The organism is Amycolatopsis sp. NPDC114478 (assembly GCF_055633805.1).
In genome coordinates this window covers 335,928-392,081 of the sequence record NZ_JBVKDO010000007.1, presented here as the reverse complement: position 1 = coordinate 392,081, position 56,154 = coordinate 335,928, and the positions used below count along the sequence as shown (strand labels likewise).

The window sequence follows — 56,154 nt, the reverse complement described above, 5'->3', positions numbered from 1 at the left end:
GCTCCTCGGTGCTGCCGAGGCCGAGGCTGACGCGGATCGCCTGCTGCCCGGCGCCCCCGGTGACGCCGATCAGGCGCTTGGCGGCGATGTGGGCGCAGAAGGCGCCGTCGCGGACGCCGATGCCGTACTCCGCCGACAGCACCGCGGCGAGCCAGCCCGGGTCGAAGCCGTCGACGACGAAGCTGACCGTGCCGACGCGGTCGACCGGCGCGTCGAACAGCCGCAGCTCGGCGCAGCCCGGGATGCCTTCGAGTCCCTTGCGCAGCCGGGTGAGCAGGGCCTGCTCGTGGTTTGCGATCGCGGCCCAGTTTTCGCCGAGGGTTTCGCACGCGACGCCGAGCGCGTAGACGCCGACGGTGTTGGGCGAGCCGGCTTCGTGACGCTCGGGCCCGGTGTTCCAGACGACGGCGTCCTCGGTGACGAGCTTGGTCGCGCCGCCGCCGGCGAGGTACGGCCGGGCGGCGCGCAGCCAGTCGGCGCGCCCGATCAGGGCGCCCGCACCGAAGGGCGCGTACAGCTTGTGGCCGGACAGGGCGACGTAGTCGACGTCCAGGTCCTTGATCGAGATCCGGCGGTGCGGGGCGAGCTGGGCGGCGTCGAGCGCGATGCGCGCGCCGTGCCTGCGCGCCACGGCGGCGATTTCGGCGACGGGGAGCAGCTCACCGGTCACATTGGACGCTCCCGTGACGACGACCAATCGCGGTCCCTGCGGGGCATCCGCGAGGGCTTCGTCCACAGCGGACACTGCCGCGAGGCGGGTGCGCGGGGTCGGGATCCGCCGGACGTTCGGGCCCTGCCACGGCAGCAGCGCGGCGTGGTGCTCGGTGTCGAAGACGACCACCGTGGTGTGCCGCGGCAGGCTGCGGGCGAGCAGGTTGAAGGAGTCGGTGGTGTTGCGGGTGAACACGACGGTGTCGGTCCGGCGGGCGTCGACGAAACGGCGAAGGACGTCGCGAGTGCGTTCGTAGAGCTTGGTGGAGACCTGGGACGCGAAGCCGGCGCCGCGGTGGACGCTGGCGTACCAGGGCAGGAATTCGTCGACCTTCGCGCGGACGGCGTCGAGACAAGGGGCGCTCGCAGCGTGGTCGAGGTTGGCGTAGCCGATCGTCTCGCCCGTGACGAGCGGGACGCGCAGGGCGGCCCCCGCGACGGTCGGGATGTCTTGCGTGACAACGGTTTTCGCGGTGACGGCGGCCAGGGTGGTCGTGCTGGTGCGGTCGATGGCGAGAGTCATCGGTGCCTCCTCGGCGGTCCGGGGGACCCCGGCGAGGGGCCCGCGCTTGCCCGTCGCACGGCGCGACCGGCCCGGTCTTCACCCGGGGCACCCCACCGCGGTAGGAGGGTTGCCGGCCAGCAAGCCGGGGCTTCGCGCTGGCACTCATGACCTGAGCCCGAAGGTAACCGAGAACGCGGCCGGCGGCCAACCCCCGCCTCACATTCTGAGACGCCGCTCACACACGGTGAGGCCTCAGAGCTTCGCGCGGAACCGTCCCGGGAGCTGCGTGATGGCGTTGTCCGCGAGGTGCGTCGCGGTGCCGGTGTACTGCTCGGCTCCCGCGGTGAAGCGCCAGCCACCGATGGTCTTGCCGTCGACGGGCTCGCCATCGGCCTGGGCGACGGCCGTCGAGACCTCCGCGAAGGACTTGCCGTCCCAGTTCGCGGCGTCGGGCACGGTCCAGAGCGTGAAGTGCACGTGGGCGCCGGTGCTGCTGCCGCCGCACGGGAGCGCGTTGCCGGTCGACCCGAGGACGGTCCCGGCCTCGACGTGCTCACCGTCGGTGACCTTGATGCCTTCCATGTGGTAGTACCCGGTCCGCCAGCCGCCGGCGTGGTCGATGGTGACCCAGTCGCCACCGGCGCAGTGCTGCAGGTGGACGGTCCCGGCCAGAGGTGCGCGCACGGTCCGGTCGGCCGGGCTGAAGTCGATGGCGTTCTTGACGCCGGTGCTGCCGTCGTCGGAGTGGATGCCGGCGGAGTAGACCTGCTGACCGGCCTTGAACGGCAGGGCGAGTGCCGGGAACGGAGCCACCTCGGCGATCGCGGCCGGCGCGCCGAGCAAGCCGAGGGCCGCGGTCATCGCGACGGCGAGAACCGTCCGGCGAGTGTGCAGTTTCGTCACCGTGCGTACTCCTTTGGCTTAACGCTCACCCATTCGAACTAACCGGATCGGGCGGAGAGTAGGCCAAAGGTTGGATCATTGGGAAGATTCCGGACGGGGAAGATCACCCTTGCGGGAAAAGATCACCAGGTCGGCGCGGAGAGTGGACAGGGACCGGACAAGGCGCGGTTCAGGGGGCCGCGCAGGGTGCGGCGGCCGCGCGCTTGGCGGCTCAGCTCATGCGGCGGGGGCTGCGCAGCCGCAGCTAGCAGCGCCGACTCGCGCCTCGGACGGGCCAGCTCACCCGGTCGGGCCACGCAGCCAGACCCAGCAGCACCGATCCGCGCTCCCCGCCGCCAGCTCACCCGGCCCGGGCCGGACCGCCGCAGCTAGGAGCGCCGACTCGCGCTCCCAACGGCCCAGCTCGCTGCCTTTGCCGACCGCGTCGCGCCCGAGCACCGCCTCGCCCGGGCGGCAGCTCGTCCACCCCAGCCGCCGCGGATTCGTCCGATCGGTCACAGCGCGGCCACGACCACGAACGGGTTAACGCCCCGACTCGCCCCGCCACCGGGCCAGCCGGCCCGCCCGGTCCACCGCTCTCAGCCGGCGCTCGACCGCGTCGCGGACCGACGTGGTCGTCACCACCAGCAGCTGGTCGTTCTCCTGCAGCCGGCTCGTCTTCTGGGGGGTGAACCCCGCGCCCTCGCGGACGACCAGGCTGACCGTCGCTCCCGTCGGCAGCCTCAGCTCCGACAAGTACACGCCGTGCAGCTTCGACCCGCGCTGGATGCGGACCTGCAGCAGCTCCGCGCCCAGCTCGTCCAGCGGCGCGGAGTCGACCTCGACCTCGTGCGGCTCGGACTTCGTCGCCAGCCCCAGCTTGCGGCCCAGCGGCCCGAGCGTCGCGCCCTGGACCAGCGTCAGCACGATGACCAGCACGAACACCGCGTCGACCAGCCGTTGCGCGCCCGGCAAGCCCCGTGACAGCGGAATCATCGCCAGCACGATCGGCACGGCGCCACGCAGGCCGGCCCACGACAGGAACGCCTGTTCCCGCCACGGCAGCCGGAACGGCAGCACCGAGAGCACCACCGAGATCGGCCGGGCCAGCAGCAGCACGACGGCGCCGGCGACCAGGCCCGGGACCAGCGTCTCGAGCAGCCGGCTCGGCGACGCGAACAGCCCGAGCAGCACGAACAGCCCGATCTGCGCCAGCCAGCCGAGCCCCTCGGCGAACGACAGCGTGTCCGACCGGTGCGGCAGCCGCGCATTGCCCAGCACCAGCGCGGCGACGTACGTCGCGAGCAGCCCGGACGCGTGCGCCAGCTGGCCGGACGAGTACGCGACCACGCAGACCGCGATCGTCGCGAGCGGGTAGAGCCCGGTCGCCGGCAGCGCGGCCCGGCGCAGCGCGATCCCGCCGAGCCAGCCGAAGGCGAGCCCGATCGCCAGGCCCGCGCCCAGCTCGTAGACCACCAGCAGCGGCAGCGTCCAGTCCACAGTGGTGCCTTCGGCCAGCACGACGACCGCGATGTACGCCGGCGCGTCGTTGACGCCCGACTCCAGCTCCAGCGCCCCGACCAGGCGTTTGCCGATCCCGGCCGTGCGCAGCACCGAGAACACCGCCGCAGCGTCGGTCGAGGCGAGCACCGCGCCCCACAGCAGGGCGAACCGCCAGTCGAGGCCGAGCAGGAAGTGCAGCGCCGCGCCGGTGACCGCGATGCTCACCACGACGGCCACTGTGGACAATGCGATTCCCAGTCCCAGCGCGGGTTTCACGGCCGACCAGCGCGTCGTCAACCCGCCTTCGGCCAAGATCATGACGAGCGCGGCGAGGCCGAGCGACTGGGTCAGCTCGGGGTTGTCGAACCGGATGCCGAAGCCGGCTTCGCCGAGCACGACGCCGATCCCGAGGTACAGCAGCAGCGACGGCAGGCCGAGCCGGATGGAGACGCGCACGGCGAGCACGGACGCGAGCAGCACGACGCCGCCGACGCCGAGCAGCACGGGGAGCTGGTCCATGCCGCCTCCCTCCGAGTGCCGTGGGCACTCAGAATAGTGAAGCGGGTGGGTTAACTCGTTCGTGTACCGCCGGCCCGAGTCGGACACCCGGTGTGTTAAGGCCCATCCAGCGCCGAGAGATCGACACCCAGCGCGGCGAACGGCTTGGCGGCGCTCGGGTGCACCTTCACGGCGCGGTGGCCGTCCCGGCCGACCCAGCCCGCCTCGACCGCCCGGTCGAGCAGCGCCGCGGGCAGCGCGCCGGCGAGGTGGTCGCGGCGTTCCGTCCAATCCAGACAGTCGCGCAGCAGCGGCCGGCGCCCGGCGGCGACCGGCACGCCGAGCCCGGCCAGCACCTCGCGGCCGCGGCCGGTCAGCGTCAGGCCGTCGGCGGTGTCGACGAGACCGGTGGCGAGCATGCCGTCGCGCACGGCGACGCCGAGAACGCCCGCGAGGTGGTCGTAGCAGGTGCGCGCGAAGCTGAGCCGCTTCACCCGCAGCGACGACTTCAGCCCCATTAGCGGCCGGTGCTCGGCGTGCTGGGCCAGGTGCTCGATCAGCTCGGCGACGCGCGGGTCGGCGATCCGGACGTAGCTCGCGCGGCCCTGCTTGACCCGGACGACGAACCCGGCGCCGACCAGCCGGGTGACGTGCTCGCTGGCCGTGGAGAGCGCGATCCCGGCCGCCTTGGCCAGCTCGCCGACGGTCCAGGCCCGCCCGTCGAGCAGGGCGAGGCACATGGTGGCCCGGCTCGGGTCGGCGAGCACCGCGGCGACCTCGGCGAGGGCGATCGTCTCCATGCCCCCACGCTACGACCCGCGCTGTTCGGCCGCGGCCGAAGCGTCAGATCCCCTTCAGGAACTTCGCGGCCAGGGTGACCGCCGGGCCCGAGTCGTTGGAGCTCTCCAGGAGCACCGCGAACGCGACGGTGCCGCGGTACCCGACGAACCACCCGGTGGCGTTCGAGCCGTCGCCGAACTGGGCGGTGCCGGTCTTGCCGAAGACCTCGCCCGCCCCCGCCGCGCCGCGGCCGGTCCCGCTGGTCACCACGGCCCGCATCATCTTCCGCACCTGGCCGAGCACCGCCGCGGGCGGCGGCGAGTAGCCCTTGACGACCTTCGTGTCGAGGTCGTGCCACAGCCGCGGTGTGATGGCCTTGCCGGCCGCGACCGTGGCCGCCATCAGCGCGCCGCCGAGGCAGCTCGCCTGGATCCGGCCCTGGCCGAACCCGTCCTCGACCTGCTCGTCCTTGCTCGCCGCCGGCTCGACCTTGCCCAGCTCGGTGTCGATCCCCGGGATCTCGTAGTCGGCGTTGAGGCCCAGCTCGTTCGCCGCCTTCACCAGCCCGTCGGCCGGGAGGTCCAGCGCCAGCTGCCCGAACGTCGTGTTGCACGAGCGCGCGAACGCCGTCTGCAGGTTCGTCGCGCCCAGCTCGAAGCCCTCGTTCTTGACCGTGCGCGTGCCGATCGTGGCGACGCCGGGGCAGTCGACCGGCGAGCCCGCGTCGAGCCCGCTCTGCTGGACCGCCGCGACCGACGTCGCGATCTTGAACGACGAACCCGGCTCGTACAGCCCGTGCAGCGCCTTCGGGGCGTTCCCCGCGGCCGCGTTCTGCGCGACGGCGAGGATGTCGCCCGAGCCCGTGTCGAGGGCGACCATCATGGCCGAGCCCTGGTAGCCGTCCACCGCGGCTTGCGCGGACTTCTGCGCGGTCAGGCTCAGGCTCGACGTCAGCGTCTTCGCCTCGCCGTCGGCCTTCCCGAACAGCGTCTCGACGCTCTTCCCGCTGGTGTCGACGCGCTCGACGGCGAAGCCGCCCCCGCTCGCCGCCGTCACCTGCCCGGTCAGCGCCGAACGCAGCAGCGGCGCCGGGTCGCCGTCGACCGCGCGCAGGCCACTGGCCCCGCTGACCAGCAGCGGCTTGCCGTCGCGGTCGGCGACGGCCGTCGTGTCCTGCACCGCCGTGCTGATCACCAGCCGCTGCCCCGCTTCCAGCTTCGGGTGCAGCAGCGACGGTGCCCAGTGCACGAGCCACTTCCCGCCGGTCTGGGCGAGTTCGAACGGCACGTCGTAGGTCCAGACCTTCCCCGGCTTCAGCGCCCACGAGACGCTGAACGTCCCGCTGGTCTGCTTGGCCCCGGCCGGAGTCGGCTGCAGGACAGTCAGCTTCGCCTTCAGCGACGACGGGTTCAGCGTGTTCCGCGCGTCCCGCAGCGCCACCGCGGCCGCCGGCGCGGCGTCGGTCAGCCGGCCCGCCGCGTCCGGGTTGTTCTCGGACAGGTCCTGCAGGTACTCCGTGATCGCCGAATGCGGATCGGCCGCGCCCGGGTTCTCGACGCTCGTCGCCCCGGCTTCCGCCGCGGGCGTCGAACCGCCGTTCAGCACGAAGAACGCCGCCACCACGGCCACGACGACGAGCAGCGCGCCGCCGATCAGGATGCCGCGTCTTCTCGCAGGACTCATTTCCGCGTACCCCTCCCCCAAGGAACGCCACCGTCGTGGGTGACCGGCTGATCTTACCGGCCACCCACGACGATCGGTCAGGCTTTTTCGACCGCGACCGTGACCTTGGTGCCGTCGCCGACGGTGCCGGCGGATCCGTCGGCCACCGCGCCGTAGGTCACCGACGTGGAGAGGGTCTCCGACGCGAGGAACTCCTCGTGCGTCCGAGCCGCCTCGACGACGTCGGAAGGTGCGTCCACGGTCAGCGCGATCCGGTCGGCGACGTCCAGCCCGGCGTCGCGGCGGGCCTGCTGCACGACCCGGACCAGGTCGCGGACCAGGCCCTCGGCCGCCAGCTCCGGCGTCACCTCGGTGTCGATGAGGACCAGCCCGGACCCGCCGGGCAGCTCCGCCGCCGCGCCGCCGCTCTTCGCGACGAGCCGCCGTTCGAACTCGCCTTCGCGCAGCGCGATCCCGGCCGCGACCACGGCCCCGCCCTGGAACGACCAGTCGCCCGCCTTGACGGCCTTGATCACCGTCTGGACGTCCTTGCCCAGCCGCGGGCCGGCCGCCCGCGCGTTCACCGCGACCTCGAACCCGCCGTGCGCGGCGACGTCGGTGGTCAGCTCGACCGCCTTGACGTTCACCTCGTCGCGCAGGATGTCGACGAAGGCGCCCATCGTCTCGGCGTCCTCGGCCGCGACGACCAGCGACGACAGCGGCAGCCGCACGCGCAGCTTGTTCGCCTTCCGCAGCGACAGCGCCGACGACGCCACCTGCCGCACCCGGTCCATCGCGGTGACCAGCGCCGCGTCGGCGGGCAGGTCGTTCGCGTTCGGCCAGTCGGTCAGGTGCACCGAACGGCCGCCGGTGAGGCCGCGCCAGACGACCTCGGTGGTCAGCGGCAGCAGCGGCGCCGTCACCCGCGAAGTCACCTCCAGCACGGTGTGCAGCGTGTCGATGGCATCCTGGTCACCGGCCCAGAAGCGGTCCCGCGAGCGGCGGACGTACCAGTTCGTGAGGACCTCGAGGAAGTCCCGCACGGTCTGGCACGCACCCGCGATGTCGTAGTGGTCCATCGCGTACTCGACGTCGGTGACGAGCTCGTGCGTCTTCGCCAGGACGTACCGGTCGAGCACGTTCGGCGAGTCCGTGCGCCACTTGCCTTCCACGCCTTCGGCGTTCGCGTACAGCGCGAGGAAGTAGTACGAGTTCCACAGCGGCAGCACGGCCTGGCGGACGGCGTCGCGGATGCCCTTGTCGGTGACGACCAGGTTGCCGCCGCGCAGGATCGGGCTCGCCATGAGGTACCAGCGCATGGCGTCGGAGCCGTCGCGCTCGAAGACCTCGTTGACGTCCGGGTAGTTGCGCAGCGACTTGGACATCTTCGCGCCGTCCGAGCCGAGCACGATGCCGTGCGCGACGCAGGTGCGGAACGCCGGCCGGTCGAACAGCGCCGTCGCGAGCACGTGCAGCAGGTAGAACCAGCCGCGGGTCTGCCCGATGTACTCGACGATGAAGTCGCTCGGGTAGTGGTGCTCGAACCAGTCGGCGTTCTCGAACGGGTAGTGCACCTGGGCGTACGGCATCGAGCCGGAGTCGAACCAGACGTCGAGGACGTCCGGCACCCGGCGCATCGTCGACTTGCCGGTCGGGTCGTCCGGGTTCGGCCGGGTCAGCTCGTCGATGTAGGGCCGGTGCAGGTTGTCCAGCCGCACGCCGAAGTCCGCCTCCAGCTCGTCGAGCGAGCCGTAGACGTCGGTGCGCGGGTACGCCGGGTCGTCCGACTGCCACACCGGGATCGGCGTGCCGAAGTAGCGGTTGCGCGAGACCGACCAGTCGCGCGCGTTCTCCAGCCACTTGCCGAACTGGCCGTCCTTGACGTTCTCCGGGTACCAGGTGATCTGCTGGTTCAGCTCGACCATCCGGTCCTTGAACTGCGTCACGGCGACGAACCACGACGACACCGCGCGGTAGATCAGCGGGTTGCGGCAGCGCCAGCAGTGCGGGTACGGGTGGTCGTAGGTCTCGTGGCGCAGCAGCAGCGCGCCCTGCTCGGCCGCGGAACCCGTGCCGTTCTTGAGGTCGCGGATGATGTTCGGGTTGGCGTCGAACACCTGCTGGCCGGCGTAGTCCGGGACGGTCGAGTCGAACTTGCCCTGCGCGTCGACCGGCGTCACCGGGGTGATGCCGGCCGCGTCGGTGACGACCTTGTCCTCTTCACCGTAAGCGGGCGCGATGTGCACGACACCGGTGCCGTCTTCGGTGGTGACGTAGTCCGCGGCCAGGACGCGGTGCGCGTTCTCCGTGCCGGTGAAGTACGGGAACGGCGGTGCGTACCGGGTTCCGAGCAGTTCGGTGCCGGTGTAGCGCGCGATGACCGTCGGCTCTTCGCCGAGTTCACGCGCGTACGCGGCGACACGCGTTTCGGCGAGCAGGAACCGCTTGCCGGGGAAGTTCTCGCTCTCCACGACGACGTACCGGACTTCCGGGTGCACGGCGGTCGCGAGGTTCGACGGCAGCGTCCACGGCGTCGTCGTCCAGATCAGCAGGTATGTGCCGTCGAGTTGGTTCCCGTTGTCCTGCAAGCGGAATCCGACGGTGACGGCCGGGTCCTGGCGGGTGGCGTAGACGTCGTCGTCCATCCGCAGCTCGTGGTTGGACAGTGGCGTCTCGTCGCGCCAGCAGTACGGCAGGACGCGGTAGCCCTCGTAGACGAGTCCCTTGTCCCACAGGCGCTTGAACGCCCAGAGCACCGACTCCATGTAGGTGACGTCGAGCGTCTTGTAGTCGTTGTCGAAGTCGACCCAGCGGGCCTGGCGGGTGACGTACTCGCGCCACTCGCTCGTGTAGCGCAGGACGGACTCGCGCGAAGCCTCGTTGAACTTCGCGATGCCCATCTCTTCGATCTCGGCCTTCTCCGTGATCCCGAGCTGGCGCATGGCTTCCAGCTCGGCGGGCAGGCCGTGGGTGTCCCAGCCGAAGCGGCGCTCGACCTTGCGGCCCTTCATCGTCTGGTAGCGCGGCACCAGGTCCTTGACGTACCCGGTGAGGAGGTGGCCGTAGTGCGGCAGGCCGTTGGCGAAGGGCGGGCCGTCGTAGAAGACGTACTCGTTGTCGCCGTGCTCGCCGGCCGGGCGCGCGTCGATGCTCGCCTGGAACGTCCGGTCCGTCTCCCAGTAGGCGAGGACCTGCTTCTCCAGCGCGGGGAAGGACGGCTGCGACGGAACGCCCGCGCTGTCGTCGAAGTGGGCCTGGGGGTACATCCCGGTGCTCCTCGGTTCGTCGCTCTCGTACGGACGACCGGGTTCCCGGTCACCCACACGGGGACGAAACGCCTGGCGGCGCACCGCGGTACCACCCCGCTTGCCCGGCGGTGACGCTGCCGGGCCGCTCGTTCGACGGCTGTCACGGGCCGCACCCGTCCGGTTCTACTGAGAGCGTGATGCTCGGTTCTTCCGGAGGCTCCCCGGTGATGGCCGGATCGACGCCTTGCTGATACCAGGTTAACCGGCCCGCGCAACCGGGTTGTCACGAGGGGCACGTAGCCACACGACGGTCACGCCGAGCGCGACCAGCCACAGCGCGCCGGCGATCAGGCCGGCCGCGTGAAGGCCGCCGGCGTCGCCGCCACCCATCACGGCGCCGAGCACCGCGACGCCGAGCGCGCCACCGGCCTGGCGCGCGGTGTTGTTGACGCCGCTCGCGACCCCGGCCCGCTCGGCCGGGACGTCGCTGACGGCCGCCGTCACGACCGCCGTCGTCAGCAGGCCCATCCCGATCCCGAGCCCCAGCAAGGTCGGCAGGAGGGCCGGGTAACCGCTGTTTCCGTTGACCAGCACCAGGTTCAGCATCCCGAGCGCCCCCAGTGCCAGCCCGGCGACCATGAGCGGCCGCGGCCCGAACCGGCCGGTCAGCCGGCCCGCGACCGGCGCCAGCACCGAGAGCGGGAGGAACAACGGCAGCACCTCGAGCCCGGCTCGCAGCGGTCCGGCGTGCCGAACACCCTGGAGGTACAGCGTGAGCACGAGGATCGTGCCGATGCCGACGAAGTTCATCGCCGCCGCGACGAAGTTCGCCGCCGCCGTTCGCCGGGCGACGGCCGGCGGCAGCATCGGGTGCGCCGACCGGTGTTCGACGACCAGGAAGGCCCCCAGCAGGACGACCGCGAGCACCCCGGCGAGCACGTTCGCGTCGATGACCGCGTAGACCCCGGCGCCGAGGGCGGGCGCGGCCGTCGCGACGCCGGCGAAGTCGATCCGCCCCGGCCCGCGGTCGCCGCGCGGCACGAGCCGGCGGGTCGCGACGGCGGCCGCGAGCACGATCGGGACGTTGAGCCAGAACACCGGCCGCCAGCCCGCCGCGGCGACGATCGCCCCGCCGAGGACCGGGCCCGCCGCCAGCGCCAGCGCCGACACCCCGGCCCAGATGCCGAGGGCTCGCGCGCGCTCGGCGCGTCCGGGGTGGGCGTTCGTGATCACGGCCAGCGTGCCCGGCAGCAGCAGCGCGGCACCCAGGCCCTGGCCGGCTCGCGCGGCGATGAGCCACGGTGCCGACCCGGCGAGCCCGCACGCGGCCGATGCCGCGCCGAACAGCGCGAAGCCCGCAACGATCACCCGGCGGTGCCCGAAGACGTCACCGAGGGCGCCGCCGGTGAGCAGCAGGGCGGCCAGGACGACCGCGTAGCCGTCGATCACCCACTGCAGCGCGGCGAGACCGCCGCCGAGGTTCGCGCCAATGGCGGGCAGGGCGACGTTGACGACCGTGACGTCCAGCTGCACCAGGAACATCCCGGCGCACAGGGTGAACAGGAGCATGTCCCCAGTGGACCGCGCGGACGCTTCCGTCGCGGTGGAAGTGTGCCGGGGGCATCCTGGGGGCATGGAAGGCGACGCCGACATCGCCCGCACCGCGGCGCTGTTCGCCGACCCGGCGCGGGTCCGCGTGCTGCTGGCGCTGGCCGACGGCCGGGCGCTGGCGGCGTCCGTGCTGGCGGCCGAGGCCCGGCTGTCCGCTCCGGGCGTCAGCGCGCACCTGGCGAAGCTGCGGGACGCGGGGCTGGTCGTCGCGGAGAAGTCGGGGCGGCACCGGTTCTACCGGCTGGCCGGTCCGGACACCGCGGAGCTGATGGAGACGCTGGCGCGGTTCTCGCCGTCGCAACCGGTGTCGTCGTTGCGCGAAGGGACGCGAGCGGAGGCGTTGCGGACGGCCCGGACGTGCTACGACCACCTGGCGGGCCGGCTCGGGGTGGCCGTGACGGCGGCGCTGCTCGACCGGGGTGCGCTGTCCGGTGCCCCGGACACGGGAAGGCGGCCGGGTGACCGGATTTCGGCTCCGCTGCGCGAACACCCGTACACGCTGGGTCCCCACACGGAAGTGGTGTTCGGCGAGCTGGGCGTGGACCTGGCCGCGGTCGCGGCGGGACGGCGGCCGCTGCTGAAGTTCTGCCTGGACTGGAGCGAGCAGCGCCACCACCTGGCGGGCGCTCTGGGCGCGGCGGTCGCGACGCGGTTCGTGGACGCGGGCTGGGTGCGCCGGCGTGGGCAAGCACACCGCGCGTTGCGGCTGACGCCGGAGGGGGCGCGGGCGTTGGCGGCCCACCTCGGGGTGGCGGACCTGGCCGCCTAGCGGTGCGCGGCCACCAAGGTCGCGTCGGGGCTGCAGCGGTCGCAGGGGGTGAAGCCGAGCTGGCGGGCTTCGCCGACGCCGATGGGGATCGTGTCGCGGCTGCCCAGCCAGACGCACGTTCTCAGGTGGTAGCGCGGGTGTTCGTCGACCACGACGACCTCGTCCTCGAGGTCGGCCAGGACGGCGATGTCGGCCGCCGACGTCTCTTCTTCGCCCGGCTCACCTCGGGTCGCCGGCTCGGCCTCGGCCTCGGCCTCGAACTCGGCCGGTTCTTCTTCGGCCGGAGCCGGTTCGGGCTCAGGTTCGGGCTCCGGCGTGTCGGCCGGGTCGCCCAGGTCGCCGGCCGCCGGGATGAGGACGGTCTGTTCTTCCTCGGCCGGTTTCTCCGCGGGTTCGGCGGAAGCCGGTTCGGGTTCGGCGGAAGCCGGTTCCGGCTCCGGATCCGGCTCGGCGGCGACCGGAGCGGCCACCGCGGACCGACGCCGGCGGCGCAGCCAGTCGGCGACCAGGATCAGCCCCGCGAGCACCGAGAGGCCGATGGATACCCACGCCCACAGCGAAGACGCGGTGATGAGCGCGGTGACGAGCAACCCCAGAGCCGCCAGTACCAGGACCAGCACGATGTAAAGCACGCTGAATTACAACACGAACAGGGCAAGATCGTCCGACGACCCGCCCACGTGCGGTACCGGATCGACTCCGAACCGTGGCCCACCCCGCCGGCGGTGCCGGCGGGGTGGGCCACCGTGGCCCACCCCGCCGGCGGTGCCGGCGGGGTGGGCCCGGAACGGAAACTCAGCCCGCTTCGGCGCGCGGGCCGAACGAGTAGCCCTGGCCGCCGCTGGACGAACCGGACGACTGGCCGGAGTTCGACGAGGCCGACGCCGGGGCCGCGGAGCCGCGGTCGTCGAGCTCGCGCAGCTGGGACTCGAGGAACCCGCGCAGTCGCGTGCGGTACTCCCGCTCGATCGTGCGCAGCTCTTCGATCTTCTTGCCCAGCCCGCCCTTCTCGGCGTTGAGGCTGTTCATCGTCTCGGTGTACTTGCGCTGCGACTCGCGCTCCAGCGTCGTCGCCTTGTCGCGCGCCTGGCGCTCCAGCGTCTCGGCCCGGGTCCGCGCGTCGTTCAGCATCGTGTCGACGCGCGTGCGCGCCTCGTTGACCATCGAGTCGGACTTCGCCCGGGCGTCCGAGAGCAGCTGCTCGGACTTGGTGCGGGCCTCGGCCAGCATCCCGTCGGACTCGGTCTTCGCCTCGGCGGTCAGCCGGTCGGCCATCTCCTGGGCCAGGCCCAGGACCTTGGCGGCCTGCACGTTCGGCTCGGCGCTGTCGCCGACCATCGAGTGCGCCTGGGTCTGCTCCATGGCGGACTGCGGCGGCGGCACCGGCGCGAGGCGCCGGGACGGCTCTTCGCGCATCGGGGGCGCGCCGACGTTCGCTTTGGCGTTCTCGAGCTCGGAACGAGTCGATTCGAGCTCGGCGTCGAGCTGCTCCATCTGCTGGCGCAGCTCGTTGTTGTCCTCGATCAAGCGGGCCAGCTCGGTCTCCACCAGGTCGAGGAACGCGTCCACCTCGTCCTCGTTGTAGCCCCTCTTGCCGATGGGCGGCTTGCTGAACGCAACGTTGTGCACGTCAGCGGGGGTCAACGACATCAGATCACCTCACGCACTCCATGGCCTGCAGGTCCATCCAAGTTCTTCCCCGATCAACTTGGAGTCGCCAGTTGCATCGCGAAGAACACAACCAGCAGCAGAACCATAATCGACAAGTCCAGTCCCACGCCGCCGATTCGAACCATCGGAATGATTCGTCTGAACAGACGAACCGGCGGGTCCGTCACTGTGTAGATGGTCTCGAGCGTCACCGCAACCCCCCCGGCCGGATGCCACTCACGGGCGAACGTCCGGACGAGTTCGATCACGATCCGCGCCGTCAGCAGCAGCCAGAAGGCGAACAGCACGTACCAGACGACCAGCCACACAGCTTCCACGTACCTACTCTAACCGGGCGTCCTCGCAGAAGACGCAGTTGAGGGGGTCGACGCGGCATCGGGTCGACAAAATCACGTCTGCTTGCGCTCAGCGGTCCGCGCGACTTCAGCCCCGCAAGAATAATCCGCCCTCGGCAATCCGCCGACGGTCTTCCGCCGTGACGTCCACATCGGGCGGTGAGAGAAGGAACACCTTGTTGGTGACCTTGTCCATCGACCCGCGCAGCGCGAAGGCCAGCCCGGCGGCGAAGTCGACGAGCCGCTTGGCGTCCGCGTTCTCCATCTCGGTGAGGTTGATGATCACCGGGATGCCCTCGCGGTAGTGCTCGCCGATCGCCCGCGCCTCGACGTAGCTCGTCGGGTGCAGCGTCGTGATCCGGCTCAGCGGGTCCCGCAGCGGCGGCCGGACGGGCTCGGTGACCGGGCGCAGGCGCGCCACGGGCTCCGGCTGGCGGTCGATCGCGAGCGCGCCGTGGACGGCGGGCTCGGCAGCGGCGACTGAGCGTGACCGGCTGCGGCTGACGGGCTCGTCGTACGTGTCGTCGACGTCGCGGTACCGTGAGCGGGACGACCGCGGCGCCGGCTCCTCGTAGGAGTCGTAGTCGTCGTCGTAACCGCGCCGGTAGTCGTCCCCGTCGTCGTAGTCGTCGTCGTCCGCGGGCACCATCCCGAAGTAGGCCTTCAGCTTCTGCAGCGCGCTCATGCCTCTCCCTAGCCCTAGCCGCTCCCGCACCGACGTTTCTCCACGCCGTCAGTGCCCCGTACGGCCGACCACTAAACGTGACCGGGTACGGGCTCCCTACGGCGAGGCTAAACCGCGTCCACCGAGCAACGCGGTTCCGACACGCACACAGGTCGAGCCGTGCGTGATCGCCTGCTCGAGATCATGGCTCATCCCGGCGGACACGTCTGCGGCATTCGGGTGATCTTTGCGGAGGCTCTCACCCGCGCGAGCGAGGCGTTCGAAGGCGGCCGCGGGGTCGGCGCCGAGCGGTGCGACGGCCATCAGGCCGCGAAGCCGCAGTTCACCCGTGTGAGTGACAAGCTCGGCGAGCGCGCCCAGCTCGTCGAGCGGGCAGCCGCCGCGAGCGGGGTCGTCGTCGAGGCTGGCCTGGATCAGCACGTCGAGGGGTTCGTCACGTATCCGGGCGTCCCGGGCCGCACGCACAGCCTTCGCGAGCGCGTCGGCGAGCCGGGCCGAATCCAGGGACTGCACTTCGTGTGCCCACCCGACCACGGACCGCGCTTTGTTCCGCTGCAGCCGGCCGACCATGTGCCAGCGCGGGTGCGCGTCCGGCCGCGACTCGGCGACTTCGGCGGCCTTCGGCCCCGCCTCCTGGTCCCGGTTCTCGCCGAGGTTGGCGACACCCAGATCGGTGAGCAGCGCGGCGTCGGACGCCGGGAAGGTCTTGGTGATCGCGATCAGCTTGACCTCGTCCCGCGCGCGCCCGGCGGCCCGGCACGCGGCGGCGATCCGCTCCTCGACCTCGGCGAGGTTGGCGGCCAGCTCCGCCTTGCGGTCGGTCATGCTTCGATCCACGTGATGCCCGCGATCCGCCCGGTCGTGCCGTCGCGGCGGTAGCTGAAGAGCGTCTTGTCCTCGTTCGTGCACCGCGGGTCGACGCCGATCTTCCCGACGCCGAGGTCCGCGAGCTGCCGCCAGAGCCCGGCGCGCAGGTCGAGCCCGGGCGTGCCCCGACGGGTCTTGCAGGCGCTGCCCGGCACGTGCTTCTCGACGTCGGCGGCCATGGCGGCCGGGACCTCGTAGCAGTCACCGCAGATCGCCGGGCCGAGCAGCGCTTCGATGCGGCCCACCTCGGCGCCCGCCTCGCACATCGCGGAGACCGCGGCCGGGACGACGCCGACCCGCGTGCCGACGCGACCGGCGTGCACCGCCGAGACCACCCCGGCCTCGGCGTCGGCCAGCAGGATCGGGACGCAGTCGGCGACGAGCACCACCAGCGCGACGCCCGGGGTCGCCGTCACCAGGGCGTCGGTCGCCTCCGCCGCCCGGGTCTCGGAGCCGTCCACAATGGTCGCCGTGCGGCCGTGGACCTGTTCCATCCAGGCCAGCTTGTCCTCGGCCAAGCCCAGCTCGGACGCGAGCCGCTTGCGGTTGGCGTAGACGTTCCCCTCGTCGTCGCCGACGTGGTCCCCCAGGTTGAACGTGTCGTACGGCGGCCGTGACGCGCCGCCCGCCCTGGTCGTGACCACTCGCCGAACCCGCATGTCCCCATCCTCCCAAACGCCGTGAAGGCCACCTCGGGGACTCCGAGGTGGCCTTCAGGAACAGCGGTTGACCTAGCGCCGCATGAACGGCGGGACGTCGACCTCGTCGTCCGACGGGTCGTCGTGCACCGGCATCGCGCGGCCGGGCAGGCTGCCCTGGGTCGCGTTGGAGCCGAGCGGCGAGTAGCCGCGCGAGCCGCCACCCGGCTGCGGGAGCCCGCCCGACGGCGGGTTGCCGGTGGCCGAGGGCAGCGGCGAGTGCGACCGCGGCGGCGCGACCGGGTAGCCGGAGCTGCCCGCCGACGGCACCGGGGTGGCCCCCGACGGCGGCGCCGGCGGGTTCGAGACCTGCCCGGCCGCGGCGGACGCCGTCGTCGACGACGAGCGCGAGCCGAAGGCCGGCGGGTCGAGCTTCTTGTGGGTCGGCGCGCCGGCGTCGAACCCGGCCGCGATCACCGTGACGCGGACCTCGTCGCCGAGCGAGTCGTCGATGATCGTGCCGAAGATGATGTTGGCGTCCGGGTGCGCGGACTCCTGCACCAGCGACGCGGCCTCGTTGATCTCGAACAGGCCCAGGTCGGAGCCACCGGCGATGGACAGCAGGGCGCCGTGGGCGCCGTCCATCGACGCCTCCAGCAGCGGCGAGTTGATCGCCTTCTCCGCCGCCTGGATGGCCCGCCCTTCTCCCCTGGCCGAGCCGATGCCCATCAGCGCGGAGCCCGCGCCGGACATGACGCTCTTGACGTCGGCGAAGTCGAGGTTGATCAGGCCCGGCGTGGTGATCAGGTCGGTGATGCCCTGGACACCGGACAGCAGCACCTCGTCCGCGGAGCGGAACGCGTCCATCAGCGAGACGCCGATGTCGCCGAGCTGCAGCAGCCGGTCGTTCGGGATCACGATGAGGGTGTCGCACTCGTTGCGCAGCGACTGGATGCCGTCTTCGGCCTGCTTGCCGCGGCGCTTGCCCTCGAAGGTGAACGGGCGCGTCACGACGCCGATGGTCAGCGCGCCCAGCTTGCGGGCGATCTGCGCCACGACCGGGGCGCCACCGGTGCCGGTGCCGCCGCCTTCGCCGGCCGTCACGAACACCATGTCGGCGCCCTTGATGACCTCTTCGATCTCTTCACGGTGGTCTTCGGCGGCCTTCTGGCCGACCTCGGGGGCGGCGCCCGCGCCGAGGCCCCGGGTGAGTTCGCGGCCGATGTCGAGCTTGACGTCGGCGTCGGACATGAGCAGTGCCTGGGCGTCGGTGTTCACCGCGATGAACTCGACACCCTTGAGGCCGACCTCGATCATGCGGTTCACGGCGTTCACGCCGCCACCGCCGATGCCGACCACCTTGATCACCGCAAGGTAGTTGTGCGGGGGCGTCATCGAAGTCCGCCTTCCTGATCGTTGTGCCCGTACAGCCCGCCGGCCGGTGATCAACTCTCAACCTAAACCCCAGATTGAGAGTTATGTCAACTGCCGACGTTAGGCAGGACGGTAGGCACCAGGCAGGCTCTAATCCAGTAGGCACGCCGTGTGTCGCAAAGGTGTTTTGCCACAACACGTTCGAGCGCGCAAGAGCGAGGAGCCGGGAACACCCCTCCGGTCCGATCTGCTATGGCATGCCGCTCAGGCCGGTGCGGGCATGCTCATGAGCACGTCGGTCGGCGTGCCGGTGGGCGAACCGCCCGCCTGCTCGACGCTCACCGCGAGCTGGTCCACCGGCCCGACGCCGTCGGCCACGACCAGGCCGCCGTCGTCGGACGCGGCGATCACCCCGGCCGAGCGCGGGGCGTTCCCGCCCGTGATCAGCCAGGCCTCGTAGACCTTGCCGCCCGGCTGGGCCGGCAGCCCGGTGTCCATCACCATGACCCGGTTCAGCGACTTCGAGGCGATGACCGTGACCCCGCCGCCGATGGGCGCCTCGCCGTGCACGGTCTTCGCGTCGGGGGCCGACAGCAGCGCCGCCACCGGCTCGTAGCGCTGCTTCGCCTGGTCGAGGCGGCTCTGCGCGGACTGCAGCTCCTGCTGCTGGGTCAGTGCGATGCCGCCGAAGACGCCGCCCGCGGCGAGCCCGACGACGGCGGCCGCGGCCGCCACGACGACCGCCCAGCGCGGCGCCCGCGACGAGCGGCGGGACCGCTCGTGCGACCCGGGCCGCGTGCGCGGCGGCAGCTGGCGGGTGGCGTGCATGGCCGCCATGACCCGGTCCTTGAACTCCGGCGGCGGCTCCTCGGCCATCGCCGCGCCCAGCCGGGCCGCGGTCGCCCGCAGCTCGGCGACCTCCTGCGCGCAGGACTCGCACTCCTCGAGGTGGCGGGCGAACTCCGCGCGCTCGATGTCGTTGACCGCGTCGAGGGCGAAGGCGCCGGCCAGCGTGTGCATCTCTGGCGTGCTCAAGCGGTCACCCCCAGGCAGTCCCGCAGGCGGATCAGCCCGTCCCGCAGCCGCGTCTTGATGGTTCCCTGCGGCGTCGACAGCACTTCGGCCACCTCGCGATACGTATAGCCCTGGTAGTAGGCGAGCAGCACGGACTCGCGCTGCAGATCGGTCAGGAAGGACAGGCACCGGCGCACCTGGGAGCGTTCGAGCCGCGCGGTGACGGACTCGGCGACCTCGTCGAACGGGCGGCCGCGGGCGGCTTCGAAGGTCGCCTTCTGCTCGCGCTCGGTGCTGGCGCGCGCCGAGCGGACGCGGTCGACCGCGCGGCGGTGCGCCAGGGTCATCGCCCAGTTCAGCGCCGAGCCCTTGTCGGGGGCGTACCGCGTCGCGGTACGCCACAGCTCGACGAGGACCTCCTGGGCGACCTCTTCGGACTGCGCCGCGTCCCGCACGATCCGCCGGACGAGACCGAAGATCGGCCCGGCCAGCTGGTCGTAGAGCAGCTCGAAGGCGCGCTCGTCGCCCTTCGCGACGCGCACCATGAGCTCCTCGGCCGTCGGACCCGCCGGCACTTCGGCGGGCACCGGCGCCACGGCGCGCGGGCGGGCCTGCTCATCCATGCAGCTGTCCTCCGGCGGTCTGCGGGGTGCGCGGCACGACCGCGGCCTTCCGCAGCCACAACGCGACGCCGTGGCGGCGGATCAGCGCGGACACCCGCTGCGGGAGCAGCGGCCGGGCCAGCACGAGCCGGGCCAGCCACCGCGGGTTCACCGGGCGGCGAACTCCCCGCAGCGTAGCGACCAACGGCGTCGAGCTCCCGCGGCGCAACGCCACGGTGAGGTCGAGCAACGCTTCCGGGCGGGGCAGGCGCATCCGGTACTCGCCGTCCATCTCCTGGAACGGCGAGACGTAGAACTCCTTGGCCGCGCGGGCGAGGCCGGCTTCGTCGGGCCGCAGCAGGTAGGCGTGCCGGCCGCCGTAGGTGTTGTGCACCTCGGCGACGACGCACTCGAGGCGGCCTTGCGCATCGTGGCACCAGTAGACGCTGATCGGGTTGAACACGTACCCGAGCACGCGCGCGGCGGCGAGCATGACGACCTTTCCACCGCGCAGGTCGACGTCGCGCTCGGCGAGCCAGGCGTCGAGCTTCTCCCGGATCGGCCGCGGGTCGCCGGCGACGAAGTGGTCGCGGCGGTCGAACCGGGCGAACGGCCGCAGCCACCACGGCAGCCGCGGCAGGTCGTCCAGGTCGACCCGCCACAGGTACACGCGGTGCGCGAAGGCGTGCGGCGGGTCGATCCGCCGCACGTGCGCGACCGTGGCGTCGTAGAGCGCGTTCGTCACCACACGACTCCCAGGCTTTCGGCGGCGCGGGCCCCCGAAGAGCAGCCGTCTTCGTGGAAGCCCCAGCCGTGGTACGCACCGGCGAAGGCGAGCACGCCGTCGTTGAGCTCGGGCAGCCGGCGTTGCGCCGCAACGGATTCCGGCGTGTAGACCGGGTGCTCGTACTCCATCCGCGCGACGAGGTGCTCCTTCTCCGGACCGTCGCCGGGGTTGAGCGTGACGACGTACCCGGTCGGCTCGTCGAGGCGCATCAGGCGGTTCATGTCGTAGCTGACCTGGACCGCGCCGGTCGGCGCGCCGCAGACGGGCGCACGGTAGTTCCAGCCCGCGCGCGCGTCGGCCAGCGAGGGCAGGACGCTCGTGTCGGTGTGCAGCCAGGCCTCGTTGGCCGAGTAGCGGAACGCGCCGAGCACCTCGCGCTCGGCGTCGGTCGGGTTGGCCAGCAGGGCCAGGGCCTGGTCGGCGTGCGTGGCGACGACGACCTTGGCGACCCGGTGCGGGGTGTCGGCGTCGTCGCGGATCTCGACGCCGCCCGCGGTCCGCAGCACCGAGCGCACCGGCGTCGACAGGTGGACGGCGGTGAGCTGCTTCGCCGCGCGTTCGACGTATTCGCGGGACCCGCCGGCGACCGTCCGCCAGGCCGGCGAGTTCTTGACGCTCAGCATGCCGTGGTTGCGCAGGAACTCGAACAGGTACCGCGCCGGGTAGCGGAGGGTGTCGCTGCGGTCGGCCGACCAGACGGTCGAGACCAGCGGCAGCATGAAGTGGTCGACGAAGTAGCGGGTGTAGCCGCCGATGGCGAGGAACGCGCCGAGCGTGACGTCGCCGGCGTCCGTCGCCGCCAGCAGCCGCTTCGCGTGCCGGTGGAACCGCTTGACCTCCGCGAGCATCCGCAGGTAACGGGGCCGCGCGAGGTTGCCGCGCTGGGCGAACAGCCCGGCCAGCCCCTTCGCGCCGGCGTACTGCAGGCCGCAGCCGTCGCACCGGATGCTCATCGACATCTCGGTGTCGCGCGTCTGCACCCCGAGCTCGGCGAACAGCCGCAGCAGCGACGGGTAGGTGCGCTCGTTGTGGACGATGAAGCCGGAGTCCACACCGATCGTGCCGCCGTGCGAGCTCGGCACGTCGTGCGTGTGCGCGTGCCCGCCGAGGCGGTCGTCCGCCTCGAAGAGCAGCACCTCGTACTTGCGTTGCAGCAGGTATGCCGCCGTCAACCCGGCCACCCCGCTGCCGATGACGGCGATGCGTTCTCCCGTGATCTCCACACCGGTCCTTCGCGGCCGCCCCGCGTCCGGATTGGATCGGGGCCGAACCAATCCACGTCGCCGCGGAGAGCGAATCCCGGACATGCCGAACACCACCGCGCACCGCCTCGCTTCTTTCGCCGGGAAGCTCCTCGGCGGGCAGCTCCCCGTCGGCCTGCGGACCTGGGACGGAACCCGCGCCGGCCCAGTGGACGCGCCCACGGTCGTGCTGCGCAACCGCCGTGCCCTGCGCCGCCTCCTCTACGCGCCCGGCGAGCTGGGGCTCGCCCGCGCTTACGTCACCGGCGACCTCGACGTCGAGGGGGACCTGACGGACGGCTTCCGCCGGATCTGGACCCTCACCCGCGCGGGGGAGCTGAACCGGGCGAAGCTCGGCCCGCGCGAGTGGGCCGAAGCCGTCCGGCTCGCCGCCCGCCTCGGGGTCGTCGGGCCGCCGCCGAAGCCGCCCGCCGAGGAGGCCCGGCTGACCGGCAGGCTGCACAGCCTGCTGCGCGACAAGTCCGCGATCGCGCACCACTACGACCTCGGCAACGCCTTCTACCAGCTGCTGCTGGACGATTCGATGGCGTACTCGAGCGCGTACTTCACCTCCGAGTCGCAGAGCCTCGAACAGGCGCAGCACGACAAGCTGGAGCTGATCTGCCGCAAGCTGGGGCTGCGGCCGGGGATGCGGCTGCTCGACGTCGGCTGCGGCTGGGGCTCGCTGCTGGTCCACGCGGCCAAGCACCACGGCGTGCACGCCGTCGGCATCACGCTCTCGGCCGAGCAGCTGCAGCACATCCGCGGCCGGCTCGCCCAGCACGACCTCGAAGACCGCGTCGAGGTGCGCCGGCAGGACTACCGCGAGCTGCCGGACGCGCCGTTCGACGCGGTGGCGTCGATCGAGATGGGCGAGCACGTCGGGGAGATCAACTACCCGACCTACGCGGCGACGCTGCACAAGATGGTCAAGCCCGGCGGCCGGGTGCTCATCCAGCAGATGTCGCGCGGGAACGTCGCGCCCGGCGGCGGCGCGTTCATCGAGCGCTACATCGCCCCCGACATGACCATGCGGCCGGTGGGCCGGACGATCGACCACCTGGAGACCGCGGGCCTGGAAGTGCGGGACGTGCACGCGATGCGCGAGCACTACGTCTGGACGGTCCGCGCCTGGGCCGACACCCTGGAGGAGAACTGGGCCGACGTCGTCGCGCTGATCGGCGAGACCGGCGCGCGGGTCTGGCGGCTGTACCTGGTGGGCGGGGCACTGGCGTTCGAGGAGAACCGGATGGGCGTGGACCAGATCCTTTCCGTGCGGCCCGACGAGCACGGTCGCGCCGGGATGCCGGCGACGCGGGAGTGGTGCTGATGCCGCAGCTGCTCGTCACGGCCGCCGTCACGCTCGTGGCGGTGGCCCTGACCTTCGGGATCGCGCGGGCGCGCAAGCGGTACGACACGATCGACACGTTCTGGGGGCTCGGGTTCGCGATCGTCGCGGTCGCCGCGTTCCCCTTCGGCGACGGCCCGCTGTACTTGCGGCTGGTCGTCGTCCTCCTGACGGTCGTCTGGGGTGTGCGGCTCTCGGTGCACCTGCACCTGCGCAACCACAAGCTGCCCGAAGACCCGCGGTACGCGCGGATGGGCTACGGGCCGCTCAAGATGTTCGTGCGCGTCTATCTGTTCCAGGCCGTGGTGCTGTACTTCGTCTCCCTCCCGGTGCAGTTCGCGGTGGACGGCACGGGGATCGGTGTCCTGGGCTGGCTGGGCATCGCCGTGTGGGTGGTCGGCTTCGCCTTCGAGACGATCGGCGACGACCAGCTGCGCCGCTTCAAGGCCGATCCGGGGAACAAGGGCAAGGTGCTCGACACGGGGTTGTGGCGCTACACGCGGCACCCGAACTACTTCGGCGACGCGTGCGTGTGGTGGGGCCTCTACCTGCTGGCCTGCTCGACGTGGCCGGGTGCCTTGACGATCCTCTCCCCCGTGGCGATGACGTTCACCCTCGCCCGCGGGACGGGCAAACCGATGCTGGAGAAGGGAATGGCGCGCACGCGCCCGGCGTACGCGAACTACGTCGAGCGCACCAGCGGGTTCTTCCCGTTGCCGCCGAAGAAGGTCACTCCCCGGTGAGCCCGTCGGTGAGCTCGCGCAGCACGTCGAGGTGACCGACGTGCCGCGCGGTCTCCTCGATCATGTGCGTGAGGACCCAGCGGACGTTGAAGGTCTCCTGTTTGTGCGTCACTTCGTCGTCGAGGCCGTGCTTCGCGATGATCTCGCGGCTGCGGGCGCACTGCTTCTCGTAGTCGGCGAGGAGGGTCTCGAGCTTGGTGTCCGGCGAGACCCGGAACTCCGCGTCCGGGTCCTGCTCGAGCTTCTCCTCCCAGGTGTCCTCCTCGCCGTCGACGACCACGGCGAACCAGAACCACTCGTTGAGCGTGAGGTGGGCGACCAGGCCGGCGACGGTCGTCAGCTCGCTCGGCAGGTGCGCTTGCCGGGCCTGGTCTTCGGTGAGGCCGCCGGCCTTCCAAGCGACGGTGGCGCGGTGGTGGTCGAGCAGGCCGGTCAGGATTTCGCGCTCGCCGCCGGTGAGCGGGACCTTCGGGCGGTCGGGTCTGGTCATGCGGGGCACTTTGCCAGAGGGGTCCGACATTTCCGGATACCTTGCGCACGATGTAATCGTGGACTAGGTTTACGGACGTGCCTGATGAGTTCCTCTTGGACGAGCAAGCCTGCTTCGCGCTGTACGCGGCGTCGCGCGCGGTGACGGACACGTACCGTCCCCTGCTCGGCGAACTGGGGCTCACCTACCCGCAGTACCTGGTGCTGCTGGTGCTGTGGGAGTCCGACGCCCGGCCGGTCAAGGAGATCGGCGAGGCGCTGCACCTGGACTACGGCACGCTTTCCCCGCTGCTCAAGCGGCTCGAGGCCAACGGGCTCGTCACGCGGGCGCGGCTGCCCGAAGACGAACGCACGGTGGTGGTCAGCCTGACCGAGGAGGGCCGTTCGCTGCGCACCCGCGCAGCGGGCGTCCCGTCGGCCATCGGCTGCGCACTGGGCCTCGACGACGCCTCGCGGCGGGAACTGATAGCGACCCTGCGGCGGCTGACGGCGTCGGCCACCGCCTACACACATGGAGGCCCTGATGCCCAGCCGTGACGCGACCACCCACTGGGTCGGCGGACTGCAGAACGGGAAGGGCGAGGTCACGCTGGACTCGTCCAACGCCGGCACGTTCAGCGTGTCGTTCCCGACCCGGGCGGGCAACCCGGACGGCCAGACGAGCCCGGAGGAGCTCATCGCGGCGGCGCACTCGTCGTGCCTGGCGATGAACCTGTCGGGCGTGCTGGAGGCTCAGAAGCTCACGGCGGACTCGATCGACGTGACCGCAGAGGTCACCCTCGGCCCGGCGTCCGGCGGCGGCTTCGAGATCAGCGGCATCGCGATCACGCTGCGCGCGTCCATCGAGGGCGTGACAGCGGAGCAGTTCGCGGAGTACGCGGAGACGGCGGAGAAGACGTGCCCGGTGTCGAAGGCCCTGGCCGGCACGACGATCACGCTGGACGCCGCGCTCAACTGACGTCCGACCAGCGAACGGCCCCCTCGGATTCGTCGAGGGGGCCGTTCCGCGTCAGTGCACCTTGGCTCGATAAGTCGACTTCTTCGCCTGGTTGCCGCAGATCTCCATCGAGCACCACCGCCGCGTGCCCGGCCTCGACGTGTCCAGGAACAGCGCGCCGCAGCGCTCGCCCGCGCAACGGCGAACCCGGGCGAACTCCGGGGACGTCACCAGCTCCAGCGCGTCCCGGGCCAGCAACGCCACCATCGCCTCCGCGGGATCGGGTGCCTGCCAGCGGAGTTCGCCCGCGGCCGTCAGGAACGGCGCGGGTACCGGCAGCGCCGCGAACCGGTTCAACCGCCGGCGCACCACCTCGCGCACGTCACCGGTGAGCAGCTCGTAAATCGCTTCGCGGGCCGTCCAGGCGTCGCGCACCGAGATGTCCGTCGGCTTCACCGGCGTCGCGAACGGGCCCAGCTGGTCGATCCACGCTCCCCACGCCGCCGCGTCGGGCAGCTCTTCCAGCTCCTCCGGCGTCCCGCGGTAGCGCAGCGTCCGGACGAAGTCGAGGCACAGCCTGCCCGCGCCTTCGCGGAATCGGTCCGTCATACGGGTCACAGTACGCCGGAACCGGTTTGACTGGTACCGTCGGGAACCGATCAAACCGGTTCCAAGGGGGTAACGATGACCGAGACCGAGCAAAAAGCCCCGCCCGGGTGGCTGGTGCTGCTGCTGGCCGTCTCTTGTGGACTGACCGTCGCGAACCTCTACTACGCCCAGCCGCTGCTCGCGGAGCTGCGGCACACCTTCGGCATCGGCGAGGCCGCCGCCGGCGGGGTCGTCACCGCCACCCAGATCGGATACGCCGCCGGGATGCTGCTGCTCGTCCCGCTCGGCGACCGGATGGAGAACCGCGGGCTCGTCGCGACGCTGCTCGCGGTCGCCTGCGCCGGCCTCGTCGTCACCGGCGTCGCGCCCGGGTTCGCCGTGCTGCTGATCGCCTCGCTCGTCGTCGGGGCGGCGTCGGTCGTCGTGCAGATCCTCGTCCCGTTCGCCGCCGACATCTCCCCCGACGCCATCCGCGGCCGGATCGTCGGGCGCGTCGTCAGCGGGCTGCTGTTCGGCATCCTGCTCTCGCGCGTCGTCGCCAGCCTGCTGGCCGAGGTGACCGGCTGGCGCGTGGTGTTCCTGATCTCGGCGGGCGCGATGGCCGCGCTCGCCGTCGTCCTGCGGTTCATCCTGCCGGCCCGGGCGCCCAAAACGGACGTCCACTACGGACAGTTGTTGCGCTCGACCCTGGCCATGGCCCGGAAACACCCCGCGCTGCGCCACCGCGCGCTGTACCAGTCGGCGATGTTCGGGGCGTTCAGCGCGTTCTGGACGACGATCGCGTTCGTGCTGACGGCGCCGCCGTTCAACTACACCCAGCTCGGCGTCGGCCTGTTCGCGCTGGCGGGCGCGGCCGGCGCCCTGGTGGCCCCGCTGGCCGGGCGGTGGTCCGACCACGGCCACGGCCGTCGGCTCACGGCGGCCGCGTTCGTGCTGTGCGCGGCGGCTTTCGCCTTGGCCGGGTTCGGCGCGCACAGCGTGGTGCTGCTGGCGATCGCGGCGATCGCGGTGGACATGGCGGTCCAGGCGACGCTGGTGACCGGCCAGCACGTGATCTACCAGCTGGACCCCTCCGCCCGCGCCCGCGTGAACAGCGTCTACCTGGGCACGTTCTTCATCGGCGGCGCGATCGGTTCCCAGGCAGGCTCGATCGCGTACCACCTGGGCGGCTGGACAGCGGTGGTCATCTTCGCGGGCGCGCTCCCGCTGCTCGGGCTGGCCGGCATGACGCGCACCGAGGTCTAGGCGAACACCTCCCGGTTGGCCCCGACCCACTCGGCATACGTCGTTCCCTTACGCCCCAACAGTTCCTCGACGACGCCGGTGGGCACCTGCGGACGGCGCAACGTCTCCTCGAAGCCGTCGAGGACCCAGTCGACCGCCTGCTCCGGGACGCCGTACCCGATCCACTGCGCGCGCTGTTCGTCGCGGGTCAGCTCGCGGAAGCGGATTTCCTTGCCCAGCACCGATTCGAAGGTCGCGACCTGCCCGCGAAGGCTGATCGACTCCGGTCCACTGAGGACGTACGTCGCACCGACGTGCCCCCCGCTCGTGAGGACGCGGGCCGCGACCGCCGCGATGTCGCCGAGGTCGATCGGGGTTTGGGTCGCGTCGCCGTAGGCCGTCGCGACCTCGCCCGCGCGGACCATGTCCGCCCAGTCGAGGGTGTTGTTCATGAAGACGCCGGGGCGCAGGAAGGTCCAGCCGAACCCGGCCTCCCGGACGGCGGCCTCCACCGCGCCGTACTCGTTGCCACTGGAGCCTTCGTGACCGTCGCCGACGCTGCTCCCCGACAACGCGACGACGCGTTTGATGCCCGCTTCGGTGGCCAGTTCGCAGAACCGCCGGACGGTCCGCGCCATCGGGGCGAGGTAGACCGCGGAGACGCCGTCCAGGGGAAGCGTCGACGGCCGCGCCAGCGACCCGACGGCGACTTCGGCCTCCCGGGGAAGCTGAGCACGTTCGGGGTCGACGGTCAGCGCTCGCACCGAGACTCCCGCGGCGAGCAGCTCGTCGACCACCAACCGGCCGACGCTGCCGGTCGCTCCCGTCACCAGGATCGTCATGAACACCCTCCTCATTGTCGTATGCCGTACGAGATCGTACGGCATACGAGAACAAGAGTGCACGTTATTTACCTGACGACGGGGTCTGAGCCGGGCAGGATGAACTGGTGAGCGACCAAGGGGCCGGGCGGTTCCGGGACCCGCTGGTCCGCCTGGGGCGGTTCGCGGGCGAGGTGCTGGTGCGCTGCCCGGCGTGCGGTGAGTGCGCGACCGTGCTCGCCCACCTCGGAGCGCCGGAATTCCGAGCCGGCGGGGGTCACCGAGTGGCCCGGCGACGGCTGCGCTGCCGCGCCTGCGGCCTGGCCGAGGACGCCTTCCCGGTGACGCCGGTCTTCGGCGAACCCGCGGATCCCTACTTCCGGCAACCGCTGTGGCTCCAGGCGGACTGCCGCGGCCACCTCCTCTGGGCGTACAACGCCGACCACCTGGATCTCCTGGAGTCGTACGTCGCCGCCCGGCTTCGGGAGCGAGGGCCGATCCCGGGCACGATGAGCCTGGTGGAGCGGCTTCCGGACTGGCTGAAGTCGGCGAAGAACCGGGACGACGTCCTCCGGCTCATCCGGCGGCTGCGGGCATCCCTGCCCACCGAGCCCCCGGAAGTCAGGAAGTGATGGTCGGCAGCTCAGGCGCCGCGACGTCGTAGACCTTGCCGTCCTGGGTCAATAGCGCTGCCAAGACCTTCGCCTTCCGGTCCGTCTGCTCCGCCGTCCCCCAGCGGACGATCTTGCCGCTCGACAGCGTGAACTCCACGCTCGCCGGGGTCTTCGCCGTCGCCGTCGTGACCTGCTTCAGCAACTGCTCCGGGATCACCCCGAGCACCGCCGTCACCGCGCGCGTCACCGGGTCGTCCGCCGACACCTTCGGCAACTTGAGTTCCGGCAACCCCGAAGGCCGCGACGGCACCGTCTTGAACACCACGCCGCCGCCGTCGACCAGGTGGACTCCGTCGCCGCCCGGGCCGCTGTCGAAGAACGCGATCGCCGTGCGCTCGGTCACCGTGATCTCGACCGTGCTCGGCCAGGACCGCGACACCTCGACCGTCGCGATGCCCGGCATCGCCGCCACCCGGTCGCGGATCTCGTCCGTGCTCAGCCGCAGCATCGGCTTGTCCAGCGGCACCGCCGCCACCGCGCGGATCTGGTCCGCGGTCACCGTGCGGGACCCGCTGACCGAGACGTCCCGGGCCCCCAACATCGAGCTGAAGAACAGCAGGTACACCAAGGCGATCACGGTCAGCACCGACAGCAGCGCCACCCACCGGCGGCGGATCTCGACCCGCCGGTTCGGCCGGTTGCGCGGGACCGAGCGCGCGACCCGGGTGCGGCGGCGCTCCTCCTCGGAACGCCGCCCACGCCGTTGGCGGGCCAGGGTGGCGCGATCCGGGGTCTCCTCCTCGGAGGGCGGACGGCGGCGTTCCCTGGTCGGACTCATGGGCTCAGCGCTTCTCCAGCTCGGCGAGGATCTCCGGCCCCAGCTGCGTCACGTCCCCGGCGCCCATGGTGACGACGAGGTCGCCCGGGCGCGCGAGACCCGCCACCAGACCGGCGGCGACGTCGAACGCGGGCTCGTAGTGCACCGGCACGGTCACCGCGTCGGCGATCAGCGCCCCGGTCACGCCCGGCTCCGGCTCCTCGCGGGCGCCGTAGACGTCCAGCACGACGACCTCGTCGGCCTGCGACAGCGCCTCGGCGAACTCCGCCGAGAACGCCTTGGTCCGCGAGTACAGATGCGGCTGGAACACGACGATCACCCGGCCGGACCCGGCCGCCGTGCGCACCGCGCGCAGCTGCGCGGACACCTCGGTCGGGTGGTGGGCATAGTCGTCGTAGACGCGGACGTCGGCCGCCCGCCCCTTGAACTCGAACCGGCGCCGGACCCCGCCGAACGCCGCGAGCCCCTCGACCATGCCCTCGACCGGCGCCCCGAGCTCGACCCCGGCCAGCAGAGCCGCGATCGCGTTGTGCGCCATGTGGTCGCCCGGCACCGCGACCGTGACGTCGATGAGCTTGGTCTTCAGCGAGATCCGCACGACCCCGCCGTCGGGCCGCGGCTCGTAGGACATGATCTTGGCGTCGTCGGGCCCGCTGACCCAGTAGCCATAGCGCAGCACGCGGACCCCGCGCTTCTCGGCGGCGTCGCCGAGTGCGTCGGAGCCTTCGTCGTCGGCGCAGACGATCAGCAGCCCGTCCTCTTCGATCCGGTCGACGAACTCGGTGAACACCTTCGTGTACGCCTCGGCGGTGCCGTGGTGGTCCAGGTGGTCCGGCTCGACGTTCGTCACGACCGCGACCGACGGCGAGTACGTCAGGAACGAGCCGTCGCTCTCGTCGGCCTCGGCGACGAAGATGCCGCCCTCGCCGTGATGGGCGTTGGCGCCGGACTCGTTCAGGTCGCCGCCGATGGCGAACGACGGGTCGAGCCGGCAGTGCTGCAGCGCCACGGTCAGCATCGACGTCGTCGACGTCTTGCCGTGCGTGCCCGCGATGCAGGCGACGCGGTGGCCCTCCATCAGCCCGGCCAGCGCCTCGGCCCGGTGCAGCACCGGGATCCCCGCGGCGCGCGCCGCGACCAGCTCCGGGTTCGTCTCCTTGATCGCCGTCGAGACGACCACCGCGGACGGCGGCTGCGAAAGCGCCGTGATGTTCGAAGCGCTCTGGCCGACGAACAGCTCGGCGCCCTGGGCTCGCAGCGACAGCAGCGCGCGCGACTCCTTGGCGTCCGAGCCCGACACGAAAGCGCCGCGGGCCAGCAGGATCCGCGCGACGCCGGACATGCCGGCCCCGCCGATCCCGATCAGGTGCGCCCGGCGCAGTTCTTCAGGCAACTCAAGCACCAGCGGCCTCCAGGACGATGCGAGCGAGGGTCTCGTCGGCCTCGCGGTGGCCCATGCCGACCGCCGCCGCGCCCATCTTCGCGACGCGGTCGGCGTCGGTGACCAGCGGGACGACCAGCTCGGCGACCTTGGCCGGGGAGAGGTCGGGGTCGGCGACCATCAGCGCCGCACCGGCGTCGACGGCCGGGCGCGCGTTGGTGGCCTGCTCGCCGTTGCCGATCGGCAGCGGGACGAACACCGCGGGCAGCCCGACCGAGGTCACCTCGGCGACCGTCATCGCGCCCGAGCGGCAGATCGCGACGTCGGCCGCCGCGTACGCCAGGTCCATCCGCTCCAGGTACGGCACCGGCACGTACGCCGGGCGGCCCGGGAACTCCTGCACGACCAGCGTGTTCTTCGGGCCGTGCGCGTGCAGCACGCCGACGCCGGCGTCGGCCAGGTCCTTGGCCGCTCCGGACACCGCGGCGTTGATCGACTGGGCGCCCTGCGAGCCGCCGAACACCAGCAGCGTCGGCGCGTCCGGGTCCAGCCCGAAGTGCTCGCGGGCCTCGGCGCGCAGCGCGGCGCGGTCGAGGGAGGTGATCGAGCGTCGCAGCGGGATCCCGACGACCTCGGCCTTCGGCAGCGGCGTCCCCGGGACGGCGACCGCGACGCGGCGCGCGAACCGCGCGCCCACCTTGTTGGCCAGGCCCGGCGACTGGTTGGCCTCGTGCACGACGATCGGGACGCGCCCGCGCGCGGCCAGGTAGGCCGGCAGGGCGACGTAGCCGCCGAAGCCGACGACGACGTCCGCGCCGACCCGGTCCAGCACCTCACGGGTCCTGCGGACCGAGTCGCGGACCTTCAGGGGCAGCCGCAGCAGCTCCGGTGTCGGCTTGCGCGGCAGCGGCACCGGCGGGATCAGCTCCAGCTCGTAGCCGCGGGCCGGGACGAGCTTGTTCTCCAGGCCGCGTTCGGTGCCCAGCGCCACGACCGTCGCGTCCGGGCGCAGCCGCATGACGGCGTCGGCCAGGGCGAGGGCGGGTTCGATGTGTCCTGCGGTGCCACCTCCGGCGACCACGACCACGGGCCCTCGGCCCGAGGCGGCTCGCTCGGCTCCCTTGACGGGGTTACTCACCAATGACCTCTCCGGTTCGCCGTACTCCGGGTACCACGGCTCGCTGTTGTCCGCGCGGCCCCGCCGCGAGACGTGGCCGTGCTCGTCCGTGCCGCGCTGCGGCGCACCGGTTCGCGGACCGACCTGCGTCGTTCCTGCGCCGGGGCGGCCCGCGCCGCACGGGGCGCGGGCCTGGCCGCCTTCGCCCCGCCGCGGGCCGCCGCCTTGCGGGTGGCGGGCGGGCGGTACGGGTCGGGCGCGGGCAGCCGCAGCAGGCGTCCGAATTTACCCGGCCCCTGTGTGCGCAGCGCGGCCACCGCCTCCGGTTCGTGCCGGGCGGCGTTCGCGAGCACCCCCATGATGAGCATGGTGATCACCAGCGAGGTGCCGCCGTAGGAGATCAGCGGCAGCGTGACGCCGGTGACCGGCAGCAGGCCGACGACGTAGCCGATGTTGATGCCGGCCTGCGCCACCAGGAACACCGTGAGCGTGCCGGAGACGATCCGGATCCACGGGTCGATGTTGCGGGTGGCGATCCGCAGGCCCACGATCGCGACCCCGGCGAAGAGGGCGAGCACGACCACGCAGCCGATCAGGCCGAGCTCCTCGCCGATCAGGGCGAAGATGAAGTCGTTCTGCACGTTCGGCAGGTAGCCCCAGTTCGACGCGCCCTGACCGAGGCCCTTCCCGAGGAACCCGCCGTCGGCGAGCGCGAGCTTGGCCTGGTTGGCCTGGAAGCCTTCGGCGCTGGTGTCGGCGTCCGGCGAGAGGAACGACATGACCCGCGCGAGCCGGTAGGGGGCGATGAGGGCGAGCACGAGCACGCCGGCCAGGCCGCCCGCGAGGATCACGCCGAACAGCCGTTTCGGGGCGCCGGCGAACCACAGCAGCGCCAGCAGGACGACCGCGAGGGTGACCGTGCCACCGAGGTCGGGCTGCAGCATGACCAGGGCGAACATCAGCAGCGCGATCGGCACCACCGGCACGAGCAGGTGCCGCCACTGGTGGATCACGTTGTACTTGATCACCAGGATGTGCGCGCCCCAGAAGGCCAGCGCGACTTTGGCGGCCTCGACCGGCTGGAAGGTGAACTCGCCGAGCTTGAACCAGCCCTGCGAGCCGTTGACCGTCGAGCCGAGCGGCGTCAGGACCAGGACCAGCAGGCCCAGGCAGATGACCGTCGCGGTGGCCGACATCGCGCGGATCCGCTCCAGCTTGACCCGCAGGCCCAGCCAGAACACGACCGAGCCGATGGCGACGAACACCAGGTGCTTGATGAACAGCGAGTACACCCCGCTGCCGGTCTTCGGGTTGTAGGACGCCACCGACGACGCCGAGAGCACCATGACGATGCCGATGACGGTGAGCACGCCGGTGAGGGCGAGCACGAGGTGGAAGGACGCGAGCGGGCGCGACAGCCACGCGGTCAGCGCGGTCCGGAACGCGACGAACCCGCTTTCCGTGCGCTCGCGGCGCGGCCGTTTCGGCGTCTCCCGGGGCTGGGGTGTCTTGGGCTCAGTGACCGTCACTCGGCTCCCCCGCTGCGTCGTCGCGGAGGACGTGCACCGCCGCGGCGAACGCGTCGCCGCGTTCGCCGTAGTTGCGGAACATGTCCAACGACGCCGCGGCGGGTGCCAGCAGCACCACGTCACCTGGCCGGGCCATCGCGCTGGCCGCACTCACCGCCGCAGTCATGGGTTCATGGTCACCCGGACGGAGGCTGTTCACCGGGACATCCGGCGCGTGTCGCGCGACCGCGGCGGCGATCACGGGTGAATCGACGCCGAGTAGCACAACCCCGCGGAGGCGGCCGGCGATGCTGCTCACGAGTTCGTCGACCGAAGCGCCCTTGAGCTGGCCGCCGGCGATCCACACGATCGACTCGTGCGCCCGCAGCGACCCGGCGGCCGCGTGCGGGTTGGTCGCCTTCGAGTCGTTGACGTACCGGACGCCGGCGACCTCGGCCACCTCGACGGCCCGGTGCGGGGCCGGCTGGTACTCGCGCAGGCCCTTCAGCACGGCCTCCGGCGAGACGCCGTGGGCGCGGGCCAGGGAGGCCGCCGCGAGGGCGTTCGAGACGTTGTGCGGGCCGGCCGGGCGGACGTCCGACAGCGTGGCGAGCTCTTCGGCGCTGGTCGCCGGGTCGGCGACGAAAGCGCGGTCGACCAGCAGCTCCTCGACCAGGCCCAGCTCGCCGGCCCGCGGGGTGTCCAGCCGGAAGCCGACGCGGCGGGCGCTTTCCGGCGCGTGTTCTTCGGCGATCCGGGTGGACCACTCGTCGTCGGCGTTGTGCACGGCGACCTTGGCGCGGGTGTACACGCGCCCCTTGGCGGCGGCGTACTCCTCCATCGAGCCGTGCCAGTCGATGTGGTCCTCGGCCAGGTTGAGCACGACGGCCGCGTCCGGCGCGAGGGTCGAGGACCAGTGCAGCTGGAAGCTCGACAGCTCGACGGCCAGGACGTCGTAGCCCGCGCGGACGGCGTCGAGGGCCGCGTAGCCGATGTTCCCGCAGGCCACGGCGTTGCTGCCGGCCGCCTTGAGGATCGATTCGAGCATGCCGACGGTGGTCGTCTTGCCGTTGGTGCCGGTGACGACCAGCCACGACGGCGGGTGCTCGCGCAGCCGCCCGACCCGCCAGGCCAGCTCGACGTCGCCGATCACCTCGACGCCCGCTTCGGCCGCGGCCACCAGCAGCGGCGACGTCGGCCGCCAGCCCGGGCTGGTGACGACGAGGACGACGTCGGACGGCGGCTCGGTCAGGCCGGGCACCAGCTCGGCACCCAAGCCCTCCAGCTCGGCCAAGCGCTCGGCGTTGCCGTCGGTGACGGTTACGCGAGCGCCCAGCTCGACCAGCACCGGGACCACGGACTTCCCGGTGACCCCGGCACCCGCGACGAGAACGTGACGACCGGAGATCTCCCCCCGACCTTCTTCCCCACCACCGCCCTCAACGGAGGCGCTTCGCGCCACTGTCATTTCCTAGCCTCCGAAGCCCAGCTGCTCGCTGTAGAACAGGCCGAGCCCGAACATGCAGCAGATCGCCGACAGCAGCCAGAACCGGATGATGACCGTGGTTTCCGCCCACCCGGCGAGTTCGAAGTGGTGGTGGAACGGCGCCATCCGGAAGAGCCTTCGCCGCGTGGTCCGGAACACCGCGATCTGCGCGACCACCGAGATCATCTCGACCATGAACAGGCCGCCGATGACGATGGCGAGCAGCTCGGTGCGAGTGGTCATCGAGAGCCCGGCGACCAGGCCGCCGAGGGCCAGCGAGCCGGTGTCGCCCATGAAGATCTTCGCCGGGGCCGCGTTCCACCAGAGGAACCCGACGCAGGCGCCGGTGGCCGCGGCGGCGACCACCGCCAGGTCGAGCGGGTCGCGGACGTCGTAGCAGGCGGGCGCCGGGCCGTTGGCGCAGTTCAGCCGCTCCTGCCAGAACGCGATGACGACGTAGGTCGCCAGCACCATCGCCGCCGAGCCGCCGGCCAGGCCGTCGAGGCCGTCGGTGAAGTTCACCGCGTTCGACCAGCCGGAGATCACGATGTAGCAGAAGATCACGAAGAACACCGCGGGGAACGTGATCAGCGCGAGGTCGCGGACGTAGGACAGGCTGACCGACGCGGGCGTGATGCCGCGCGAGTCGGCGAAGTTCAGCGCCAGCACCGCGAACGCGATCGTGACCACCAGCTGGCCGACCAGCTTCGCGGTCTTGTTCAGCCCCAGGTTGCGCTGCTTGCGGATCTTGATGAAGTCGTCGAGGAACCCGACGATCCCCAGGCCCACCGCGAGCATCAGCACGAGCAGCCCGGAGGCCGTCGGCGCGCCGCTGCGGGAGTTGAACATCCAGTTGATCAAGTGCGCGGCGAAGTACCCGACGACCATCGCGATGATGATCGCGACACCGCCCATGGTCGGGGTACCGCGCTTGGACTTGTGTCCCTGGGGGCCTTCCTCACGGATCTCCTGACCGAAGCCCTGCCGGGAGAACACCCGGATCAGGTAGGGCGTCAGCATGATGGAGACCAGCAGGCCCGCCGCGGCCGCGATCAGGATGCTGATCACGCGTCACCACCGTTCGAGCGATTCTCGGAGTTGTCGGTTTCCCGGGGTTCGAGCAGAGCTTCGGCGACCCGCCAGAGGCCGGCGGCCTTGGAGGCCTTGACCAGCACCACGTCCCCCGGGCGGAGCTGATCATGCAGCAGGGCGATCGCGGCCTCGACGTCGGGTACCAGTGCCGACTCCTCGCCCCAGGAACCCTCCTGGTGCGCGCCCTGGTGCATGGCCGCCGCCTCGGGGCCGATCACGACGAGCTTGGCGATGTTGAGCCGGACGACCAGCCGGCCGATCTCGTCGTGCGCGGTGACCGCGTCCGCGCCGAGCTCGCCCATCACGCCGAGCACGGCCCAGGACCGGCGGCCGGACTCCCGCGTCATCGCCGCGAGGGCCTTCAGGCCGGCCCGCATCGACTCGGGGTTGGCGTTGAAGGAGTCGTTGAGGATCGTGACGCCGTCTTCGCGGGTGACGACCTCCATGCGCCGCGCCGAGCGCCGCTGGACGGCCGACAGCCGCACGGCGACCTCGGCCGGCGACGAGCCCAGCTCCAGCGCGATCGCGGCGGCCGCGAGCGCGTTGCTCACGTGGTGCTCGCCGTGCAGCGGCAGCCGCACGTCCGCCTCGCCGGCCGGGGTGACCAGCCGGAAGGACGCGCGGGCCTGGTCGTCGAGCGTGATGCCGGTCGCCCGGACCTGCGCGGACGCGCTTTCGCCGAAGAACACCACGCGGGCCTTCGTGCGGCTCGCCATGGCCGCGACCAGCGGGTCGTCGAGGTTGAGCACCGCGACGCCGTCCTCGGGCAGCGCCTCGACCAGCTCGCCCTTGGTCTTCGCGATGCCTTCGCGGGACCCGAACTCGCCGACGTGCGCGCTGCCGACGTTGAGCACGGCGCCGATCTTCGGCGGGGCGATTTCGGCGAGATGGGCGATGTGGCCGGGCCCGCGCGCGGACAGCTCCAGCACCAGGTGGCGGGTCTCCGCGTCGGCGCGCAACGCCGTCCAGGGGTGGCCCAGCTCGTTGTTGAACGACCCGGGCGGCGCGACCGTCGGGCCCAGCGGCTCCAGCAGCTGCGCGATCAGGTCCTTGGTCGACGTCTTGCCGGACGAGCCGGTGACGCCCACGACCGTCAGGTTGCCCTCGGCCAGGCGCTGGACGACGAACCGGGCGAGCTTGGCCAGCGCGGCCAGCACGGCGGCGCCGGAGCCGTCTTTGTCGCCGGTCAGCGCGACCGACCGCTCGTGGGCCTCGCCCGCGGCGAGCGGCGGCACGACGATCGCGGGCGCGTCGACCTCGCGCGCGGCCAGCACGGCCACGGCGCCGGCCTCGACAGCCTGCGCGGCGAAGTCGTGGCCGTCGACCTTCTCCCCCGGCAGGGCGACGAACAGGCCGCCGGGCGTGAGCTTCCGGGTGTCGAACTCGACGCTGCCGGTCACCTGGGTGCCCGGGTCCGCGCGGTGCAGCCGGCCGCCGACGACGTCGGCGATCTCGGCCAGGCTGAGCACGATCACACACTCACCTCGAGTTTGTTGCGGATGGCCGCGGCCAGCTCGTCGCGGTCGGAGAACGGGTGCACGACGCCGCCGGCCTCCTGGCCGGACTCGTGCCCCTTGCCGGCGAGGAAGACGATGTCGCCCGGCTCGGCCAGCGCGACGGCGTGCTCGATGGCCTCACGGCGGTCGCCGATTTCGAGGACCTCGCCGCCCTCGGCGGGCCCGACGGCGCGGGCGCCGGCGAGCATCGCGGCGCGGATGGCCGCGGGGTCCTCGGAGCGCGGGTTGTCGTCGGTGACGATCAGGACCTCGCTGCGCCGGGCCGCCGCCTCGCCCATCATCGGGCGCTTGGCGGTGTCGCGGTCGCCGCCACAGCCGAGCACCGTGATGATCCGGCCCTCGGCGCGGGCGCGCAGCGCGTCCAGGCCCTGGGCGACCGCGGCCGGCTTGTGGGCGTAGTCGACGACGGCGGTGAACTCCTGGCCGACGTAGACCCGCTCCATCCGGCCCGGCACCTGCACCTCGGCGAGCCCGGTGACGATGTGCTCCAGGGCGATGCCCGCGCTGCCGAGGATCGCGGCGGCGAGCACGGCGTTGGCGACGTTGAACTCGCCGGGCAGCGGGATCCGGGCGGGCGCGCTGAGGCCGCCCGGGCCGTGCAGCGTGAAGGTCTGCTCGCCGTGCGGGGTGGCCTGCAGGTCGGTGGCCTTCCACGCGGCGTTGGTGCCCGGGTCCGTGGTGACGGTGATCGTCTGCGGCGTGAGCAGGGCCTGGCCCCAGGCGCTGTCGACCACGACGACCTCGGTGGTCGAGCGGCCGTCGAACAGCAGCGACTTCGCGGCGAAGTACTCCTGCATGTCCTTGTGGAAGTCCAGGTGGTCCTGGGAGAGGTTGGTGAACGCGCCGACCGCGAACCGGGTGCCGTTGACCCGGCCCAGCGCGAGCGCGTGGCTGGAGACCTCCATCGGCACGTGCGTGACGCCGCGCTCGAGCATCACCGCGAGCAGCGCCTGCAGGTCCGGTGCCTCCGGCGTGGTGAAGCCGCTGACCAGGCGTTCGCCGGCGATCCGGGTCTCGACCGTGCCGATCAGGCCGGTGGTCAGGCCCGCGGCCCGCAGGCCGGCGTCGACCAGGTAGGACGTCGTGGTCTTGCCGGACGTGCCGGTGACACCGAGGACGGCCAGCCGCAGCGAGGGCTCGCCGTAGATCCAGGCGGCGATCTCGCCGAGGGCGGCGCGCGGGTCGGCGTGCACGAGGATCGGGACGCCGGCGTCGCGCAGGGCGGGCCGCTCGGCGCCTTCGGCGTCGGTGAGCACCGCGACGGCCCCGGCCGCGATCGCCTGGTCGCTGAAGTCGGCGCCGTGCGCGCGGGCGCCGGGCAGTGCGGCGAAGAGGTCGCCGGGCAGCACGTGCTGGGCCCGCAGGGTGGTGCCGGTGACGGTGAGGTCGGCGGCGTCGGGCGAGCCGGCGATCAGCCGCGCGTCCGCCCTGGCGAGCAGCGTCGCCAGCGGGACCGGGTCGATGCGCGCCGGGCGGGGCGGTGCGGGGACCGCTTTCACCGGGCTTTCCGGCACCTGGGAACTGGACGAGGACACGGACACGGCCAAGAGGCTACCGGCGGCCGTCCGAGGCACCCGCACGCGGTACGGCGATTGCGGGCGGCTGAGGCACATGTGCTAGGTAGCGGGGCGCACCTCGTTGCGCCGCAACGCTTTCCCCTCCGCTGTGCACAGTGGACGCGTTAAAGCCCCCTCCCGCGGGTGAGGGGGCTTTGACGCACCGTGCTCACGGCACGATCAGCGGGACCTCCGGCGACGGGCCGTCCGACAGCGGGATCTGGTACCGCTGCGTCAGGTACGACGCGATCGTGTGGAACAGCGGCGCGGCGGAGTGCCCGACCGGCAGCGTCGTGTCCGGCGCGTCCAGCCGGATCGCGACCACGAACCGCGGGTGGTCGGCGGGCAGGATGCCGGCGAAGGTGATGTTGTAGAGGTGGTCGCTGTAGGCCTTCGTCCGCGGGTCGACCTGCTGGCCGGTGCCCGTCTTGCCGGAGATCTGGTACCCCTCGACCGCCGCCGTCGGCGCGGTGCCCTTCTGCAGGCCCTTGCCGTCCTGCGCGACCGCGCGCATCATGTCGCGCACCGTCTTCGCCGTCTGCGGGTTGACCACCTGGACCTGCTTCGGCGCGGGCTCCGGCACGGTCGTCCCGTCCGGGTTCACCTTCGCCTTGACGATCCGCGGTTCGACGCGCAGGCCGTCGTTCGCGATCGCCTGGTACATCCCCGCCATCTGCAGGACGGTCATCGACAGGCCCTGCCCGATCGGCAGGTTGCCGAACGTCGTCGCCGACCACTGGCTGCGCGCCGGCACCGATCCCGCGCTCTCGCCGGGCAGGCCGACGCCGGTGCGCTGGCCGAGCCCGAACTTCTTGAGCAGGTCCGAGTAGCGCTCCTCGCCGATCTTCTGCGCCAGCAGCAGCGTGCCGATGTTGGACGACTTCGCGAAGATCCCGGTGGTGGTGAACGTCTGCGTGCCGTGCGTCCAGGCGTCGTGCACGGTCTTGTCGGCCACCTGCAGCGCGCCGGGCACCTGGACCGTCGACTCGGGGGTCGCGATGCCGTAGTCGATCGCCCCGGTCGCGGTGACCACCTTGTTGACCGAACCCGGCTCGTACGGCGTGGTGACCGCCGGGTTGGCGAGGTCCTCGTTGGTCCAGGTCGACTGGTCGTTCGGGTCGAACGTCGTGTCGTTGGCCAGCGCGTAGACCTCGCCGGTCTTGGCGTCGAGGACGACCGCCTGCCCGCCCTTGGCGTGCGACTGCTGGACGTAGTCCGACAGCTGCCGCTGCACCTCGTACTGCAGGTCGGAGTCGATGGTCAGCTCGAGGTCCGACCCCGGCACGGCGGCCTGCAGGTCGCGCTCGGTGCCCGGGATGACGACGTTGTCGCTGCCGTTCTTCGTGTTGACCAGCATCCGGCCCGGCGTGCCCGCCAGGTCGTTGTCGCGCACGAGTTCCAGCCCGACCAGGCCGTGCAGGTTGTGCTTGGACACGTCGGGGTCGTCGGAGCGCCAGTTCGCGGCGCCGACGATGTTGGACGCCAGGCTGCCGCCCGGGTATTCGCGCAGCGCCCGCTTCTCCACCGCGATCCACGGGTAGTTCTTGACGATGTCGGCGGCGACCGACGGCTCGACGTTGTGTTCCAGGTAGGTGAACGACGCCGGCTTGCGGAGCAGGTCGAGCAGCTGCTGCTCGGTGAGCTGGTTCGGCACCTTGGCCGCGATGTACTTCGCCGCGGCCGCGGTCTCGTTGTCGAACGTCTTCTTCGTGCCCGGGTTCTTCGTGGCGAAGTCGTCCAAGCTCTTGTGGAGCGCCTTGAGGTTCACCGACAGCGAGCGCACCTCGACGCTGAACGCCAGCTTGGCGCCGTTGCGGTCCACAATGGACCCGCGCTGGGCCGGGATGTCGATGGTCTGGGTGCGCTGCCGCTCGGCCGCGGCCGAGAGCGCCGCGGCGTCGAACCACTGCACCTGCACCAGTTTCACGCCCGCGACGAGCAACACGGCGACCAGGATCAGGCGCACGGCGGAGAACCGGCCGCGGTGGCCGCCGTTGCCCCGCCGCGCGGCCGCGCTGCGCGTCCCCGCGGCGTAGGTCCGCCGCGCACTGCCCCTGGTCCGCGCGCGGGCCTGCCCCCGGCCGGCAGCCATCACTGGCCGCCTCCGGGCTGCGCCGGCGGCTGCTCGTCGGCCGGCACGGCGGGCTGGTCACCCTCGATCGGCGCGCCCTGCTGCGACTGGGTGCCCGCGGCGGGCGCGGCCGGCGGCGCGACCGGCGCTGCCGGCGTGTCCGCCTTGGCCTTCTTGGGCTCGCCGACGAGCGAGGTCTTCCCGTCCGGGCCGACGACGATGCGCGCCGGGTCGCCACCCGGCACCATGCCCAGCTGCTGGGCCGCGGGGGCCAGCGATGCGGGCGACTCCGCCTTCGCGACGTCGCGCTGCAGCTGTTCCTTCGTCTCGGCCAGGTTCGCGTTGGTGGTGCGCAGCTGCTCGAGCCGGTAGGAGTCGGCGATCGCCTGCGTGGTCAGCCACAGCGTGGTCGCCACGCCGGCGGCCAGCAGCGCCATCATCATCAGCACGAACGACGCGCGCGACTTCGGCAGCCGCAGCGTGAACTTGGGCTTCGGCTCCGCCGGTTCGGCCTTCGGCCGCGGCCGCGGCTCGCGCTCCTTGAGGAGGTCGGCCCGTTGGGCGCGGCGCGCGTAGGCGCGCTCGGCCGCGGACGTGCGGCCCCGGGACGCGCGGCGCGGCGCGGCCTTGCCCGGCTGGGTGGTCTGCGGCTCCGGCTCGACGGTGGTCGAGGTGCGGGCGGCCTCGCTGCGGCCCCGCGTCGCCGGCGCGGCCGGGCGGCGGGACTTCGCGGGAGCGGTCATCGCGGCTCTCCGATCCTCTCTGCGGCCCGCAGCCTCACCGAGGCGGCGCGCGGGTTCCGTTCGATCTCCTCTTCGCCGGCCTTTTCGGCGCCCCGGGTCAGGAGCTTCAGCTCCGGTCCGTGTCCCGGCAGTTCGACCGGGAGCCCCTCCGGGGTGCGGGACTTCGCGAGCTCGGCCAGCGCTTGCTTGACGAGCCGGTCTTCCAGGGACTGGTAGGACTCGACGACGATCCGGCCGCCGACCGGCAGGGCGCCCAGCGCGGCGGGCATGGCGCGGCGCAGCACCTCCAGCTCGCCGTTGACCTCGATCCGCAGTGCCTGGAAGGTCCGCTTGGCCGGGTGCCCGCCGGTGCGGCGGGTGGCGGCCGGGACGGCGTCGTAGAGCAGCTCGACCAGGCGCCCGCTGGTGGTGAACGGCTCCTTCTCCCGCGCGGCCACGACGGCCTTGACGATCCGCTGTGCGAAGCGTTCTTCGCCGTAGTCGCGCAGGATCCGGATCAGCTCGCCGGGCGCGTAGGTGTTGAGGACGTCGGCGGCGGTGAACCCGGTCGTCGGGTCCATCCGCATGTCGAGCGGCGAGTCCTTGGAGTAGGCGAACCCGCGCTCGGCGCGGTCCAGCTGCATCGACGAGACACCGAGGTCGAACAGGATGCCGTCGGCCTTGGCGATGCCGAGGCCGTCGAGGGCTTCCGGGAGTCCGTCGTAGACGGTGTGCACGAAGTCGACGCGGTCGCCGTGGCGCGCGAGGCGCTCCGCCGACTTTTCGAGCGCGGCCGGGTCGCGGTCGAGCGCGACGAGGTGCAGCCGCGGGAACGCTTCGAGGAGGGCGTCGGAATGCCCGCCGAGACCGACGGTCGCGTCCACGAGGACGCCGTCGCGGTCGGCGAACACGGGAGTGAACAGCTCGACGATGCGGTCGAGCAGCACCGGGACGTGCTCGGGTGCCGTCATGTTCCCTCCCCCTTTCTCGCCTGGGCGGCTCGGGGGAAATATGGCGGATGCCGTCAGGTCCCTGTCCGCCCGCTGCCGACCTGGTACCGGGGAAGGTGCACCAGGGCTGTTGAGCGGACAGAGGCCTCACGGCATCCGGGTGGGCTTCCCCCGTGGCGCGGGCGGCGAACCCCTCGTCCCCCGACGACGACGGTGCACCGCGTCCGCGCGTCTAGAAGACGCCCGGCAGTACTTCCTCTCGAGCCTTCGCGTAGCTGTCTTCGTGTTCCTCCAGGTAGCCCTGCCACGCTTGGGCATCCCAGATCTCCAGCCTGGTGATCGCCCCGATCACCACGCACTCCTTGCTGAGCCCCGCGTAGCGGCGGAGCTCGGGCGCGATGCTGATGCGCCCCTGGCCGTCCGGCCGTTGCTCGTCCGTGCCCGCGAACAGGTAGCGCTGGTAGGCCCGAACCGCCTCGTTGGTGAACGGGGCCTCGGCGACCTTGCGCGCCATCTGCTCGAACTCGGCGCGGGGGAAGACGAAGAGGCAGTGGTCCTGCCCCTTGGTAAGCATCAGCCCACCCGCCAAGGCGTCACGGAACTTCGCGGGCAGCGCGAGCCGCCCTTTGTCGTCCAGCTTCGGGGTGTGGGTGCCGAGGAACACGGCCTCCACCTCCCTACCGCATCCGGTGGCGAACCTCCGGCTGCGGCTCCGGGGCTTCCCTTCCGCCCCACTGGCCACCACCGTACCCCACTTTTCACCACAGTCAACGCGGGAAACCGGCGGCTCACTCCGTCGTGTGGTCCGTTTGCGCAGGTCAGCAGGGTGGGGGCAGGTGGGGGGTGGTGTGGGGGACGGTGGCCAAGATCCCCCGTGCCGGGGGCCGGAGCAACCTCAGCTGTTCCCCATGCGTCCGCATAACGGCCGCGAAAGAACCCAGGGGGCTCGGTGTGGGGGCGAGTGGGGGCCCGGGGTGGGGCTGGGTGGGGACCCCGGGTGGGGCCCGGTGGGGACGCGGGTGGGGCTCGCGGTACGAAGGCTCAGCGCTCCCCGGTGAGGCGAGTCGACGACCTCCGGCACCGGTCGACCGGTCAGTCCTCGGGGGTCACCAAAGCCGCGATGCGCGAGGCGAGCCGGGCGCTGTCGACCGGGCTCACGTTCACCCACTCCTGCCCACCCCGCCCCGCGGTCTTCGTAGCGCAGTACGCCCCTACGTCGGTATCGAACCAAGTCAACCCGCCGACCCGGGACACCCGCCCCGAAGCCTCCCGCCGGCTGACGCTGAACTGCCCCGCCGAATACACGGGCCGAGCCTGGATCGCCAGCACCTCCTGCAGCTGAGCCGACGCCGCCCCCGAGGCGGCCGACGGGTCCGCCAACGCCGAAGCCGACAGGTTGATCCCGTACCCCGGCCCGGCCGTCAGCTCCGGCAGCACGTCCACGATCGCCGTGCACAGCTCGCCCGCGCCGATCGAATCCAGCGCGATCGTCTGCTCCGGCTGGGTCGCCAGCACGCCGCGGCGACCGTGGACCGCCGTCACCGCGCGGAACGGCAAGTCCGACGTCATGTCCGCCAGCGCTTCGCACGCCACGTACACCTCGCCGGCCGCGAGCACCTCCAGCCGCGCCGCCAGCGCCGGCTCGAGCCGAGAACCGTCGTACAAACCGCGGCCGGCGAGGTTCTCGTACACCGCCTTCCGCACCTCGGCGCGCTCCTCCTCCGTCGCGCCGACGCTGCGCACCGTCAGCGGCTCCGGCGGGCGGTCGTGGCCCAGGTCCGTCCAGAGGATGTCGAACGCCGACGCGGAAACGCGGATCAAGCCGGCCCCAGCGTCGGGGGCGCCTCGAAGTCCGCGGCCGGCACGTGGCCGCGCAACGCCGCGTCGCGCGTCCGCATGACGTCGATCGCCTTCTGGCGCGCCGCTTCCGCCTCCGCTCGGCGGGCCGCCATCTCGTCGGCGAGCCCGGCCAGGACCAGCACGTTCCCGGACGACGCGGCGTCCCGGATCATCGACGCCGGGTCGTAGACCACCGGCGGCGGCATGTCGGCCCGGGCCCGCGCGGCCGCCTCCGCCTGAGCGCCGACGGCGCTGCCCACCGACGCCGAGACGGCGGCCGAGTGCGAGAGCCACTGCGCGGCCCGGCCCAGCGCCGCCCGCGCCGCGTCCCCCGCCTGGCCGCGCCAGTTCTCCTCCGACGACGAGACCAGCGCGGCGAGGTCGGCGGTCGACTCGTGCAGCCGCTTCGCCAGCCCGTCCCAGCGCGCGCCCGCCTCACCCGCGGCGACCGGGTCGTTGTCCCGCGCGACCTCCGCGGCCATGGCCTCGTGGCTGTAGGACTCGTACCGCGCGGTCGGAACGGGGGGTTCGGGCACGGCGCACCTCTCTCAGGGCAGCTTCGGTTCGACCAGCCCGGCCACCGTGCCCGCGCGGCGGCAGGCGAGCGGGGTGTCCGAGAAGCCGGTGTTGCTGACGTCGATCTGGACGCTGGCCGCGTCGCCCACGCCGAGCAGCACGGCGCAGGTGCCGTCGGCGGCCTTCTTGTCCGCCACCTGCAGCGCCGGGTGCGCGCCGACCGTGGTCTTCGTGGCCGTCTTCTTCGTGACTTCGAGGTCGGCCAGGCCGTCGGTGTCGCTGAGGGTCACGGTGACGCCGAAGGTGCCGGGCACGCTCCAGTCGCACGCACGGGCGCCGGCGATGTCCTTGGGCTTGCCGAGGACGCCGATCCCCGCGGTCGAGCGGTCCTGCGGGGTGAGCAGCGCGCACGGGTCCAGCGCGGCGAGGCCGGTCCAGGCCACGGGCGGCGGCTCGGCGGTGGCGGAAGCCGACGTGTGCCCCGCGCCGGCGGGCTCGGCGGACGGCTGCTGCCCGCAGCCGCCGAGCAAGAGGAGAAGGACGGGCGTGAGCCACCGGCCCGTCCGCCGCCGGCGCGCCCCCGGCTCCTCGCGCACCCGGTCAGCCACCCGTGCAGTCCACTCCGTCCGCCGCCTGCTCGTCGGCGTGCTGGTACTTCGCCAGCGCCTGGCCGATCCGGTGCTTCAACGCCTCGAGCTCCTTGCCGAACGCCGTCAGCTGCTGGACGGCCGAGCCCCGGCCGCCGATGCCGTACTCGGCCATGAACTTGCCGATCTCCCCCGCGTACCCGCCGCCGAGCGGCACGGTCCGGCCGAGCACCTTGGCCTCGCGGACCATCTCGCCGACGACGTCCTGCAGCTGGCCGAGCTTCGCGTAGGCGTCCGTGGCCAGCTCGGGCGCGACCGCGAACCCGCGGACGTCGTACGTCTGCCCCCGCACCTCGCTCATGAGCGGTTACGCCTCTCCGTAGCCGGGCGAACTCGTATCGGAGCATAGAACAGCGCGGGGTGTCAGCGGGAGCGCCCAGAATCGGGTGACAACACACCCGTTCGGGGTATCGTCCCTGCTTGCGCAGTGTCATCGATCGTCGCGCCGGGCGTGTTCCCCGGGGCTTCCCGGGGTTCCGCCCCCAGGTTCGCCCGGGTTTGACACACTGGGTGGAAGGCTGGTCGCTGCGCGCGGACAGCAGCGATGGGGGCCGTTCGGGCCCGGCGGTGCGCACGGTGCGCGCGGCCATGCGCCACCAGGAGGTCGAGTGACGTCGAGAATCCAGTCTGCGACGCCCGGATCGGGCGAGCAGGCAGCCGGACGGCCGCCTTACCCGGCGGAGTCCACGGGCAACGGCCGGGCCCCCGGCCGCCCCGCCAGAGTGTCGCTGGACGAACTGCACGAAACCGCGCGGCGGATCGCCGCCAACGTCGAGCGGGTCCTGGTCGGCAAGCCCGACGTCATCCGGATCGCGCTGGTCACGCTGCTCGCCGAGGGCCACCTGCTGGTCGAGGACGTGCCCGGCGTCGGCAAGACGTCGCTGGCGAAGGCGCTGGCCCGGTCGATCGACTGCACGGTCAGCCGCATCCAGTTCACGCCGGACCTGCTGCCCAGCGACGTCACCGGCGTCTCCATCTACAACCGGCAGAGCGGCGGGTTCGAGTTCCGGCCCGGCCCGGTGTTCGCGAACATCGTGGTGGGCGACGAGATCAACCGCGCCTCGCCGAAGACGCAGTCGGCGCTGCTGGAGTGCATGGAAGAGCACCAGGTCACCGTCGACACCTCGACCTACCACCTCGAAGAGCCGTTCATGGTGATCGCCACCCAGAACCCGATCGAGATGGAAGGCACCTACGCCCTCCCCGAGGCCCAGCGCGACCGCTTCACCGCGCGGGTCTCCATCGGCTACCCCGACCAGCAGGCCGAGCTGGCCATGGTCGACGAGCACGCCGGGCACAACCCGATGGACGACCTGCAGCCGGTTTCCGACGGCGAGACCGTGCACCGGCTGATCGAGACGGTCCGCGGCGTGCACATGGCGCCGGAGGTCCGCCGCTACGCCGTCGACGTCGTCTCGGCCACCCGCCAGGTCCCGGAGATCCGGCTCGGTGCGTCCCCGCGCGCGACGCTGCACCTGGTCCGCGCGGCGCGGGCGCAGGCAGCGCTGTCCGGGCGCGACTACGTCGTGCCGGACGACCTGCACACGGTCGCGGTGCCGGTGCTCGCGCACCGCCTGGTGCTGACCACCGAGGCCCACGCGGCGCGCCGGTCGGCGACCGACGTCGTGCGGGCGGTGCTGCACCGGGTGCCGGTGCCGCAGGGCTCCCGGCCCCAGTAAGCACCCGGCGAAGGGGAGAGAACGACGTGCTGCGTGCCCTGTCCGGCCTGACCACCCGCGGCCGCTGTCTGCTGGCCGCGGGGCTGGCGGCCGCGGTGTGCTCGTTCGTGCTCAACGAACGCGACCTGCTGCGGGTCGCCGTCTTCGTGGTGGCGCTGCCGCTGCTGGTGGCCGTGTTCATCTCGGCGACCCGGCTGCGCATCGGCGCCACCCGTGCGCTGCACCCCCAGCGCGTCGCGGTCGGCGGCGCCGGCGAGGTGCAGCTGGAGCTGTGGCGCAGCGGGCGGCTGCCGGCCGGCGAGATCCTGCTCGAGGACGGCGTGCCGTACGCGCTGGGCTCGCGGCCGCGGTTCGTCGTCGAACGCCTCCCGCACGACCGGAAGGTCGCGCTGCGCTACCCGCTGCAGCCGGTGCTGCGCGGGATCCAGCAGGTCGGGCCGCTGCGCGCGACCATCACCGACCCGTTCGGGCTGTGCGAGTTCGAGCGCGAGCTGATCGGGCACTCGCGGCTGGTCGTCGTGCCGCGGGTGGTCCCGCTGTGGGGCCTGCCGAGCGGCGCGGGCATCGGCGTCGGCGACGACGGCACGGTCCGGCTGCACGCCGGGCAGGGCGAGGCCGACGTGATCGTCCGCCAGTACCGCCAGGGCGACGACCTGCGCAAGGTCCACTGGCGCTCGACGGCGCGCCGCGACGAGATCATGGTCCGCGTCGAGGAACGGCCGTGGCGCGGCGGCACGACGGTGCTGCTCGACCACCGCGCGGCCGCCCACCACGGCAGCGGCCCGGCCGCGAGCCTGGAGTGGGCGGTGTCGTTCGCGGCGTCGGCGGCGGTGCACCTGCGCCGGTCCGGGCACCGCGTCCGGCTGGTCAGCGAGCACGGCGTGACGCTCGCTGACACCCCGGGCGAGGGCGGCGACCACTACGACAACGTCGTGCTCGACGCGCTGGCGGCGCTGCAGCCGGCGCACCAGCGCGACATCACGCTGGCCGGCGACCCGGGCGAGGGCCAGGAGCTGATCGCCGTGCTCGGCACGGTCAGCACCGAAGCGGTGCACGAGCTGGCCCAGTACCGCCCGCGCGGGATCCGTAGCCTCGCGGTCCTGCTCGACACGCCGACGTGGTCGGCGGGGGTGAGCGCACCGGAGCAGCGCGCCGCGGCGACGGAGGATTCGGCGGCGTTGCTGCGCGCGGCCGGCTGGGGCGTGGTGATCGCCGGGCCGGGCTCGCCGATGCCGCAGGTGTGGGCCGAGCTGTGCCGAAGCGGCGCCCGCCGCGGCACGCTGATCGGCGGTCCGCGATGAGCGCGCAGCACCGGCGCGGAAGCCGGCCCGCCGGCCAGGGCGCTGCGGTGCCCACCGCCGCCTCGCGCCACTCGCCTGCCCCCTACTCGCCGATCGGCGGTCCGCGATGAGCACCACCGCCCCGCCGCGTCCGGCCCCGAAGCGTCCTTCTTCCCAGCATCCGCTCTCCGCCTGGCGCGGCAGCCTGCTCGCGCCCGCGGCCGCCGGGATCGCGACCCTCTGCGCCGCCACCTCGGTCACCAGCGTCGTCTCGGGGCTCGCCTGGTTCGGCTACCTCTTCGTCGCCGTGCTGCTGATCGCCGCCACCGGGCTCGCGCTGCGCTCGCTGCAAGTGCCCACCGTGCTCGTCGGCCTCGGCCAGCTGGTGGTCCTGCTCTTCCTCATCACCGGCGCGTTCACCACGCACGGCATCCTGCAGGTCATCCCCGGCCCGGAAGCGTTCGGCGAGATCGGCAACACGCTTTCGGCCGCCGCCGAACAGATCCGCGTCGGGCTGCCACCGGTCGAAGGCAGCCAGCCGATCCTGTGCCTCGTGACGATCCTGATCGGCCTGGTCGCCGTCCTGGTCGACACGCTGACCGTCGCCGCCGCGGCGCCCGCCGCCACCGGGCTCGTCCTGCTCTGCGTCTACGCCGTGCCGGCCGCGCTCTCCGAGGAAATGCTGCCGTGGTGGACGTTCCTGCTCGGCGGGGCCGCGTTCGCCGGCCTGCTGGCGGTCGACGGCAACCACCGGCACCGCCGCTGGCGGACCCGGGAAGCGCCCGGGCGCAGCGGCAAGCCGGGCGTGCTGTCCGCGCCGGTCGCGGTCGTGGCCGCGGCGATCGTGCTCGGCCTGTTCGGCGGCGCTATCACCTGGGTCGGCACGGTCGGGCGGATCCCGTTCGGCAACGGCGGCGACGGCCCCGGCGCGGGCGCCGGCGGCTTCGGCATCCAGCCGTTCACCGAGCTGCGCGGCATGCTCGACCAGGGCGCCAACCGCGAGCTGTTCAAGGTCCGCGGCCTCGGCACCGACCGGCGGCTGCTGCGCGCGATGACGCTGGACACCTACTACCCCAACAAGGGCTGGGGCCTGCACGACGAAGGCCGTTCGCAGCAGGGCGTCCCGGTCGGGCCGCAGCTGCCGCCCGCACCGGGCGACGACGGCAGCGGCGCCGCGCGCCGGATCGACGTCGAGCCGGCGAGCTGGCGCGACAACTGGCTGCCGGTGTACGGCGCGCCGCGGGTCATCGACGGCGCCGCCAACGGCTACCTCTACGACCAGGTCAGCGGCACGGTCTTCACCACGCGCAGCGAGGCCCCGCCCGCGTACACCGAATACGCGTCGCTGAAGGAGCCCACGGCCCAGGAGCTGCGCGTGACCCCGCGGGTCGACGACCTGCCGCCGCGCTACACGCAGATCGACCGCGTCGACGACCGCGTCCGCGCGAAGACCCAGCAGCTGATCGCGAACCAGGCCAACGACTTCGACCGCGCGTCGGCGATCTGGCGCTACTTCACGGCGCAGAACGGGTTCGTCTACGACACGAAGACCGCGCCGGCGAACGACGCCGACGCGCTCGCCGACTTCATCCTCAACGGCAAGCGCGGCTTCTGCGAGCAGTTCGCGTCGGCGATGGCCGTGATGCTGCGGGTCGCGGGCATCCCGTCGCGGGTGGCCATCGGGTTCACGCCGGGCGTGCAGGTCAACGACTACCTGTCGATCACCACGCAGGACGCGCACGCGTGGGTCGAGGCGTACTTCGGCGACAAGGGCTGGGTGACGTTCGACCCGACGCCGCTGTCCGACGGCCGCGGCATCACCCCGTCGTACCTGCAGGCCGGGACCCAGGACGGCAACCAGCCCAACGACACGCAGGTGGCGCCGAGCACGGTCCAGTCGAGCGCGGCGCCGACGGGCGCGCCGCGTGACACCGAGCAGAACCAGCAGGCGCAGGGCCCGCAGGCGACCGACGAGGGCACGCCGCCGTGGGTGTGGTGGCTCGTGGGGGCGCTGGTCGCGCTCGCGGTGCTGACGACGGTCCTGGTGGTCGTCGGCGGGCGCCGCAGACGGCCGGACCGCGAGCCCGCGGTGACCGGGCTCGGCGCGCTGCTCAAGAACTGGCTGCCGCTGATCGCGGCGGCGTTGTGGGTGGCGGTGCTGGGCGTGCTGACCTGGCTGGTGGCGTGGTGGTTCAGCCTGATCGTGGTGCTGCTGCTGGCGGGTCTGCTGGGCCCGTCGGCCGCCCGCGACGTCGGACGGCGCCGCCGGCTGCAGGAGATCGTCGCCCAGCGCCCGGGCGCGGCGGACGCGGCGTGGTCGGAGCTGCGGGCCGAGTGCGCCGACCGCGGGCTGCCGATCCCGCCGAGCGACACGGTTCGCGTCGCGGGTCAGAAGCTGGCGGCGAAGCACCACCTGGACGACGAAGGTCGCGACGGTCTTCGCACGGTCATCGGCGTGGTCGAGAAGTCCTGGTACGGCGAGGACGGCCAGGCGGACCCGACGCTGCCGTCGGCGTTCGACCACCTGCGGCGGAGCCTGCACCGGAACGCGCCGCTGTCCTGGAAGGGCCGGCTGTTCCCGAAGTCCCTGTTCCGCGGCCGCGACTGACCCCGGGCGTCACCCGGCCGGGTGTCACCCGCTGTCACCGCGGGTGCGGCTGACGACTTGAGCACACAAAAAGATCCGCGTCCCGGCCGGGACGCGGATCTTTTCGGTCTTGCGGCGCTACTGTTCCTCGAAGCGCTGGCGGAAGCGCTCTTCCATCCGCTGGGTGAACGAGCTCCGGCGGCCCGACTGCTTGGCCCCGCGAGATCCCGATCCACCGCCCTTGCCGTCCCCGTCGGCGCCGTGCCGAATCGATGTGACGGCCAACATGACCCCGAAGAACATCACGAGGAACCCGAGCACGCTGATCAGCGGGATGTCGGCCACCCGGAACTGCGGCACCACCACGCCCAGCACCAGCAGGGCCACGCCCACTACGAACAGGGCGATGCCCTGGATACGCCGTCGGCGAGCGGGGCGACGCAACCGGGTGCCACGCACCGTGGATGCGAACTTGGGGTCCTCGGCATAGAGCTCGCGCTCGATTTGATCGAGCAGCCGCTGCTCATGCTCGGAGAGTGGCATCTTTCCTCCTCCGGCACAGCTGTCGCGGGCGCCGGGCCGCGCAACGTCCTGGACCCAACAGCCAACCCCAGGCGGGGTGGCACTGTCCAGGATACGAGGCCCGCGGCCGGACGACTACCCGATCCCGCATCCAGAAGGGATCGAATTGGGCTAAATCCTTCCGGATCGGGGTTGCGGACGGTCACCGTCGCGGGTTGTGACCGCTTAACGCCCTGCACGGCGATGTGGGGGACGGCTGGCGGAGGTGGAAATCACGCGCTGTGAACGGCGTGCCGAGGGCGCGGTGGCGGCGGTTGCCGCGGGAGCGGAGGGACGCTCCGCCGGGCTTGCTGCAGCGCGCACGGCGGCCGTGAATTGCGGGGAATGTGGGTGGATCGGCGCGGGAGCGGGAGGGCGCAGAGTTCGGGCACGCCTGGCCGGGCGCCGAGCTCGACATCAAGGAGTGCCGAGGAGGCTGCTTCGGGCCGACCGAACCCGCCCGGCCCGAACCCTCACCCCTCCCGCGGCCCCAGCAGCGAAGCGGGCCGCACGGCCGCCGAGCCGAACTTGGACCTCGCCACGTCCGCCGCCACCTCGGCGTCCCGCCACCGGGGCGCCGGGGACTCGAACACCAGCTGCTCCCCCGCCTCCCCCGTGTCGAGCCCCTCCACTCGCACCCCGATCAACCGCACCGCCCCCGTCGGCGCGTGCTCCGTGAGCAACGCCACCGCCACCGCGTGGATCTCCCGCGCCACATCCGTCGCCGACACCAGCGTCCTTGCCCTGGTGATCGTCCGGAAGTCCGCGAACCGCACCTTGATCGAAACCGTCCGCCCGCGGATCCCCCGCGCCCGCAACGTCGCCCCCACTCGCTCGGACAGCCTCAGCAGCTCCAGGCCCAGCGCTCCCCGGTCGTGCTGGTCCACGTCGAACGTGTGCTCCGCGCCGATCGACTTCTCCGGGGAATCCACCACCACCGCACGCTCGTCGACGCCGTGGGCCAGGCGGTACAGGTGCTCTCCCACCGCCGCGCCCAGCGACTTCTTCAGGCGGTCCGGCGGGAAGGCCGCCACGTCCGCGATCGTGTCCAGCCCCAGCCGGCGCAGGCTTTCCTCCGTGCGCGCGCCCACTCCCCACAGGGCCGACACCGGCAGCGGGTGCAGGAACGCCAGGGTCTCCGCCGCCGGCACCACCACCATGCCGTCCGGCTTCGCCATCCCCGACGCCAGCTTCGCGACGAACTTGACCTTCGCCACCCCCACCGAGCACGTGATCCCGTGTTCCGCCGCCACCCGGGCGCGGATCTGCGCACCCAGCGACGCCGGAGTCGCGCCCAGTCGCCGCAACGCGCCGCTGACGTCCAGGAACGCCTCGTCCAGGCTCAACGGCTCGACCAGCGGCGTCAGCTCGCGGAAGATCCCCATCACCCCGCGGGAGACTTCGCTGTAGAGCCCGCCGGTCGGCGGGATGTTGATCAGGTGCGGGCAGAGCCGCTTCGCCGTCGAGAACGGCATCGCCGAGCGCACGCCGAACTTCCGCGCCGGGTAGTTGGCCGCCGCCACGACCGCGCGCGGCCCGCCCCCGGACACCACGACCGGCTTGTCCGCCAGCTCGGGCCGGGTGCGCAGCTCGACCGACACGAAGAACGCGTCCATGTCGACGTGCAGCATCCCGCACCCGGTGTCGTCCGGTGCCGGTTCGCCCGCCCGGACCCGGAACCGGGCCATCCCGCCCGGCAGCTCAGCATTTCGCCCCACCCCGAGGACGCTACCGGGCACCACCGACAGTTTCGGACCAAGCACGACCGAGACGGCCGAAACCCGCCGGAAGGGTCAGGCGAGCCGCGCGACCGCGTGCAGCCGGCCCGCGATGTCCCGCAGCGCCGGCGACCCCGCCGCCACGCGTTCGAACTCCGCCAGCTCGTCCTCGCGGACGTCGCCGGGCACCAGGTCGGAGATCACCCGGTCGCCCTGCAGCAGCGTGACCTCCAGGCCGGCGGTCTCCAGGTCGGCACGCAGGCCCGCCGCGGAAAAACGGCGCAGGACCGTGTCGCCCGCGACGACGCCGTCGACGCTCTCGAGCAGCTGCCGCGCCTCGCCCACCCGGCCCGCCAGCGCGCGGTGCAGGACCGCCGCGTGCCGGTTCGCGACCAGCACCGACACCACGCCGCCCGGGGCGACCGCCGTGGCCAGCGCGGTGAGCACCACGGCCGGGTCGTCGACGATCTCGAGCAGCCCGTGGGCCAGCACCAGGTCGGCCGAGCCCGCCTCGACGTACCGGCCCAGCGCGTCGGAGTCGTCCGCGACGACCGTGATCAGCTCGGAGACACCCACCTCCTCGGCGCGCCGCTTCAGCGTCGCGAGGGCGTTCGGGCTCGGCTCGACGACGGTCACCCGGCAGCCCGCCGCCGCGAACGGCACCGCCCAGCCGCCGCTGCCGCCGCCCACGTCGACGACGCGGGGGTGCTCGGCGCCCCGGGCGCGAGCGGCCTCGATCTCGGCCTCGAGCACCCGGCGGACGGCGCCCGAACCCCGGGCGGCCACGGTCTCCGTCTTCATGCCGCACAGGGTAGTGCCCGCCGTCGCCCCGCTCCCGGGCTCCTCCCTTCGAGTGAACGCCCCTTGCCCGGCGGCGCCCCTCGCGCACACCCGTAGGCTGGAGAACGTGCACACGGTCGCCGTACTCAGCCTCAAGGGAGGCGTCGGCAAGACGACGGTCGCTCTCGGTATCGCGTCCGCCGCCCTGCGTAGGGGCACCCGGACGCTGGTCGTGGACCTCGACCCGCAGGGCAACGCCACGACCTCGCTCGACCCGCCGTACACCGACGCGACCCTCGCCGACGTGCTGGAAGACCCCAGCCGGGCGATGCTCGAACGCGCGATCGCGCCGAGCGTCTGGAGCGAGGACGTCGACGTCCTCGTCGGCGCCGAAGAGCTGGAAATGCTCAACGACCCGGACGCCGACCCCGAGCGCCTCGCGAACTTCTCCCGCGCGCTCGACGAGCTGCACCGCGAACCGCTGCGCGAAACGCCGTACGAGCTGGTGATCCTGGACTGCCCGCCGTCGCTGGGCCGGCTGACGAAGTCCGCGCTGGTCGGCGCGGACAGCGCGCTGATCGTGACCGAGCCGACGATCTACGCCGTCGCAGGCGCGCACCGGGCCCTCGAAGCGATCGAGAAGATCCGCAAGGAGCTCAACCCGGACCTGCGCGCGATCGGCGTCCTGGTCAACAAGCTGCGCGTGCGATCCTACGAGCACCAGTTCCGGATCGCCGAGCTGCGCGAGAACTTCGGGTCCCTGGTGATGCCGACGGCGATCACCGACCGGCTGGCCGTGCAGCAGGCCCAAGGCGCGTGCAGCCCGATCCACGAGTGGCACTCGCCCGGCGCCCAGGAGATCGCGCTGACGTTCAACATGGTGCTGGCGAAGATCCTGCGCTCCAACCGCGCGGGCCGCCACCGCATCGCCGGCGAGGAGCCCGAAGGCCCCGACTGGCCCGAAGGCCCGGCACCGGAGACCCCGGAGGCCCCCGCCGAGGTGTCCGAATCCACGGGGTGAGCCGTGCCCGAAGGTGACACCGTCTACCTCGTCGGAAAGCGCTTCGACCAGGCACTGGCGGGAAAGACGTTGCTGCGCGGCGAGTTCCGCGTGCCGCAGCTGGCCACAGTGGACCTCGCCGGGCGCGAGGTGCTCGGCGTCGGCACGGTCGGCAAGCACCTGTTCACCCGGTTCTCCGGCGACCTGACGCTTCACTCGCACCTGTTGATGGACGGCATGTGGGACGTCTACGCGGCCGGCGCGAAGTGGCGCCGGCCCGGGCACCACGCCCGCGTGATCTTCACCGCGGCGGACACGCAGGTGATCGGCTTCCGCGTCCACGACCTCAAACTCGTGGCCACACCGAAGGAAACCGACCTCGTCGCCCACCTCGGCCCGGACCTGCTCGATCCACAGTGGACCGAAGCGCACGCGGACCGCGCGGTCGCCAACCTGAGCGCCAAGCCCGAGCGGGAACTGGGCCTCGCGCTGCTCGACCAGCGTGTGATGGCCGGGGTCGGGAACCTCTACAAGTGCGAGATCGCCTTCCTGCTCGGCGTCACGCCGTGGACGCCGGTGTCCGAAGTGGACGCCGGGCGCACGGTCGCGCTCGCCCGGAAGCTGCTGCTGGCCAACGCCCGTTCCGGCCGGTTCGACCAGAGCACGACCGGCCACCTCGACCGCAACCGCAAGAACTGGGTCTACGAGCGCACCCGCCAGGGCTGCTTCCGCTGCGGCGGCAAGCTCCTGGTGCGTACGCAGGGCCACGACGTCCAGCGGCGGCCGACGTGGTTCTGCCCGAACGACCAGCACGGGCCCTACCCGCCGCAGTAGGCCGGGCGGGAGACGCTCGTGTTCGCGCTCCGCGAACGCCCCGAAGGCCTGGTGTCGTTCGGCCTGGGCGGGCCCGGCGCTGCCGGAGCACCTTGCGGCGCACCGGATCCCGCTCGAAGTCTGTCCGACGTCGAACGTCCGCACCGGGCAGGTGCCGCCTGCGAAGTGAGATTCGCGAAATGACGTTGCCGGACACCGGGATCTTCGCCTAGCGTGGCAGTACACGAGAAAGGAGGTGGTCCTAAGTTGTATTCCAACAGGACTCGTGAGGTGGCTGTCCGCTAGCGGATGGCACGTGAAGGACTTT

Annotated in this window: 53 protein-coding genes, 1 pseudogene and 1 riboswitch (1 of these 55 cut by a window edge); of the genes and pseudogenes, 13 read left to right on the top strand and 41 right to left on the bottom strand. The window is 72.3% G+C overall.

The window, feature by feature from the left end; all coding sequences use genetic code 11:
• The 8 genes from ACZ7OH_RS22340 to ACZ7OH_RS22305 form a co-directional block, all read right to left on the bottom strand.
• Positions 1-1,234 carry the 5' portion of an aminotransferase class V-fold PLP-dependent enzyme gene (locus ACZ7OH_RS22340; RefSeq protein WP_470282510.1) on the bottom strand. It extends 125 nt beyond the left edge of the window, so 1,234 of the gene's 1,359 nt are visible here — the first part of the coding sequence; its start codon is at positions 1,232-1,234; its stop codon lies beyond the left edge, outside the window.
• A 37-nt stretch (positions 1,235-1,271) separates the two neighbouring features.
• Positions 1,272-1,386: riboswitch (SAM riboswitch) on the bottom strand.
• A gap of 82 nt (positions 1,387-1,468) precedes the next feature.
• Positions 1,469-2,119 carry a M23 family metallopeptidase gene (locus tag ACZ7OH_RS22335; protein ID WP_470282509.1) on the bottom strand — a complete coding sequence of 217 codons (651 nt, stop codon included), beginning with the start codon at positions 2,117-2,119 and terminating at the stop codon, positions 1,469-1,471.
• A gap of 279 nt (positions 2,120-2,398) precedes the next feature.
• Positions 2,399-2,617, bottom strand: a complete 219-nt coding sequence (locus ACZ7OH_RS22330; RefSeq protein WP_470282508.1) for a hypothetical protein — start codon at positions 2,615-2,617, stop codon at positions 2,399-2,401.
• A 24-nt stretch (positions 2,618-2,641) separates the two neighbouring features.
• Positions 2,642-4,120 (bottom strand): potassium/proton antiporter, encoded by a 1,479-nt coding sequence (locus ACZ7OH_RS22325; protein WP_470282507.1) that lies wholly within the window; start codon positions 4,118-4,120, stop codon positions 2,642-2,644.
• 95 nt (positions 4,121-4,215) lie between these two features.
• A complete protein-coding gene (locus ACZ7OH_RS22320) occupies positions 4,216-4,899 on the bottom strand; it encodes an ArsR/SmtB family transcription factor (RefSeq protein ID WP_470282506.1) in 684 nt (227 codons plus the stop codon).
• A gap of 43 nt (positions 4,900-4,942) precedes the next feature.
• On the bottom strand, positions 4,943-6,562 hold the full coding sequence (locus ACZ7OH_RS22315; RefSeq protein ID WP_470282505.1) for a penicillin-binding transpeptidase domain-containing protein: 1,620 nt from the start codon (positions 6,560-6,562) through the stop codon (positions 4,943-4,945).
• A gap of 77 nt (positions 6,563-6,639) precedes the next feature.
• Positions 6,640-9,807: an isoleucine--tRNA ligase gene (gene ileS / locus ACZ7OH_RS22310; RefSeq protein ID WP_470282504.1), complete on the bottom strand. Its 3,168-nt coding sequence runs from the start codon at positions 9,805-9,807 to the stop codon at positions 6,640-6,642.
• Between the two features lie 240 nt (positions 9,808-10,047).
• The gene (locus ACZ7OH_RS22305) at positions 10,048-11,358 is read right to left on the bottom strand and encodes an MFS transporter (RefSeq protein WP_470282503.1); all 1,311 of its coding nucleotides are present in this window, start codon (positions 11,356-11,358) and stop codon (positions 10,048-10,050) included.
• Positions 11,359-11,422: 64 nt separating this feature from the next.
• Between ACZ7OH_RS22305 and ACZ7OH_RS22300 the strand changes: the two genes are divergently transcribed.
• Positions 11,423-12,169: an ArsR/SmtB family transcription factor gene (locus ACZ7OH_RS22300; RefSeq protein ID WP_470282502.1), complete on the top strand. Its 747-nt coding sequence runs from the start codon at positions 11,423-11,425 to the stop codon at positions 12,167-12,169.
• Here the strand turns inward: ACZ7OH_RS22300 and ACZ7OH_RS22295 are convergent.
• The 11 genes from ACZ7OH_RS22295 to ACZ7OH_RS22245 all read right to left on the bottom strand — a co-directional run bounded on the left by ACZ7OH_RS22295 (position 12,166) and on the right by ACZ7OH_RS22245 (position 21,365).
• Positions 12,166-12,801, bottom strand: a complete 636-nt coding sequence (locus ACZ7OH_RS22295; protein WP_470282501.1) for a hypothetical protein — start codon at positions 12,799-12,801, stop codon at positions 12,166-12,168. The two genes, ACZ7OH_RS22300 and ACZ7OH_RS22295, sit on opposite strands and share 4 nt — an antisense overlap.
• Positions 12,802-12,964: 163 nt before the next feature.
• Positions 12,965-13,819 carry a DivIVA-like cell division protein Wag31 gene (wag31, locus tag ACZ7OH_RS22290; protein WP_400905297.1) on the bottom strand — a complete coding sequence of 285 codons (855 nt, stop codon included), beginning with the start codon at positions 13,817-13,819 and terminating at the stop codon, positions 12,965-12,967.
• Positions 13,820-13,872: 53 nt separating this feature from the next.
• A complete protein-coding gene (locus ACZ7OH_RS22285) occupies positions 13,873-14,148 on the bottom strand; it encodes a YggT family protein (RefSeq protein ID WP_072477845.1) in 276 nt (91 codons plus the stop codon).
• A gap of 115 nt (positions 14,149-14,263) precedes the next feature.
• Entirely contained in the window at positions 14,264-14,860 is a 597-nt protein-coding gene (locus ACZ7OH_RS22280) for a cell division protein SepF (RefSeq protein WP_470282500.1), read from the bottom strand.
• 96 nt (positions 14,861-14,956) lie between these two features.
• The gene (locus ACZ7OH_RS22275) at positions 14,957-15,685 is read right to left on the bottom strand and encodes a YggS family pyridoxal phosphate-dependent enzyme (RefSeq protein ID WP_470282499.1); all 729 of its coding nucleotides are present in this window, start codon (positions 15,683-15,685) and stop codon (positions 14,957-14,959) included.
• Positions 15,682-16,386: a peptidoglycan editing factor PgeF gene (gene pgeF / locus ACZ7OH_RS22270; protein ID WP_400905291.1), complete on the bottom strand. Its 705-nt coding sequence runs from the start codon at positions 16,384-16,386 to the stop codon at positions 15,682-15,684. The genes ACZ7OH_RS22275 and pgeF overlap by 4 nt, the downstream gene beginning before the upstream one ends.
• 72 nt (positions 16,387-16,458) lie before the next feature.
• Positions 16,459-17,760, bottom strand: a complete 1,302-nt coding sequence (gene ftsZ / locus ACZ7OH_RS22265; protein WP_470282498.1) for a cell division protein FtsZ — start codon at positions 17,758-17,760, stop codon at positions 16,459-16,461.
• A gap of 243 nt (positions 17,761-18,003) precedes the next feature.
• Positions 18,004-18,774, bottom strand: coding sequence for an anti-sigma factor (locus ACZ7OH_RS22260; RefSeq protein ID WP_470282497.1), 771 nt, complete (start codon positions 18,772-18,774; stop codon positions 18,004-18,006).
• A complete protein-coding gene (gene sigK, locus ACZ7OH_RS22255) occupies positions 18,771-19,376 on the bottom strand; it encodes an ECF RNA polymerase sigma factor SigK (RefSeq protein WP_400905286.1) in 606 nt (201 codons plus the stop codon). Before sigK ends, ACZ7OH_RS22260 begins: the two co-directional genes overlap by 4 nt.
• Positions 19,369-20,103: a DUF1365 domain-containing protein gene (locus ACZ7OH_RS22250; protein ID WP_470282496.1), complete on the bottom strand. Its 735-nt coding sequence runs from the start codon at positions 20,101-20,103 to the stop codon at positions 19,369-19,371. Before ACZ7OH_RS22250 ends, sigK begins: the two co-directional genes overlap by 8 nt.
• On the bottom strand, positions 20,097-21,365 hold the full coding sequence (locus tag ACZ7OH_RS22245) for an NAD(P)/FAD-dependent oxidoreductase (RefSeq protein WP_470282495.1): 1,269 nt from the start codon (positions 21,363-21,365) through the stop codon (positions 20,097-20,099). The genes ACZ7OH_RS22250 and ACZ7OH_RS22245 overlap by 7 nt, the downstream gene beginning before the upstream one ends.
• A gap of 82 nt (positions 21,366-21,447) precedes the next feature.
• On the opposite strand from ACZ7OH_RS22245, the gene ACZ7OH_RS22240 reads away from it, so the two are divergent.
• Together ACZ7OH_RS22240 and ACZ7OH_RS22235 are read left to right on the top strand one after the other, a co-directional pair.
• The gene (locus ACZ7OH_RS22240; protein WP_470282494.1) at positions 21,448-22,713 is read left to right on the top strand and encodes a class I SAM-dependent methyltransferase; all 1,266 of its coding nucleotides are present in this window, start codon (positions 21,448-21,450) and stop codon (positions 22,711-22,713) included.
• Positions 22,713-23,474 (top strand): DUF1295 domain-containing protein, encoded by a 762-nt coding sequence (locus tag ACZ7OH_RS22235; protein ID WP_470282493.1) that lies wholly within the window; start codon positions 22,713-22,715, stop codon positions 23,472-23,474. The genes ACZ7OH_RS22240 and ACZ7OH_RS22235 overlap by 1 nt, the downstream gene beginning before the upstream one ends.
• On the opposite strand, the gene ACZ7OH_RS22230 is transcribed toward ACZ7OH_RS22235, so the two are convergent.
• Entirely contained in the window at positions 23,461-23,964 is a 504-nt protein-coding gene (locus ACZ7OH_RS22230) for a DinB family protein (protein ID WP_470282492.1), read from the bottom strand. The two genes, ACZ7OH_RS22235 and ACZ7OH_RS22230, sit on opposite strands and share 14 nt — an antisense overlap.
• Positions 23,965-24,041: 77 nt before the next feature.
• On the opposite strand from ACZ7OH_RS22230, the gene ACZ7OH_RS22225 reads away from it, so the two are divergent.
• Positions 24,042-24,500: a MarR family winged helix-turn-helix transcriptional regulator gene (locus tag ACZ7OH_RS22225; RefSeq protein ID WP_400905269.1), complete on the top strand. Its 459-nt coding sequence runs from the start codon at positions 24,042-24,044 to the stop codon at positions 24,498-24,500.
• Positions 24,487-24,921 carry an OsmC family peroxiredoxin gene (locus ACZ7OH_RS22220; RefSeq protein WP_470282491.1) on the top strand — a complete coding sequence of 145 codons (435 nt, stop codon included), beginning with the start codon at positions 24,487-24,489 and terminating at the stop codon, positions 24,919-24,921. The genes ACZ7OH_RS22225 and ACZ7OH_RS22220 overlap by 14 nt, the downstream gene beginning before the upstream one ends.
• A 51-nt stretch (positions 24,922-24,972) precedes the next feature.
• On the opposite strand, the gene ACZ7OH_RS22215 is transcribed toward ACZ7OH_RS22220, so the two are convergent.
• The gene (locus ACZ7OH_RS22215) at positions 24,973-25,509 is read right to left on the bottom strand and encodes a CGNR zinc finger domain-containing protein (protein WP_470282490.1); all 537 of its coding nucleotides are present in this window, start codon (positions 25,507-25,509) and stop codon (positions 24,973-24,975) included.
• Between the two features lie 75 nt (positions 25,510-25,584).
• Between ACZ7OH_RS22215 and ACZ7OH_RS22210 the strand changes: the two genes are divergently transcribed.
• Positions 25,585-26,754: an MFS transporter gene (locus tag ACZ7OH_RS22210; protein ID WP_470282489.1), complete on the top strand. Its 1,170-nt coding sequence runs from the start codon at positions 25,585-25,587 to the stop codon at positions 26,752-26,754.
• Here the strand turns inward: ACZ7OH_RS22210 and ACZ7OH_RS22205 are convergent.
• Positions 26,751-27,575 carry an NAD(P)H-binding protein gene (locus tag ACZ7OH_RS22205; protein ID WP_470282488.1) on the bottom strand — a complete coding sequence of 275 codons (825 nt, stop codon included), beginning with the start codon at positions 27,573-27,575 and terminating at the stop codon, positions 26,751-26,753. The genes ACZ7OH_RS22210 and ACZ7OH_RS22205 overlap by 4 nt on opposite strands.
• A gap of 107 nt (positions 27,576-27,682) precedes the next feature.
• Between ACZ7OH_RS22205 and ACZ7OH_RS22200 the strand changes: the two genes are divergently transcribed.
• Positions 27,683-28,186 carry a TFIIB-type zinc ribbon-containing protein gene (locus ACZ7OH_RS22200; RefSeq protein WP_470282487.1) on the top strand — a complete coding sequence of 168 codons (504 nt, stop codon included), beginning with the start codon at positions 27,683-27,685 and terminating at the stop codon, positions 28,184-28,186.
• Here the strand turns inward: ACZ7OH_RS22200 and ACZ7OH_RS22195 are convergent.
• The 16 genes from ACZ7OH_RS22195 to ACZ7OH_RS22120 form a co-directional block, all read right to left on the bottom strand.
• The gene (locus ACZ7OH_RS22195; RefSeq protein WP_470282486.1) at positions 28,176-29,006 is read right to left on the bottom strand and encodes a cell division protein FtsQ/DivIB; all 831 of its coding nucleotides are present in this window, start codon (positions 29,004-29,006) and stop codon (positions 28,176-28,178) included. The two genes, ACZ7OH_RS22200 and ACZ7OH_RS22195, sit on opposite strands and share 11 nt — an antisense overlap.
• A 4-nt stretch (positions 29,007-29,010) precedes the next feature.
• Positions 29,011-30,408 (bottom strand): UDP-N-acetylmuramate--L-alanine ligase, encoded by a 1,398-nt coding sequence (murC, locus tag ACZ7OH_RS22190; protein ID WP_470282485.1) that lies wholly within the window; start codon positions 30,406-30,408, stop codon positions 29,011-29,013.
• Positions 30,401-31,525: an undecaprenyldiphospho-muramoylpentapeptide beta-N-acetylglucosaminyltransferase gene (gene murG, locus ACZ7OH_RS22185; RefSeq protein WP_470282484.1), complete on the bottom strand. Its 1,125-nt coding sequence runs from the start codon at positions 31,523-31,525 to the stop codon at positions 30,401-30,403. Before murG ends, murC begins: the two co-directional genes overlap by 8 nt.
• Positions 31,522-33,033: a putative lipid II flippase FtsW gene (ftsW, locus tag ACZ7OH_RS22180; RefSeq protein WP_470282483.1), complete on the bottom strand. Its 1,512-nt coding sequence runs from the start codon at positions 33,031-33,033 to the stop codon at positions 31,522-31,524. The genes murG and ftsW overlap by 4 nt, the downstream gene beginning before the upstream one ends.
• Entirely contained in the window at positions 33,020-34,480 is a 1,461-nt protein-coding gene (murD, locus tag ACZ7OH_RS22175; protein WP_470282482.1) for a UDP-N-acetylmuramoyl-L-alanine--D-glutamate ligase, read from the bottom strand. The genes ftsW and murD overlap by 14 nt, the downstream gene beginning before the upstream one ends.
• 3 nt (positions 34,481-34,483) lie before the next feature.
• The gene (gene mraY, locus ACZ7OH_RS22170; RefSeq protein WP_470282481.1) at positions 34,484-35,566 is read right to left on the bottom strand and encodes a phospho-N-acetylmuramoyl-pentapeptide-transferase; all 1,083 of its coding nucleotides are present in this window, start codon (positions 35,564-35,566) and stop codon (positions 34,484-34,486) included.
• A complete protein-coding gene (locus ACZ7OH_RS22165; RefSeq protein ID WP_470282480.1) occupies positions 35,563-37,065 on the bottom strand; it encodes a UDP-N-acetylmuramoyl-tripeptide--D-alanyl-D-alanine ligase in 1,503 nt (500 codons plus the stop codon). Before ACZ7OH_RS22165 ends, mraY begins: the two co-directional genes overlap by 4 nt.
• On the bottom strand, positions 37,062-38,606 hold the full coding sequence (locus ACZ7OH_RS22160) for a UDP-N-acetylmuramoyl-L-alanyl-D-glutamate--2,6-diaminopimelate ligase (RefSeq protein WP_470282606.1): 1,545 nt from the start codon (positions 38,604-38,606) through the stop codon (positions 37,062-37,064). The genes ACZ7OH_RS22165 and ACZ7OH_RS22160 overlap by 4 nt, the downstream gene beginning before the upstream one ends.
• A 226-nt stretch (positions 38,607-38,832) precedes the next feature.
• A complete protein-coding gene (locus ACZ7OH_RS22155; RefSeq protein WP_470282479.1) occupies positions 38,833-40,755 on the bottom strand; it encodes a peptidoglycan D,D-transpeptidase FtsI family protein in 1,923 nt (640 codons plus the stop codon).
• Positions 40,755-41,477: a cell division protein FtsL gene (ftsL, locus tag ACZ7OH_RS22150; RefSeq protein ID WP_470282478.1), complete on the bottom strand. Its 723-nt coding sequence runs from the start codon at positions 41,475-41,477 to the stop codon at positions 40,755-40,757. Before ftsL ends, ACZ7OH_RS22155 begins: the two co-directional genes overlap by 1 nt.
• A complete protein-coding gene (gene rsmH, locus ACZ7OH_RS22145) occupies positions 41,474-42,427 on the bottom strand; it encodes a 16S rRNA (cytosine(1402)-N(4))-methyltransferase RsmH (protein ID WP_470282477.1) in 954 nt (317 codons plus the stop codon). The genes ftsL and rsmH overlap by 4 nt, the downstream gene beginning before the upstream one ends.
• 211 nt (positions 42,428-42,638) lie before the next feature.
• Positions 42,639-43,070, bottom strand: coding sequence for a division/cell wall cluster transcriptional repressor MraZ (mraZ, locus tag ACZ7OH_RS22140; RefSeq protein ID WP_086670270.1), 432 nt, complete (start codon positions 43,068-43,070; stop codon positions 42,639-42,641).
• A gap of 428 nt (positions 43,071-43,498) precedes the next feature.
• Positions 43,499-44,227 (bottom strand): ESX secretion-associated protein EspG, encoded by a 729-nt coding sequence (locus tag ACZ7OH_RS22135; RefSeq protein WP_470282476.1) that lies wholly within the window; start codon positions 44,225-44,227, stop codon positions 43,499-43,501.
• Positions 44,224-44,781: a PPE domain-containing protein gene (locus ACZ7OH_RS22130; protein WP_470282475.1), complete on the bottom strand. Its 558-nt coding sequence runs from the start codon at positions 44,779-44,781 to the stop codon at positions 44,224-44,226. The genes ACZ7OH_RS22135 and ACZ7OH_RS22130 overlap by 4 nt, the downstream gene beginning before the upstream one ends.
• A 12-nt stretch (positions 44,782-44,793) precedes the next feature.
• Complete coding sequence (locus ACZ7OH_RS22125; protein ID WP_470282474.1) at positions 44,794-45,369, bottom strand: DUF3558 domain-containing protein; 576 nt, start codon at positions 45,367-45,369, stop codon at positions 44,794-44,796.
• Positions 45,362-45,709, bottom strand: coding sequence for a hypothetical protein (locus ACZ7OH_RS22120; RefSeq protein ID WP_470282473.1), 348 nt, complete (start codon positions 45,707-45,709; stop codon positions 45,362-45,364). Before ACZ7OH_RS22120 ends, ACZ7OH_RS22125 begins: the two co-directional genes overlap by 8 nt.
• A 307-nt stretch (positions 45,710-46,016) precedes the next feature.
• Between ACZ7OH_RS22120 and ACZ7OH_RS22115 the strand changes: the two genes are divergently transcribed.
• From ACZ7OH_RS22115 to ACZ7OH_RS22105, 3 genes are all read left to right on the top strand, one after another.
• Positions 46,017-47,087 carry an AAA family ATPase gene (locus ACZ7OH_RS22115; RefSeq protein ID WP_470282472.1) on the top strand — a complete coding sequence of 357 codons (1,071 nt, stop codon included), beginning with the start codon at positions 46,017-46,019 and terminating at the stop codon, positions 47,085-47,087.
• Positions 47,088-47,113: 26 nt separating this feature from the next.
• The gene (locus tag ACZ7OH_RS22110) at positions 47,114-48,388 is read left to right on the top strand and encodes a DUF58 domain-containing protein (protein WP_400905216.1); all 1,275 of its coding nucleotides are present in this window, start codon (positions 47,114-47,116) and stop codon (positions 48,386-48,388) included.
• A gap of 106 nt (positions 48,389-48,494) precedes the next feature.
• Positions 48,495-50,975 (top strand): transglutaminase TgpA family protein, encoded by a 2,481-nt coding sequence (locus ACZ7OH_RS22105; protein WP_470282471.1) that lies wholly within the window; start codon positions 48,495-48,497, stop codon positions 50,973-50,975.
• A 117-nt stretch (positions 50,976-51,092) separates the two neighbouring features.
• Here the strand turns inward: ACZ7OH_RS22105 and ACZ7OH_RS22100 are convergent, their stop codons facing one another.
• The 3 genes from ACZ7OH_RS22100 to ACZ7OH_RS22090 all read right to left on the bottom strand — a co-directional run bounded on the left by ACZ7OH_RS22100 (position 51,093) and on the right by ACZ7OH_RS22090 (position 54,034).
• Positions 51,093-51,497 (bottom strand): DUF3040 domain-containing protein, encoded by a 405-nt coding sequence (locus ACZ7OH_RS22100; protein ID WP_372666942.1) that lies wholly within the window; start codon positions 51,495-51,497, stop codon positions 51,093-51,095.
• Positions 51,498-51,988: 491 nt separating this feature from the next.
• Positions 51,989-53,203, bottom strand: a complete 1,215-nt coding sequence (dinB, locus tag ACZ7OH_RS22095) for a DNA polymerase IV (protein WP_470282605.1) — start codon at positions 53,201-53,203, stop codon at positions 51,989-51,991.
• Positions 53,204-53,308: 105 nt separating this feature from the next.
• The gene (locus tag ACZ7OH_RS22090; protein WP_470282470.1) at positions 53,309-54,034 is read right to left on the bottom strand and encodes a methyltransferase domain-containing protein; all 726 of its coding nucleotides are present in this window, start codon (positions 54,032-54,034) and stop codon (positions 53,309-53,311) included.
• Positions 54,035-54,140: 106 nt separating this feature from the next.
• On the opposite strand from ACZ7OH_RS22090, the gene ACZ7OH_RS22085 reads away from it, so the two are divergent.
• From ACZ7OH_RS22085 to ACZ7OH_RS22075, 3 genes and pseudogenes are all read left to right on the top strand, one after another.
• Entirely contained in the window at positions 54,141-55,034 is an 894-nt protein-coding gene (locus ACZ7OH_RS22085; RefSeq protein WP_470282469.1) for a ParA family protein, read from the top strand.
• Between the two features lie 3 nt (positions 55,035-55,037).
• A complete protein-coding gene (locus ACZ7OH_RS22080) occupies positions 55,038-55,847 on the top strand; it encodes a DNA-formamidopyrimidine glycosylase family protein (RefSeq protein ID WP_470282468.1) in 810 nt (269 codons plus the stop codon).
• Positions 55,848-56,001, top strand: a pseudogene (locus tag ACZ7OH_RS22075) (adenosine deaminase); the annotation flags it as partial.
• Positions 56,002-56,154: the final 153 nt, after the last annotated feature.

Bases quoted from the DNA above. Each gene is read 5' to 3' on its own strand.
- ACZ7OH_RS22195 (WP_470282486.1), bottom strand. From the start codon at position 29,006: ATGAGTCCGACCAGGGAACGCCGCCGTCCGCCCTCCGAGGAGGAGACC.
- ACZ7OH_RS22230 (WP_470282492.1), bottom strand. From the start codon at position 23,964: ATGACCAGACCCGACCGCCCGAAGGTCCCGCTCACCGGCGGCGAGCGC.
- ACZ7OH_RS22235 (WP_470282493.1), top strand. From the start codon at position 22,713: ATGCCGCAGCTGCTCGTCACGGCCGCCGTCACGCTCGTGGCGGTGGCC.
- ACZ7OH_RS22325 (WP_470282507.1), bottom strand. From the start codon at position 4,120: ATGGACCAGCTCCCCGTGCTGCTCGGCGTCGGCGGCGTCGTGCTGCTC.
- ACZ7OH_RS22120 (WP_470282473.1), bottom strand. From the start codon at position 45,709: ATGAGCGAGGTGCGGGGGCAGACGTACGACGTCCGCGGGTTCGCGGTC.
- ACZ7OH_RS22220 (WP_470282491.1), top strand. From the start codon at position 24,487: ATGCCCAGCCGTGACGCGACCACCCACTGGGTCGGCGGACTGCAGAAC.
- ACZ7OH_RS22280 (WP_470282500.1), bottom strand. From the start codon at position 14,860: ATGAGCGCGCTGCAGAAGCTGAAGGCCTACTTCGGGATGGTGCCCGCG.
- ACZ7OH_RS22090 (WP_470282470.1), bottom strand. From the start codon at position 54,034: ATGAAGACGGAGACCGTGGCCGCCCGGGGTTCGGGCGCCGTCCGCCGG.
- ACZ7OH_RS22240 (WP_470282494.1), top strand. From the start codon at position 21,448: ATGCCGAACACCACCGCGCACCGCCTCGCTTCTTTCGCCGGGAAGCTC.
- ACZ7OH_RS22300 (WP_470282502.1), top strand. From the start codon at position 11,423: ATGGAAGGCGACGCCGACATCGCCCGCACCGCGGCGCTGTTCGCCGAC.
- ACZ7OH_RS22155 (WP_470282479.1), bottom strand. From the start codon at position 40,755: ATGGCTGCCGGCCGGGGGCAGGCCCGCGCGCGGACCAGGGGCAGTGCG.
- rsmH (WP_470282477.1), bottom strand. From the start codon at position 42,427: ATGACGGCACCCGAGCACGTCCCGGTGCTGCTCGACCGCATCGTCGAG.
- ftsL (WP_470282478.1), bottom strand. From the start codon at position 41,477: ATGACCGCTCCCGCGAAGTCCCGCCGCCCGGCCGCGCCGGCGACGCGG.
- pgeF (WP_400905291.1), bottom strand. From the start codon at position 16,386: ATGCGGGTTCGGCGAGTGGTCACGACCAGGGCGGGCGGCGCGTCACGG.
- ACZ7OH_RS22305 (WP_470282503.1), bottom strand. From the start codon at position 11,358: ATGCTCCTGTTCACCCTGTGCGCCGGGATGTTCCTGGTGCAGCTGGAC.
- ACZ7OH_RS22210 (WP_470282489.1), top strand. From the start codon at position 25,585: ATGACCGAGACCGAGCAAAAAGCCCCGCCCGGGTGGCTGGTGCTGCTG.
- ftsZ (WP_470282498.1), bottom strand. From the start codon at position 17,760: ATGACGCCCCCGCACAACTACCTTGCGGTGATCAAGGTGGTCGGCATC.
- ACZ7OH_RS22315 (WP_470282505.1), bottom strand. From the start codon at position 6,562: ATGAGTCCTGCGAGAAGACGCGGCATCCTGATCGGCGGCGCGCTGCTC.
- ACZ7OH_RS22205 (WP_470282488.1), bottom strand. From the start codon at position 27,575: ATGACGATCCTGGTGACGGGAGCGACCGGCAGCGTCGGCCGGTTGGTG.
- ACZ7OH_RS22215 (WP_470282490.1), bottom strand. From the start codon at position 25,509: ATGACGGACCGATTCCGCGAAGGCGCGGGCAGGCTGTGCCTCGACTTC.
- ACZ7OH_RS22320 (WP_470282506.1), bottom strand. From the start codon at position 4,899: ATGGAGACGATCGCCCTCGCCGAGGTCGCCGCGGTGCTCGCCGACCCG.
- murD (WP_470282482.1), bottom strand. From the start codon at position 34,480: ATGACAGTGGCGCGAAGCGCCTCCGTTGAGGGCGGTGGTGGGGAAGAA.
- ileS (WP_470282504.1), bottom strand. From the start codon at position 9,807: ATGTACCCCCAGGCCCACTTCGACGACAGCGCGGGCGTTCCGTCGCAG.
- wag31 (WP_400905297.1), bottom strand. From the start codon at position 13,819: ATGTCGTTGACCCCCGCTGACGTGCACAACGTTGCGTTCAGCAAGCCG.
- dinB (WP_470282605.1), bottom strand. From the start codon at position 53,203: ATGGCCCGGTTCCGGGTCCGGGCGGGCGAACCGGCACCGGACGACACC.
- ACZ7OH_RS22275 (WP_470282499.1), bottom strand. From the start codon at position 15,685: ATGACCGACCGCAAGGCGGAGCTGGCCGCCAACCTCGCCGAGGTCGAG.
- sigK (WP_400905286.1), bottom strand. From the start codon at position 19,376: ATGGATGAGCAGGCCCGCCCGCGCGCCGTGGCGCCGGTGCCCGCCGAA.
- ACZ7OH_RS22105 (WP_470282471.1), top strand. From the start codon at position 48,495: ATGAGCACCACCGCCCCGCCGCGTCCGGCCCCGAAGCGTCCTTCTTCC.
- ACZ7OH_RS22100 (WP_372666942.1), bottom strand. From the start codon at position 51,497: ATGCCACTCTCCGAGCATGAGCAGCGGCTGCTCGATCAAATCGAGCGC.